Consider the following 55,803-nt stretch of genomic DNA (forward strand, 5'->3'; position numbering starts at 1 on the left):
CAGCTGCTCCGCGAGGGGCTCGTCGAGCTCGAGGACGACGCCCACCACATCGAGCACTACCTGGAGGACGACACGCTCGTCACCCAGGGCACGATGGAGTAGGGCCGCGAGTCCGCGGGGAGAATCTACCGCTGTTTTTCGACTAGCGTTCGACGTCGACCGTGAGGTCCGTGGAGAGCCAGCCGTCCGGGTTGCCGTCCTCGGTGAACACGGTTCTGTCCGGGGAGGAGCGCAGCGCCGTGACGCCGTCCTCGTCGTCGTCCTGCGCGAGTGCCATTACTGCCTCGTAGGCGGCGAGGGTGGCTTATGTGTTTTGGTCGGCCTAAACCGTCGGGACTACGCCCGGGTACCGGTGATTGTTACCGGCACCCACATTTAAGACCAGTAACTTCGAACCGAACTCGTGTAGGTTACAAAACATGGTGGCGGACATCGACACAAGCCTGCTCGGACGGGACGTATCGTTCACGCTGGCCGAACCGTGGCTGGCGTACTGGCTCGTCGTCATGCGGTTCGCCGTCGGGTGGTGGCTGCTGCACGCCGGCATGGACAAGCTGTTCAACTGGCCGTTCGACGCCAGCTGGTTCGTCGGCGGCGCCGCCGCCCCTCCCGAGGCGGAGGTTTATACGGCGTGCCGGTCATAACCTCGGACAACGTGGCCGCCAGCGACGCCGACTACATGCAGTTCTTCCCGAAGCCGTCGCCGTACGACAACCAGCGGGCGGCGATGGACGAGATCCGGGACGCGCTCGACGGCGGCCGAGACGTTCTCTTCGAGGGCGCCTGCGGGACGGGCAAGACGCTCGCGGCGCTCGCGCCGGCCCTGGCGCACGCACAGGCCGAGGACAAGACCGTCGTCATCACGACGAACGTCCACCAGCAGATGCGCCAGTTCGTCCGGGAGGCCCGCGAGATCCACGACGCCGAGCCCATCCGTGCGGTCGTGTTCAAGGGCAAGGGGTCGATGTGCCACATCGACGTCGACTACGAGGAGTGCCAGGTGCTCCGGGACAACACCCACGAGCTCGTGGACGCCGAGCGCGACAAGCGCCAGCTGGAGGAACGCCAGCGCGCGCTCCTCGACGAGGCGCAGGCCGGCGACAGCGAGGCCGCCGACGCCCGGCAGGCCGTGATGGACGAACTCGAAGCCGTCGAGGACGAGCTCGACGACCTCGAGGACGGCAACGTCTGCGAGCGCTACTACGAGAACCTCGTCGGGGACAACGACGAGTTCTACCAGTGGCTGTACGACGGCGTCCGGACGCCCGAGGACATCTACGACTACGCCGAGGAGGCGGGGCTGTGCGGGTACGAACTCCTCAAGGACGGCATCGAGGGCGTCGACCTCGCGGTCTGCAACTACCACCACCTGCTGGACCCCGGGATTCGCGCGCAGTTCTTCCGCTGGCTCGGCCGCGACCCCGAGGACGTCGTGGTGGTCTTCGACGAGGCGCACAACGTCGAGGACGCCGCCCGCGACCACGCCGCCGAGACGCTCACCGAGCACACTCTGGACAGCGCGCTCGACGAACTCGAGGAGACGAGCGACCCCCGGGCGGAGGCGGCCGAGCGCGTGCTCGGGGCGTTCCGGGACGCGCTCGTCGAGACCTGCGAGGACTCCTTCGGGCCGGGCGGGAAGGGGCCGACGCGCGCGAAGTCCGAGGTCGGCTCCAACTGGGAGGACGTCCCCGTGGCGAACGACGACCGGCGGGACGACCTCACACTCTCCTTTCTCCAGTCGTACACCGGCCCGGGCATCAACGAGGACGTCACCGACGCGCTCGGGCTCGGCGACTATCTGGACGAGGAGTACGAGGACGCCTACCGGAACGGCGACGCGACGACCCGCCGTGACTGCCACGTGCTCGCCGCCGCCGAGTTCGTGGAGGCGTACGTCGAGCGCGGCGGCGAGTTCGGCCAGTACCCGACGGCGGCGGTGCGCCGCGACGACCGCACCGGCGACGTGTACGGTCGCGCGGAGCTGTACACCTGCATCCCCCGGGAGGTGACGACGGACCTCTTCGACGCCGTGCACGCGAGCGTCCTGATGAGTGCGACGCTCCGTCCGTTCGACGTCGTCGGCGACGTGCTGGGGCTGGAGGACCCAGTCGAGCTGGCGTTCGGCCTCCAGTTCCCCGAACAGCGCAGGCGGACGTTCGCCGTCGACACCGAGCCGCTGTTCTCCTCGAACCGCGAGGACCCCGCGACCCAGCAGGCGGTCGCCGACGCGCTCAGGGACGCGATGCGGTTCACGCCCGGGAACTGCCTGTTCTTCTTCCCGAGCTACGCCGAGGCCGAACGCTACCACGACTTGGTGGGCGAGGCGCCACGCGCCTCGGAATCGTCGAGCGGGCGGGGCCCGCGAGACGGCGGCGTCGACGGCAACACCCGCTACCTCGACGAGCCCGGCGTGGCGGCCGAGGACCTCCGCCAGGAGTTCGTCGCCGACCGCAGCGGCGCGCTGTTCACGTCGCTGTGGGGGACGCTCGCCGAGGGCGTGAGCTTCGACGGCGACGACGCCCGCACCGTCGCGGTCGTCGGCGTCCCCTACCCCCACCTCGACGCCCGGGCCGAGGCAGTCCAGGACGCCTACGCGACGGCGTTCGCCGACCGCGACGAGAAGGGCGGCGACGGCGGTGGCCGGCGTCGCCGGGGCAGCGGGGACGCCGGCTGGCGGTACGCCGTCGAGATTCCGACCGTGCGCAAGACCCGGCAGGCGATGGGCCGCGTCATCCGCTCCCCCGAGGACTTCGGCGTCCGGATGCTCGTCGACCGCCGGTACACGGCCGCCAGCCGCACCGGGATGCGGAAGTACTCCGTGAACGCGACGTTCCCGCCCGAGGAGCGCGCCGAGATGGTCGACGTCGACCCGGAGAAGCTGCGGTTCTCGCTGTTGAACTTCTACGGTGACATGGAGGCCTACGACGGCGACCCGCCGTCGCCCTGACTGGCGGCCGCCGGGCCGGTGCCCCGAGTACGCTTATCAGCCGGCCGCGAGAACGGCGAGCCGTGACAGACACTGGATCGGCGGGGACGGCGCTCGTCACGGGCGCGTCCAGCGGTATCGGCCGAGAGCTCGCGGACGTGATTGCGGCCGACGGCTACGACGTCGTCGTCACCGCGCGACGCGAACAGCGGCTGCGCGAGGTCGCCGACCGCGTCGAGCGCGAGCACGGCGTCGACGCCACCGTCGTCGCACAGGACCTCGCAGCGGCGGGCGGCGCCCGGGCGCTGTACGACGCCGTCGCGGCCGCCGGCATCGAGGCCGTGGACGTGCTCGCGAACAACGCCGGCGTCCCCGTCTACGGGGACTTCACGGAGACCGACTGGGCGGACGAACGCCGGATGCTCCGGCTGAACGTCGAGGCCGCGACCGAACTCGCGAAGCTGTACGCTCCAGAGATGGTCGGCCGGGCAGGAAGCAACAGCGGCGGCGGCGGTGGTCCGGACCCGGCCATCCTGAACACGGCGTCGCTGGCGTCGCTGTTCCCGATTCCGGGGAAGGCGGTGTACGCCGGGTCGAAGGCCTACCTGCTGTCGTTCTCGAGGGCGCTCGCCCACGAACTCGAGGACGACGGCGTGACGGTGACGGCCGTGTGTCCGGGCGCCGTCGAGACGGAGTACGCCACCCGGGGGGACGTCGAGGAGAGCGAGACGATGTCCGGCATCACCAGCGACCCGCGGTCCGTGGCCGAGGCCGCCTGGGCGGGCGTGCGGGACGGCGACCGCATCGTGTTCCCGTCGGCGTTCGCCAGCTACGGCGGACAGGCGGTACGGGTGCTGCCGCGGAAGGCGGTCACGAAACTCGGCGAGCGCACCGTCGAGGACGGGGCGTCGTGGCTCTGAACGGGGCCGAACCCGCAGCCGGCACCACTGTCACGCCGGCAGCGAGAGCGTGTCGACGCGCTCGCCGTACTCGGCGTCGTAGAGGTAGAGTTCGTCGATGGTCCACGTGACGGGGCCGACCTGGCGGCCGTCGATGGCGTCGACGGCGCGTCGGCCCTGGAAGCCGCTGGCGTCCCGCGCGAGCGTAACGTGGGGGTCGTAGTCGTCGCCGCCCTCCATCACGGGGACGGGGTCGAACACCGAGCAGAGCCGCTCGTGGAGGCGGTGGATGCCGGGGCTCTCGACGGCGAGGTAGACGACCGGGCTGGAGCCGTTCGGGGGGTTCTCGAAGGTGTCGACTTCCGAGACGCGTGCTTCGACGACGGGCGCGCCGTCGAGGGCGTCCTGGGCGGTCTGCCACGCCGTCCGCAGTTCCTTGCGGTCGTCGGCGGGCACGCGCTTGACGAGCAGCGTCTGCTCGTGGCGCTGCCGGACCCGGTCGAACTCGGTGAGCGCGGGCCGGAGGTCGGCGGCGACCTCGTTCACGGCCGCCGGAACCGGCGCGTTCACGCTGTACACGCCCGTCTGTCGGGCGCGGAGCGTGAAAGCCCTGACGTTGTGGCCTAGATCTCGTCGAGCAGCCACAGGACGATGAGCGCGACGACCACCAGTCCGATGAACGGCCGCGCGATGCCGAGGACCGCGGCGAGCGCGCCGACGAACGCCTCGAGGACTTCGAGTGCCAGCCACACGACGACCAGCACGAGGACGAGTTTCAGCAGGCTGTCCGTGTCGAGTGCGCCGCGTGCCCGTGACATGGCCACCGGTTGCCACACGACGGACAATAGCCTGCTGGCCATCGTGTGACACCGTGGCAGGCAACGCTTAAGCCAGTGCGTGCATTTCTCGCAGGTACGATGACGCCGCCGGCTCCCACCAGCGCGCGCTCGCCGCTGTCCACCGGGAGCCGCGCGACCGCCCCACAGCCGGCGGTCGCCGACGACGACCCAGCAGGGCGCTCCGCGGTGGGCGCCGCCAGCGTGTCGCGACGACGACGACCGGGGTCCCCCTGACCCCTACTAGCTTCTCTCCCCAGACCCCCCTCGTCGTCCGTCGCACCGCCGTTCGACCGCCACGACACGCTACACACACCACCCACATGCCATCAGGAACCGTCGCGCTCGCCTTCTCGGGCGGGCTCGACACGACAGTCTGCGTCCCGCTGCTGAAAGAAGAGTACGGCTACGACGACGTCGTCGGCGTCACCGTCGACGTCGGCCAGCCCGACTCGGAGTTCGCCGAAGCCCACGAGACCGCCGAGGCGCTCGGCGTCGAGCACCACGTCGTCGACGCGAAGGCCGAGTTCGCCGACCTGTGTTTCGACGCCGTGCAGGCCGGCGCGACCTACCAGGGCTACCCGCTGGGCACCGCCCTCGCGCGCCCGGTCATCGCCGAGGCCATCCTCGACGTCGCCGAAAGCGAGGGCTGTACGGCGCTCGCGCACGGCTGCACGGGGAAGGGCAACGACCAGTTGCGCTTCGAGGCCGTCTGGCGCGCCAGCGACCTCGACGTGCTCGCGCCGGTCCGCGAACTCGGGCTGACCCGCGAGTGGGAGATCGACTACGCCGACGAGAAGGGGCTGCCCGTCGAGGCCGGCAACGAGGGCGAGTGGAGCATCGACACGAACCTCTGGAGCCGCTCGATCGAGGGCGGCCAGCTCGAGGACCCGGGCTACCAGCCCCCCGAGGACATCTACGACTGGACCGACGCGCCGAGTGACGAGACCGAGACCGTCGACATCACGTTCGAGGCCGGTGAGCCGGTCGCCGTCGACGGGTCGGCGATGGAGCCGGTGCCCCTCATCGAGTACCTGAACGACCTCGCCGGGAGCTACGGCGTCGGCCGCACGGACATGATGGAGGACCGCATGCTCGGGCTGAAGGTCCGCGAGAACTACGAGCACCCGGCCGCGACCACGCTCCTCGCGGCACACGAGGCACTGGAAGGGCTCGTCCTGACGAAAGACGAGCGCGACTTCACCGAGGACGTGAGCCAGCAGTGGGCCCAGAAGGCCTACGAGGGGCTCGTCGACCACCCGCTGATGGACGCCCTGAACGGCTACTTCGCCGAGACCCAGTCGAAGGTCACCGGCACGGTCACCATCAAGTTCGAGGGCGGGCAGGCCCGTCCGGTCGCCCGCGAGAGCGAACACGCCGTCTACTCGGCGGCCGCCGCCTCCTTCGACACGGAGACCGTGAACGGCATCGAGCAGGCCGACGCCACCGGCGTCGCGAAGTACCACGGCTTCCAGTCCCGTCTGGCGAACGCCAGCAAGCCCGAACTGAAGACCGACGGCGGCCCGGGCGGTGAGGCGGGCGCTGGAGTAACCGAGGACGGGGCGAGCGACGAATGAGCGGCGGGGGAGAGGGCGACGCAGCGGGCGGCGACGCCGGCGACAGCGATGGCGCCGACGACCACAGCGGCGACACGGTGGTCCGCCGCGACCGTTTCAGCGGCGGCCCCGCGCGCTCGTTCCTCTCCTCGATGGACGCCGACGGCCGCATCTTCGCCGCCGACCTCGCGGTGGACCGCGCGCACGTCGTGATGCTCGCCGAGCAGGGAATCGTCGACGACGACGAGGCCGCGACCATCCTGGACGCGCTCGCCGACGTCGAGCAGGCGGGCTTCGACGCCCTGCCCGACGGCGAGGACGTCCACGAGGCCATCGAGACAGCCGTCGTGGACCAGGTGGGCAGCGTCGGCGGGAAGATGCACACCGCGCGCTCCCGCAACGACGAGGTCGCGGCCTGCATCCGGTACCGCCTGCGCGAGGACCTGCTGGACGCAGTCGAGGCGGTGCTGGCGCTGCGCGGCGCGCTCGCCGACGTGGCCGAGGCGGAGGCCGACACCGTGATGCCCGGGTTCACGCACCTCCAGCCCGCCCAGCCCACGACCGTCGCGCACTGGGCGCTCTCCTACGAGGGGACGCTCGCCCGCGACACCGGCCGGCTGCTGGACGCCTACGACCGCGTCGACGAGTCGCCGCTCGGCGCGGCGGCGTTCGCCGGCACCACGTTCGACGTGGACCGCGAGCGCACGGCCGACCTGCTGGGGTTCGACGGCGTCGTGACGAACGCGACCGACGCCGCCGCGAGCCGCGACTTCCTGCTGGAGGCCGTGGCCGCGCTGTCGTCGGTCGCCGTGACGTGCTCGGGGCTGGCCGAGGACGTGGTGTTCTTCGCCAACCGGGGGTTCGTCGACGTGAGCGACGACTACGCCTCGACGTCCTCCATCATGCCCCAGAAGAAGAACCCGGACACGATGGAGCTGGTGCGCGCGACCGCCGGCGACGCGCTCGGCGCCTACCAGGGCCTCGCGACGACGCTGAAGGGGCTGCCCCGCGCCTACAACCGCGACCTGCAGCGCGCGACCGGCCACGCGTGGACGGCCGCCGACAGCGTGACGAGCGCCGTCGAGGTGGCTGCGGGCGCCGTCGCGACGGCCGACTGGCCCGCCGAGGACCTCGAAGCCGCCGCCGGCGAGGGGTTCTCGACGGCGACGGGCGTCGCGGACGCGCTCGCAGCGGCGGGGCTGCCGTTCCGCACCGCGCACGAAATAGTTGCTCTGGCTGCGGAGAAAGGTGCCGACCTCGACACCGTCGACACCGCCGCCCAGGAGGTCACGGGCGAGTCGCTGTCGGACCTCGTGGACCCCGAACTCGTGGCCACGGCGCTCGACCCCGTGGAGAGCGTCGCGCAGCGCGACTCGGTCGGCGGTCCCGCTCCTGCAGCCGTGCAGGCGGCACTGGGCGACGTGCTGGACGGCATCGACGCCGACGAGGCGACTGTCGCAGACGAGCGCGAGGCGCTGGCCGACGCCGCCGACGACCTCGCCGCGGAGGTGGCCACGTATGTCTGAGGCGCTCGGGCTGGCGTGTTCTCGCGTGTGCCGTGCACCGGCAGCCGCGCGACCGCGACGACCGCCCCGACGAGGGGCAAACAGACACATATCTTACACGACTATCGGTTCCGCTTGTTCGTCTTCTTCGGCGTTCTCGCTCCGTTAGCTGGCCGTACAGTTATTGTCAGTTTCTAAATAAGTTCGATTAATTTAAGTAGTTAGACGGGGTAGCGACGGGTGCATGACAGCCTGCACCGAGTGCGGGGCCGAGCTATCCCTGCACGACGACCTCGAAGTCGGCGAAATCGTCGACTGCAGTACGTGTGGTACCGAACTGGAAGTACTCGAGACCGCTCCCCCGAGCCTCGACCGAGCGCCGGAGCTCGCCGAGGACTGGGGGGAGTGAGTTGCGCGTCGGATTACTCTACTCCCGGATTCGCCGCGACGAGAAGCTGCTGCTGGGCGAACTCCGGGAGCGCGGCCACGACGTCGAGAAGATCGACGTGCGCGAGCACGGCTTCGACCTCGACGGCACCGACGCCCCCCTGATGGACTGCGACCTGGTCGTCGACCGCTGTCTGGCGACCAGCCGCTCCGTCCACCTCACAGAGGCCTGCGAGACGTACGGCGTGCCGGTCGTGAACAGCGCCGACACCGCCGCCGTCTGCGCGAACAAGGCCAAGACCAGCCTCGCGCTCGCGGACGCCGGCGTCCCCACGCCGGAGACGACCGTCGCGTTCACGCCCGAGAGCGCGCTCGACGCCATCGAGGACTTCGGCTACCCCTGCGTGCTGAAGCCCGTCGTGGGCTCCTGGGGCCGCCTCATGGCGAAAGTCGAGTCCGAGAGCGCCGCCGAGGCCATCCTCGAGCACAAGGACACGCTGGGCCACTACGAGCACAGCGTCTTCTACGTCCAGGAGTACGTCGAGAAGCCCGGCCGTGACGTGCGCGTACTCGCCGCCGACGGCGAGCCAATCGCTGCGATGACCCGGTCGGGCGACCACTGGCTCACGAACGCCGCGAAGGGCGGCGAGGTGAACGCCCTCGACGTCGACGACGAGCTCGCCGAAGTCGTCGCCGATGCCAGCGACGCGGTCGGTGGCGGCTTGCTGGGTGTTGATGCGATGGAGCGCGGGGCGCCACGCGCCCCGGAGGACGCGACCGGCGACGACGTCGAGCCGGGAGCCGAGGGCGGCTACACCGTCCACGAGGTCAACCACACGGTCGAGTTCAAGGCGCTGGACGAGGCCGTCGACGTCGACGTTCCGGCAGCCGTCGTGGACTGGCTCGAGGCGACGGCCGCCAGCGAGACGACGGGACTGGAGGTGACCGCGTGATGGCGGCCACCCAGACAGACACAGCCGCGGCGGACGCCGAGGCGGCGACTGCGTCGGTCGTCGGCGCCAGCGGCTTCGCGGGCGGCGAACTGCTGCGCCTGCTCGCCGGCCACCCGGGCTTCGAGCTCGCGCAGGCGACGAGCCGCGAGCACGCGAACCGCACGGTCGGAAGCGTCCACCCGAACCTCCGCTCGCTCGACCTGCGGTTCGCCGACCCCGGCGACCTCGACGGCGTGGACGTGCTGTTCGCGGCGGCGCCCCACGGCGTCGCGATGGAGCACGTCGACGAGTGGCGCGAACTCGCCGACACGGTCGTCGACCTGAGCGCGGACTTCCGCCTCGACTCGGTGGAGCAGTACGACGAGTGGTACGACGGCCACAGCGCACCCAAGCACCTCGCCGACGCCGTCTACGCGCTCCCCGAGCTCTCCCGCGGGGACCTCGCGGGCGCCGACCTGATTGCGAGCGGCGGCTGCAACGCCACTGCCACGATACTCGGCCTGCTCCCGCTGCAGGAAGCAGGGCTACTCGAAGGTGCGCAGGTCGTCGTCGACGTCAAGGTCGGCTCCTCGGAGGGCGGCGCGGGCGGCGGCCCGGCGTCCTCGCACCCCGAGCGCTCCGGGGTCGTCCGGCCGTACGCGCCGACCGGCCACCGCCACGAGGCCGAGATCGAGCAGGCGCTCGGCCTGTCGGTGTCGTTCACGGCGCACGCCGTCGACATGGTGCGGGGCGCGAGCGCGACCTGCCACATTTTCCCGGAGGAGACGCCCTCGAAGAGCGACCTCTGGGCGGCGTTCCGGGAGACGTACGGCGACGAGCCGTTCGTGGAGACGGTCGCCGGCGGCAGCGGCGCGTACCGCTACCCCGAGCCGAAGGTCGTCGCCGGAACGAACGGCGCCGAGGTCGGCTTCGAGGTCGACGAGTCGAACGACCGCATCGTGACCTTCGCAGCCATCGACAACGTCGTGAAGGGGTCGGCCGGGCAGGCCGTCCACGCCGCGAACCTCGCGCTCGGCCACGAGGAGACCGCGGGCCTCGACCAGTTCGGGCTACACCCGGTGGGGAGCCCATGACGGGTCTCGCGGGGTGGTCGGCGTGACGGTGGTCGTCAAAATCGGTGGCGCGCGCGCCGTCGACCCGGGGGCGGCGGTGACCGACGTCGCCCACCTGATGGCGAACGACGAGGACGTCGTGGTCGTCCACGGCGGGTCGACGGCCGTCGACGACGCGCTGACGGACTTCGGGATGGAGCCCGAGTACGTCGAGTCGCCGTCCGGGATGACCGGTCGGTTCACCGACCGCGAGGCGATGGACGTCTTCGAGATGGCGATGGGGAAGGTCAACACCGACCTCGTCGCGACCTTCCAGAACGCCGGCGTGCCCGCTGTCGGGCTGAACGGCGTCGACGGCGGCCTCCTGACCGGTCCGCGGAAGTCCGCGGTCAAGGTCGTGGACGGCGAGAAGACGAAGATTCGCCGCGGCGACCACTCCGGCCGCATCGACTCGGTGAACACCGACCTGCTGGCCGCGCAGTTCGACGCCGGCTACGTCCCGGTGGTGTCGGTGCCGATGCTCGCCGGGGAGGGGACCCCGGTGAACGCCGACGCCGACCGTGCGGCGGCGGCCATCGCCGGCGCGCTGGAGGCGTCGCTGGTCGTGCTGACGGACGTCGCGGGCGTCTACGAGGACCCCGACGACGAGACGACGCTCGTCGAGACAGTCGACTCGCCCAAGTCCCTCGCGGCCGCCGAGGACGCCGCAGAGGGCTTCATGTCGAAGAAGGTGCTGGCGGCCGGCGAGGCGCTGGAAGGTGGCGCCGCCGGGGTCGTCGTCGCGGACGCGAACCAGCGCGACCCCGTGGTGCGCGCGCTCGGCGGCCAGGTCGGCACTCGCTTCGACCCGGAGGCGGTCACGTGAGCGGGTTCGTCTTCGGCGAGAAACCCATCGAGGTCGCGGGCGGCGACGGCGTCCACGTCTACGGCGCGGACGGCACCGAGTACCTCGACTTCGGCGCCTCGTACGCCTGCACGCCTGTGGGCCACTGTCACCCGGCCGTGGTCGACGCCGTCCAGTCGCAGGCCGGCGACCTGCTGTACGTGCAGGGGTCGTACCCGACCGAGACCCGTACCGCGCTGTACGACCGTCTCGCTGCGCTCGGTCCCGGCGACTGTGCGAACGTCTGGCTCTGCAACTCGGGCACCGAGGCCAACGAGGCGGCGCTGAAGTTCGCGCGCCACGCCACCGGCCGGGAGACGGTCGTGGCGGCGAAGCGCGCGTTCCACGGCCGCACGCTGGGCGCGCTCGCGGCGACCTGGAAGTCGGAGTATCGGGAGGGGTTCGCCGTCCCCGAGCACGTCGAGTTCGTGGACTTCGGCGACCCCGGCGCGCTCCGCGAGGCCGTCGACGACGAGACGGCGGCCGTCCTCCTAGAGCCGATTCAGGGCGAGGGCGGCGTCCACCCCGCGCCGACGGGGTACCTCCAGACCGCCCGCGAGGTCTGCGACGAGACCGGTGCGGCGCTGGTCCTCGACGAGATTCAGACCGGGCTCGGGCGCACGGGCTCGCTGTGGGCCTGTCAGCGGGCGGGCGTCGAGCCGGACGCGCTCACCGTCGCGAAGGGGCTCGGGAGCGGGCTGCCCGTCGCAGCCACGCTGGTCGCGGACTGGCTCGCCGAGGATGCCGGGAACCACGGGTCGACGTTCTCCGGCGGCCCCGTCCCCTGTGCGGCCGCGCTCGCCACGCTCGACGTCCTCGAGGACGAGGAGCTAGCGGCGAACGCCGCCGACGTGGGGCAGTATCTCCAGTCCGAACTCGTCGACCTGCCCGTCCGTGACGTGCGCGGCGAGGGGCTCATGGTCGGCGTCGAGGTGAAACGGGGGGCGACCCGCGCGCTCCGGGGCCTCGCGCTCGAACATCGTGTGCTCGCGCTGCCGGCGGGCCGCACAGTCGTCCGGCTGCTGCCGCCGCTGACGGTCACCGAACACGAGGCCGACCAGGTGGTGGACGCACTGGAGGCGGTGCTGTGACGCCGCGGGACCTCCTCCGCGCCCTCGTCTCGACCCCCTCTGTTTCGGGTGGAGAGGGCGACGCGGCCGACGTGCTCGTCCAGTACTTCACCGACGCAGGCCGCGAGGCGTCCGTGGACGCCGCTGGCAACGTCCGCGCGCCCGGCGACGACGGCGTCCTGCTCACCAGCCACCTCGACACCGTTCCAGGCGAAATAGCGGTTCGGGAGGCGGACGGCGAGCTGTGGGGGCGCGGCAGCGTCGACGCCACCGGGCCGCTCGCGGCGATGGCGGCGGCCGCCGTCGAGACCGGTGCGTCGTTCGCGGGCGTCGTCGAGGAGGAGACCACGTCCGCGGGCGCCCGCCACCTCGTCGAGACCCGCGACCCGCCCGAGGCCGTCGTGAACGGCGAGCCGACCGGCTGGGACGCCCTCGCCGTCGGCTACCGGGGACTCGTCCGCGCCACGTACGCGGTCGAGACCGAGCGCGCGCACAGCTCCCGGCCGGCGCCCAACGCCGTCCAGCGCGCCGTCGCGTGGGCCGAACGCGTGCAGGCGGCGTTCGGCGACGAGTCGGCCGGCGATTCCGCCGCTTCGGTCTTCGAGTCGGTGACGGTGAAGCCGACGACGTTCGACGGCGGGCCGACGCCCGACGGCCACGGCGTCGCGGCGACCGTCGACGTGGAGTTCCGCCTCCCGCCCGGCACGACGGCCGGCGACGTGCAGGCCACCGTCGCCGACTGCACCGAACACGGGTCGGTGGCGTGGGAGAGAGCGGTCCCCCCGCTGGCCGCCGACGCCCGCAGTCCCGTAGCCGGCGCGCTCCGGGCCGGCGTCCATGCGGCGGGCGGCGAGCCGACCCACCTCCGGAAGACCGGCACCTGCGACGCGAACCTCTACGCCGCGGCGTGGGACTGCCCCGTCGCGGTGTACGGGCCCGGCGACGCCAGCCTCGACCACGCGCCAGACGAACGCATCGCCCTCGACGCCTTCGACCGCGGCGTCGACGCACTCACCACCGCAGCCAGCCAGCTATGCAACACGTCCTGACGATAGACGACCTCTCGACCGACCAGCTCGCGAGCGTCCTCGACGACGCGGCCGCGCTGAAGCGCGCGCAGGCCGACGGCACCCCCCACCGTCTGCTGGCCGGCCGAACGCTCGCGATGCTGTTCGAGAAGCCGTCCACGCGCACCCGGCTGAGCTTCGAGGTCGGCATGACGCAACTCGGCGGCCACGCCGCCTTCCTCGGCGAGGACGACAGCCAGCTCGGTCGCGGCGAGCCGGTGGCGGACACCGCTCGCGCGCTCGGCCTGTACGCCGACGCCGTGATGGCGCGCGTGGACAGCCACGCCGACCTGGAGACGCTGGCGGCGAACGCCGGCGTCCCGGTGGTCAACGGGCTGTCGGACCGCGCGCACCCCGCCCAGACGCTGGCCGACCTCCTGACGCTACGGGAGGTCGTCGGCGACGCCGGGACGGTGGCGTGGGTTGGGGACGCGAACAACGTCGGCGCCTCCTTCCTCGTCGGCGCGGCGATGGCTGGCTACGACGTGCACACGGCCACCCCCGCCGAGTTCGCGTTCGACGACGCCGTGGTCGAGCGGGCGCTGGCAGCCGGGGACGCGACCGGCAGCGAGGTCACCGTCGGCCACGACCCCGAGGCGGCCGTCGCCGCCGCCGACGCCGTCTACACGGACGTCTGGGTGAGCATGGGCGACGAGGCCGAACGCGAGCGCCGGCTGGCCGCCTTCGAGGAGTTCCGAGTCGATTCCGGGCTCCTCGGGGACGCTGCGTTCATGCACTGCCTCCCCGCCCACCGCGGCGAGGAGGTCACGGCCGACGTGGTCGACGGCCCGAACTCGGTGGTGTGGCGGCAGGCCGAGAACCGCCTGCACGCCCAGAAGGCGCTGCTCGTGGCGCTGCTGGGGTCGTAGGCCGTCTCTGGATCTGCGAACGGGCGCGGGCTTTTTTGCTGGTTCCGTCGGGACCAGCCGGTATGGAGTTCGTCACCACCGAGGCCGTCCCCGGTCGCGACGTCGTCGAGACGCTGGGCATCGCTCGCGGGAACACCGTGAAGGCGCGCAACGTCGGCCGCGACATCACGCAGAGCATCCGGAACATCACGGGCGGCGAGCTGAAAGCGTACTCGGAGCTGTTGACCGACGCCCGGGACGAAGCCCTCGACCGGATGGCCGAGGACGCCGAGGCGATGGGCGCCGACGCCGTCGTGAACGTCCGCCTGGAGAGCTCCGAGATCGCCAACGGCGGCTCCGAGGTCATCGCCTACGGCACGGCCGTCCAGCTGGACTGAGCCACCGGAATGGTCGAGCGCGTCGACCCGGCGCGAACGGGCGTGCGAGCGGGCCGGGTCGTCGGCGTGCTGACCGCTGCGCTCGCAGTCGCGTCGCTCGCCGCCGCCCGGGAGACGTACTACGAGGCGCTCGCGCCGCTGGTCGCGGCGCTGCTGGAGAGTGCCGGTGTCGGCGTCGGCGCTGGGGCGGGGCTGGCGGTCCTCTTCTGGTCGAACGTCGCGCTGGCGGCGGCCGCCCGGTACGCCGTCTGTTACGTCGCGGGGTCGCTCGTCGGCGTCGCTTACGACTGGCTGGACCGGCCGTCGCTGTGGGCGCTGGCTGGACTCGTCGCCGCGGTCGGCGCTGTGGACGGCGCGCTCGCGGTTCTCGACACCCGGAGGGTCGTCGTGGGCGCCGGCTACGTCGCCGCGTGGCTCTGCTACGTGCCCGCCTTCGCGTGGCTGTCCGACGACGAGGAGGGCCGGAACGGCGGCGCCAGCAGGGGACCGGGGCGTGCGCGGCGCCTGGGGGCCGACCGCGAGGAGTGAGCGCTCGTCACTCGAGGGCGGCGAACGCGCCCCCCAGGACCAGTCCGTAGACCACGTGGCCGACGAGGCTCTGCTGGCTCACGTTCGGGACTGCGGGCGCGCCGGCGAACCCGACGGTCTGCAGCCAGACGGGCATCACGAGCACCGCGAGCACCGCCCACACGACGACCCCGTAGAGCGCGCCCGCGAGCAGTGTCTGCCCCGGCGAGTCGAACAGCGGGTCGGCGAGCGCGGCGAACGCCACGCCGATGACGGCGCCGTGGCTCACGTGGATGATCCAGCCGGCGAGCCCGCCGGAGAGCCCGTACATCGCGGGGATCGCCGTCTCGATGACCGGCGTCATCATCACGGTCATCATCGCGCCGAAGACGACGGCGGCGAGAATTCCCCCGAGGACGCCGAGTTGCCAGGCGGGACGGTTCGCGGTCAGTGCGTCGGTCTGTCTGCCGGTCTCTGTCGCCATGTGTCCGTTGTCAACGAACACCGATATAGCGATTCGGCGGACGTGCAGCCCGGGTGGACAACCGTCCGGAGCTTTAGGTACGATGTTGTCGAATCCGTCAGTATGGACGACGACGAACCAACACTGAGGACCCTGATGCTCGTCGAGGAGCCGGAGTTCGGCGATATCCTCCGGTGCGTGTTCGGTCTCCACGAGCACGACGTCGAGACGTATCTCGCGCTCGCCGACCGCGACGAGGTGGCGCCACAGCCCCTCGCCGACGAACTCGACCGGAACCGGTCGAACGTCGCACGGTCGCTGCAGCGGCTCTGCGAGAAGGACGTCGCGTCCCGGCGCCGGGAGATTCTGGACGGCGGCGGCGAGGTGTACTGCTACGAGGCCGCGCCGCTCGCGGACGTGAAAGCCCGGATGCACGAGGAGCTGGACGCGTGGGCGGCGTACGTCCACGACCGCATCGACACCTTCGAGGATGTGCCCACCGGCACCACGGACTGACGCCACGGGGTCGCCACGGCAGACAGGTACTTGTGTCGTGAGAACTTCCCCCAAGCAGCATCGCCATGCAACCATGCCACAACTGTCAGTCGGTCATCGACGAGTACATTCTCGACAAACAACTCGAGGGACTGCGCGACCTGACGGTGGACGACTTCAACGTCTGCGCGGACTGTGCGACCGTCGTCGACGACGCGTGCGTGGAGTGTGGCGGCGCGGTGTACGTTCCCCGGAGCGCCTCCGAGACCCCCGACTACTGTCCGGCGTGCCGGGCCGACCTGCTGGCTGACGGCCGCGACCCCGGCTGGTGCCGCGACCCGGTGTCCAACTGACGGCGCGGACACGACAGCGATAATCGGTGGCAAAACCCACGCCACCCGCCCGGTATTTGTGTGTCCGCCACGGAGGCGGAGGCATGACCGACCTCTCGCTCGGGGGCGACGCGCCAGACTGCGCCGACGGCAACGGCGTCTGGCTGGCGTGCGTGGAGTGTGGCGCCGCGCTGGCGCCGTTCGACGACGTGGTGTACCGGTGTCCGGACTGCGACGGCCTGCTGGAAGCGCGCTACGCGGACTACCCGACGTTCGACGAGTTCGACGGGTCCGGCGTCTGGCGGTACGCGGACGCGCTCCCCTTCGAGGAGGGCGTCACCATCCAGGAGGGCGACACGCCGCTGTACGAGGTGCCGGACGTCGCGGCGGCGGCGGACGTGGCCGACGTCCGCGTGAAACACGAGGGCATGAACCCGACGGGGAGCTTCAAGGACCGCGGGATGACCGTCGGCGTCCGGGTCGCGGCCGAACTCGGCGTCGGCCGGCTGGCGTGTGCGTCCACCGGGAACACGTCGGCGGCGCTGGCGGCGTACGGCGCCCGCGCCGACACCCCCGTGCTCGTGCTGCTGCCCGCGGGGAAGGTCGCGGCCGGGAAGGTCGCGCAGGCGGCGCTGCACGGCGCCCGCATCTGCGAGGTCGACGGCAACTTCGACGACTGTCTGGACGTCGTCGCCGAGCTCGCCGACCGCGGCGAGGCCTACCTCCTGAACAGCCTGAACCCGTTCCGGCTGGAGGGCCAGAAGACCATCGCGTTCGAGATTCTGGAGCAGTCCCGGGCCGCCACGGGCGAGTGGCCCGACCGCATCGTGCTCCCGGTCGGGAACGCCGGGAACACGGCCGCCCTCTACAAGGCGTTCCGCGAGCTCGTCGCGGCCGGCGAGATGAGCGAGAGCGAGATGCCGACGCTCACCGGCGTGCAGGCCGAGGGGGCGGCGCCGATGGTTGAAGCCGTCGAGGCGGGCCGCGACCACGTCGAGCGCTGGGACCACGTGGAGACCCGGGCGACCGCCATCCGCATCGGGAATCCGGTGAACGCGCCGAAGGCGCTCCCGGGCATCTACGGGACCGGCGGGACGGCGGTCGCCGTCTCCGACGACCAGATCACCGAGGCGCAGCGCATGCTCGCCGGCGACGGCGTCGGCGTCGAGCCGGCGTCCGCTGCCAGCGTCGCTGGCCTGCTCGAGCTCCGGGAGCGCGGCGTCGTGGCGGCCGACGAGCAGGTCGTCTGCCTCACCACGGGCCACCTCCTCAAGGACCCCGACGCGGCGGCCGAGGCGGGCGGCGACACCACGGCCGTCCCCGCGGACGCCGACGGCGTCCTCGACGCCCTCGCCGACTGACCGCGGTCACCGCCCCACAGAGACGGCGAGCCGGTTCGACAGTGCGCCGGATTCTTCCGCCGACGCGGACCGAGAATGCTCCCGATAGGTTTTTGTTCGGATACTGGCGTGACTGGAGGTATGCAACTCTCCCCGGCGGTCGCGCTCGCCGCGGCCTCGGCGGCCATCTCGCTGGCCGTCGCGGGCTACGCGTGGCAGCGACCGGCTCCCGGGGCGAAGGCCGTCGCGGCGTTCAGCGCGGCAACGGGCCTGTGGGCGGGCGCGAGTGCTGTCCAGACCGCCGCGACGACGCTCGACGCGAAACTGCTTGCCGACCAGGTCCAGTACGTCGGCATCGCCGTCATCCCCGTGGCGTGGGTGTCGTTCGCCGCCGCCTACTCGGGCCGCGACCACTGGGTGACCCGGCGGACCGTCGCCGCGCTCTCCGTCGTCCCGGCGGTCGCGGTGCTCCTGGTCGCCACGAACGACGCCCACGGGCTCGTGCTGGCGGACGCCACACTCGACACCGTCGACGGCAGGGTCGTCCTCGACCGCGAGTACGGCGCGGCGTTCTGGATACTGACCGCGTACACGAACGCCGTCAACTCCGTCGGCACGGTGATGCTGGTCGAGACGGCGCTGCGCGTCGGCCGCCGGTACCGCCGGCAGGCCGGGGTCGTGCTCGCGGGCGCCACCGTCCCCTGGCTGTTCACCGTGGCGTCGCTGGCGGGTGTCTCCCCCATCGCGCCGGAAGCCTCGTTCGGCGTGGCGTCGCTGGCGTTCGCGTACGCCATCTCTCGCTACGGGCTCGTGGAGCTGGCGCCGGTCGCCCGCGACCGGCTCTTCGAGGAGCTCGACGACGGCGTCCTCGTCGTCGACGACGACCGCCGCGTCGCCGACTACAACCCCGCAGCGAAGCGCCTGCTCGGCACTGACCTCGCCACCGGGGACGACCTCGACGACGCCGTCCCCGCCCGGGTGCTGGAGGCACTCGACAGCGACCACGACGACGACGACGGTGGCCCGGTGTCGATCAGGGACGGCAGTGGCCAGCGGTGGGTCGCGGTCGATTCCACGACCGCCACCGACGACGTGCGGGGAGCGGTCGTCCTCCTGCGGGACGTCACCGAACTGGAGCGGCGCCGCACCGAACTCCACCGGGAGAACGCCCGACTGGAGCGAGTGGCCGACACCATCAGCCACGACCTCCGCAACCCCCTGACGGTCGCCAGCGGCGCGCTCGAACTCGCCGCCGAGACGAACGACCCCCAGGACTTCGAGCGGGCCCGCGACGCCCTCGACCGCATGGACGACATCATCGAGAGCACGCTGCGCGTCGCGCGCACCGGCCGCAGCGACCCGGAGATCACGACCGTCTCTCTGGCCGACGTCGCAGAGCGCGGCTGGCAGAACGTCCCCACCGGCGACGCCGACCTCGACGTCCGCGACGACGAGACGTTGCCGGCCGACCCCGAACAGCTCGAGAGCCTCCTGGAGAACCTCTTCCGGAACTCGGTCGAGCACGGGACCAGCGACGAGGGGCCGGTGACGGTGACCGTCACCCCGACCGGGGACGGCTTCGCCATCGCCGACGACGGCGTCGGACTCCCCGCTGACGAGCGCGAGGCGGTGTTCGACCGGGGGTTCACGACGGACGAGGACGGCACGGGGCTGGGGCTGGCCATCGTCCGGGACATCGCCGACGCCCACGGCTGGCGGGTGACACTCGGGGAGAGCGACGACGGCGGCCTCCGGGTGTCGGTGACGGACGTGGCGACTGCCGACGACGAGGACGGCGAGCGTGCGGTCGCCGCCGAGCGCGCCGAATCGGAGACCGCTCGCGGCACCGACTAGGTCACGCGGGCGACGATGCCGGCGGCGGCCAGCAAGGCGACGACGAGCCCCCAGAACGCCGCGTCGTAGCTCGCGACGGTCGCCGTGGTGCCGACGTACGTCGGGCCGACCGACCCGAGGCCGACGTAGACGGTGCGCATCGCACCGAGGTCGCCGCCCGCCGAGCCGTCTGGGAACGCGTCCATCAGGTACGACTGCATCACGGGCGGGAACGCCAGCAGGCCGACCGCGAACACGACGACGGCGGCGACGGCGGCGACGGGGGAATCCGCGAGCACGACGCCGGCGAGGGAGGTCGCACCGAGGACGAGCGCGCCGACGGTGAGCAGCCGGCGGGAGACGCGGTCGGAGAGCGCGCCTGCCGTCGGTTTGGCGACGGCGCCGACGCCGAACAGCGCCGCGAACGCCACCTGGCCGACCAGCGGCGCGAACGCCTTGCCGGTCTCGAGGAACGTCGGGAGGAACGCCGCGGTGGCCTGCCACGTGAACGCGTACAGCGTGTACGCGACCAGCAGCCAGCGGAACCGCGACCCGACGAGCAGCCGGTCGACGGTGTCCCGGACGGCCAGCGACCGGCGCTCGAGGACGTAATCTTCGCGGCTCCAGACGTGCAGCGCGAGCAGCACGGCGACCACGACGACGACCACCGGGACGAACGCCACGCGCCACGTGGCGTACGCGAGCACGGCCGCCGCGAGCCCCGCGGACGCGACGCCGCCGAGGTCGCCGGAGGCGGTGTGGAGGCCGAACGCGCGGCCCTGCTTGGCGGTGTAGAGGTCGGCGACGAGCGCGCGGGCGGCGGTCGGGTAGAGGCCGGCACCGGTGCCGAGGACCGCCGCGCCGCCGAGCAACAGCGCGTAGGAGGGCGCTGCCGCGACGGCCGCGAACCCGACCGCGCTCAGGCCGAGCCCCGCCACGAGCAGAGTCTTCCGGGAGAGCGCGTCCGACAGCCGGCCGCTCGGGTACTGGAGGACGGCGTACAGCCCCCACAGCGTCGTGAACGCGAAGCCGGCCTGCGCGTCGGTGAGTCCGAGGTCGGCACTGATCGTCGGCAGCATCGGCGAGAGCACGAGCCGGCCCGCCTGGATGGCCAGCCAGCCGACCGACGCCGCGACCAGCAGCCGGCCGGCGTACCCGCGCACGAGCCGTTCTTCCTCGTCCCCCCGGGCCGTCGCTGCTGTCACTGTCTCACTGGAGGTTACTCGGGCATTTGAGGGCGCGGAAACCGGCAGCACCGGAGTCCGCACCGACGACTCGTGGAGCTTGCGGTCGGCCGGTCAGTGGTCCTCCTCGCCGGCGAGCGCCTCCTCGCGGAGCTCCCGACAGCGGTCGCTCTCGGTGTCGAGGTCGGGGACCGGCGTCGGGTGCATGTCGTCGTCGACAGCGACGAACACGAAGTAGGAGTCGGTGGTCTGTTCGGTCTCCCCGCTCCGGGGGTCCTCGCGGAACGCCTGCAGTCGCACCTTGATGCTCGTGCGGCCCGTGTCGTAGGCGTACGCCCGGATGACGCAGATGTCGCCCTGCGGGACGGGGCGCTCGAAGTCGAGGCTGTTGATGCGGGCGGTCACACAGGTCTCGCCGGCGTGGCGCATCGCCGCCATCGCGCCGACCTCGTCCATCCACTTCACGACGTTGCCGCCGTGGGCCGACGCGTAGTTGTTCGTGTCGTCGGGCTGGACGCGCTCGCGGTTCTCCACGAAGGTGTCGCTGACGGAGGCCATGCCGGCTCCACGGCGGCCGGCGGGAAAACAACTGTCGTGAAAACCCCCTCAGTACGTCTCGACGGTCAAGCCGTCGACGCCCCGGAAGTTACGGTCGTTACTCACGACCGGTTCGTCGTAAGAGAGCGCAGTGGCGGCGACGGCGGAGTCGGCGCCGTCCAGGGTGGCCAGCGAATCTGAGCGCGCGTGCCGACCCCGAATCCGGCCTGCCCTCCGAGCGAGGGCGCCGTCCAACTCGACGACGGGGTACGACTCGAACAGCTTCCCGTAGCCGGTTCTGAGCGTCTCCCGCGACGCTTCTGGTGCGTTCGCGACGCCGTAGTAGAGTTCCGAGACGACCATCGCGGGAACGCGCACCGGATTATCTCGTGCGTCGAGTTCACCCGCTTTCTCCACGGCTGCTGGCGTCTGTTCGACGAGATTGCCCAGAAATTCGGTGTCCAGAATCACGGCAGCTCCTCGTCGAGTGCCTCCCGGTTCTCTTCGTCGTCGGCCTCGAACTCGGCTTCCAGAGCCGCGGTGTCCCAGGCGTCGCTGACGTTCTCGACGTCGGCTGCGAAGTCGAGCAGGCCGTAGCCGTCGACCATCCGTTCGAGCGCGTCGCTGAACGACTCTCCCTCCCGTTTCTCGTCTTCGACACGGGCGTACAGTCGTTCACTCACCCGAACTTGCTTCGTCCCCATACAATATCGTTGACGCCGTTGACAAAAGAGTCTAGGGGCTACTCGCCGTTCAGTTCGATGCTCGTGACGTCGACGATGCGGTCGTCGGCCACGAGGCGCTCGGCGGCCTCGCCGGGGACGTCGTCGTCGAGGTTGTAGACGGTCAGCGCCTCGCCGCCCCGGGTCTCGCGGGCGTTGAACATCCCCGCGATGTTGACGTCGGCGTCGCCGAGCACGGTGCCGATGAAGCCGATGACGCCGGGTTCGTCGCGGTTGCGCGCGACGAGCATGTGGCCGTGCGGGACGGCCTCGACCCGGAAGCCGTCGATCTCCACGAGCCGGGGGTCGTCGCCGGCGAAGAGGGTGCCGGAGACGGTGAGTTCCTCGTCGTCGTTGCCGACCGTGACCGAGACCAGACTCTGGAAGTCCTCGCTCTGGCGGTTCTTCGTCTCGGTCACCTCGATGCCGCGCTCCTCGGCGACCCGCGGGGCGTTGACGGCGTTGACCTGCCACTCGAGGCCGGCGAACGCGCCCTGCTGGGCGGCGGCGGTGACGAGTTCGACGTCTTCGCCGGCGACGTCGCCGTGGTAGCTGACGTCGACGCGCTCGACGCGGCCGTCGAAGAGGCCGGCGGCGACGGTGCCCGCGGTCTCCGCGAGGTCGACGTACGGCCGGATGCGGTCGAACGCCGACTGCTCGACGCTCGGGGCGTTCAGCGCGTTCACGACGGGGTCGCCGGCGAGCGCGGCGACGACCTGGTCGGCGGTGTCGGTGGCGACGTTCTCCTGGGCGGCCAGCGTCGACGCACCGAGGTGCGGCGTGGTGACGACGTTCTCGGCCTCGAGGAGCGGCGAGTCGGCTGAGAGGGGTTCCTCGCCGAAGACGTCGAGGGCGGCGCCCGCGATGACGCCGTTCTCGGCGGCCTCGGCGAGTGCGTCCTCGTCGACGACGCCGCCGCGGGCGACGTTGACGACGTAGCCGTCCTCCATCTGGGCGAGCGCTTCCTCGCCGATCAGGCCCTCCGTCTCGTCGGTGAGGGGGACGTGGACGGTGAGGAAGTCGGCGCGCGCGACGCACTCGTCGAAGTCGACGAGCTCGGCGCCGAGCTGGGCGGCGCGCTCCTCGCCGATGTAGGGGTCGTAGGCGACGAGGTCCATGCCGAGGCCGTCGAGGCGCTTCGCGACCTCCTGGCCGACGCGGCCGAGGCCGACGACGCCGAGGGTCTTGCCGTTGAGTTCGGTGCCGAGGTAGTCGCCTTTCGCCCACTCGCCTTCCTTCAGGCGGGCGTGGGCCTGCGGGACCGAGCGCGCGGTGGCGAACGCGAGCGCGACCGTGTGTTCGGCGGCGGCGCGGACGTTCCCCTCGGGGGCGTTTGCGACGACGACGCCGTGGTCGGTGGCGGCGTCGATGTCGATGTTGTCGACGCCGATGCCGGCGCGCGCGACGATGACGAGGTTCGGGGCCGCCGCGAGGACGGCCTCCGTGACCTCGGTGCCGGAGCGCACGACGAGCGCGTTGGCGTCGCCGACGGCGTCCAGAAGCGCGTCGCCCTCGGCGTCGTAGGCCGTCTCTACCTCGTGGCCGGCGTCTCTGAGTCGGGCGAGACCGGCGTCCGCGATGGGGTCCGTGACGAGAACTCGCATACCGTGGAGTCGGCGCGAGCGCCGATAAGCGTTTCCGCAGATGCACGTATTGACACGGCCGCCAGCCCCCGAGAATCTGCACGTTCGTGCATAGTCACGGCGGGGTGTGGGGGAGAGTCACCGCGAACGTGGACCAGTCAGTCCACGAGGTCGGTAACGACGCGAGCCTCGGCCTTCCGGAGGAGCTCGCCGGCCGTCGACGCCGAGCAGTCGAGTTCTGCGGCGACGTCCGCGACCGACCCTTCCCGGGGAACCTCGTAGTAGCCGACGGCGACGGCGGCGTCGAGGGCGGCGCGCTGGCGGTCGGTGACCGCGGCGGGCGTGCCGTCCCGGTGGAAGTCCCGGACCACCTCGATGGCGACGTCGGCGTGGTCGCTGAGGGCGTCGTGGAGCGCGCTCAGGCGCTCGGGCTCGCCGACCGCGTCGAACGTGGCGGTGCCGTCCCCGAGAAACGAGACGGGCGGCAGGAACGCGACGTCGGCGGCGGCGACCACTGCCAGCAGGTCCTCGTCGAACCCGAACCCGGTCTGGCGGGTGAACGCGTACGTGCCGCCGTCGCCGGCGACGAGACGGCGCTCCGAGACCTCGGGGACGGCGTCGAGGAGGGCCGCGGTCGGCTCCGGGCCGGCGTCGAACCACGCGAACTGGGTGGCTGCGCCGGCCGGCCCCCAGACGAGGAGGTCCGACCGGTCGACGCCGTCGCGGGCGACGAGTTCGTCGTGGAGCCGATGCCGGCGGCCTGCCGGGTAGTCGGCGCGGAACGAGACGCGGCGCACGACGATGTCTCGGCGCTGCATCGATATAAAGAGCCGGATGTGTCCGGCGTCAGGCTCTGTCCCGTCGCGCCCCGAGCAGGCTGTGTGAGCGCACCGGGACAGCAGGAGCGGTGCGCGGCGGTCAACCAGTCCGACAGCGACACCCACCGGACCGTCCGCGTCGACGGCCACCGCGTGGCGTACGGGTCGTTCGGCGACCCGGACGGCGAGCCGGTGGTGGCGTTCCACGGCACGCCCGGCTCCCGGGCGTTCGGCCGGTTCTACAACGAGTCGGCGCGAGCGCACGGCGTCCGCGTCCTGGCGTTCAGCCGCCCGGGCTACGGCGAGTCCGACGCCTGGCCCGACTACGACGCCAGCGACACCCCACGCGTGGTCGAGGCCCTGCTGGCCGACGCCGGCGTGGACACTGCGGGCCTGCTGGCGTTCTCCGGCGGTGCCGCCCACGCGCTCGCAACCGCAGCCGCCGCCCCCGAACGCGTTGACGGCGTGACCGTCGTCGCCGGTGCCACGCCCCCCGGTCACGTCGGCGACGTCCCGACCGTACAGCGCGTGCTCGGCGGCCTCGCCGCCCACACCCCCCGACTGCTCGGTGGCCTGCTGCGCGCGCAAGCGTGGGCCGCCGAACGCAACGACCCCGAGTTCGTCGCCGCCCAGTACACGACCGACGGCACCGACCACCTCCCCGCTGACGTGCTCGACGCGACGCGACGCGACTTCCTCTGGGCCCTCTCCAGCGGTGCCGACGGTATCGTGCGCGAGTCCGCGCAGGCGGTCCGCGAGTGGCCACTCACCCTCCACGACGTGGCCGCGGACGTCCGCTGGCTCCACGGCCGCGACGACACGAACGCCCCCCTCGACGCAGCCCGATCGGTCGTCGACGCTCTCCCCAACGCGTCGCTCGACGTGCTCGACACCGACCACCTCGGCGCGGTCGCCGCCACCCGGGACCGCGCGCTCGCCCGGCACGCGTAGTGCTGCCGCGGCGACGAGCCTTTTGACTGGCGCCCGCTAACCACGGGTATGGCGCTGGTAGCGTTCGACTTCGACGGCACGCTCGCTGACTCGGAGATGCTCGACCGCATCGCGGCGCGGGCGGGCGTCGGCGACGAGGTGGCGACGATCACCGAGCGCGCGATGCGCGGCGAGCTCTCGTACGCCGAGAGCCTCCGCGAGCGCGCGAGCCTCGTCGGCGGACTCCCCGAGGACGACGCCCACGAGGTGTACAGCGGCGTGCGGCTCCGCGAGGGCGCCGCGGCAGTGCTCGCCGACCTGCGGGACGCCGGCGTGCCCGTCGTGGTCCTCACCGGCGGGTTCGGGCCGGGTGTCGAGGCGGCGCTGGACGCGGCCGGCGTGACCGCCGACCGGGTCATCGCGAACCGCCTGCTGGTGGCCGACGGCGAGCTCACCGGCGACGTCGACGGACCGCTGGTCGAGGGGACGAAAGACGACGCACTCCGGGAGGTCTGCGAGCAGTTCGGCGTCGCTCCCGGTGACGCGCTCGCGGTCGGGGACGGCGCGAACGACGTGCCGATGCTGGACGCCGCCGGGTACGCCGTCGGGTTCGACCCGAAGCCCGGCGTGGGCGAGCACTGCGACGAGTCGGTGGCGTCGATGCCGTCGCTGGCGTCGGTGCTGCGGGAGCGCGGACTGCTCGCGTGAGGACGGTAGTGACCGCCGGTAGGCGCCGGCGGTCTGGGCACGAGTCGGTCGAGCACAGGACAGTCCCCCCGGGGGAAGGGGACTGCGGGCACACCCGGGTCGGCACAGGGCACGCGGTCGGGGGTCGCCACCCGGGCAACAGTCAGTAAGCCCACCACCGTCTTTTTTAATCGGTCGTTACCGCGACGGAAGCCGTGATTTCTGTCGGTCGGGGATCGCTGCAACGAACGGAAAACACTTACAAACCCGACATGTGTGGGTCGGTGACGGGGGAGCCACCTGTGAGCCACGTTCGAGGGAGTTGCCGGCGCGAGGGGAGACAGAGCGACATCGGCGAGGCGGAGATCCACGACGTCCTCCGGAACGGCCGACGGCGGATGGTGCTCGAACACCTGGGAGACGCGTCGGGCGCCGTGAGCGCACGCGACCTCTCGGAGGCCATCGCGGCCCGGGAGGCCGGCAGTGACCCGCCGCCGCGGGACGTCAGGCGGAGCGTCTACATCTCGCTGCAGCAGACCCACCTCCCGAAGCTCGACGACCTCGACGTCGTCGACTACGACGAGGACGAGCGGGAGGTGCGGCCGGGAGCGAACGCGGCCGAGGTCGGCGTCTACATGGAGGTAGTGCCGCAGTACGGGCTGTCGTTCGCAGAGTTCCACGCCGGGCTCGCCGTTCTCGGCGGCCTGCTCGTGGCCGCCGCCAGCGTCGGCGTCCCGGTGCTGTCGTCGGTGTCCGCGGCGGTGTGGGCGCTGGCGGCGTTCGTCGCCGTGGCTGCGTCCGGGCTCTACCGCGCGTACAGCCAGCGGAGCTCGCTCGTCCACCGGCTGCGGTCGCCGTAGCTCGTCGTCACTCGAGGACGGCTGCCAGCCGGAGCGCGGTGTAGGGCGCGATGAAGCCCAGGCAGAACCCGAGCAAGTGCGAGTAGACGTTCAGGACGTAGCCGTCGCCGGCGGCGTCCGGGGGGAACGCGACGAACGGCGCCGCCAGCACCAGCACGACGCCAGCGGCCGCCAGTTCCGCGTCGCCGGCTCGGCCGAGTGCCGCCCGCAGTCGGCTGGCGTCGACGGCCCGCCACAGCGACCGGCCGTAGGCCGCGACGCCGACGGCGGCGACGGCGACGCCGACGAGCGCGAATCGTGACGCCGGAACCGCGAGAACGGCCACGGTGCCGGCGCCGGCGAAGAACAGAAGCGGCGCGTGGTCGAGGCTGACGCCGGGGAGCAGGCGTTCGCGAGCGAACAGCGCCAGCGCCACCGGCAGGAAACCGAGGAACGCCATCGCCAGCCCGGAGAACCCGTAGCCGACGCTCGGCCGGACGAACACGGCGTTCAGGCCGGACAGCGCGTACGGGAAGACGGCGAGGACGGCGCCGAACGCCGCGAGGAAGTCCGTGCGACGGCCGGCGGCCGCACAGCAACAGTAGGCGGGCAGAGCGGCGGCCGCGTACGCCGCGAGGTTCGCCGCGAGGTGCGTGCGCCCGAAGTGGACGAAGTGCGAGGCGTACAGGTCGACGGCCGTCGGCGCCCGGTAGTCGAGCACGAACGCCTCCCGGGTGGTCTCCGGGAGGAGGAAGACGGCGACGAGGACGGCCGGGACGGCGGCCACGAGGACGGCGTCGGCGGGGCTGCCGTTCGCGGCGACGGCGGCGCGGAGGCCGTCGGTGGACTCCCGTTGCACGCTGGAGTGGTTCACACCGACGTGACATGAGCGTGACGGGCTGGCCGGGGAAAGCTTTACCAGTTAGATTTGTGATTGTTCTCGCGACTGCCGTGACTCAGAGCGTCGCCGTCGAGGACCCGGACGTGGGAGAGATCGGCGAGAGCGACGTCCACGACATCCTGCGGAACGACCGGCGGCGGATGGTCCTCGAACAGGTCGCGGCCACCAGCGACGCCGTCACCGCGCGGGAGCTCTCCGAGGAGATCGCCGCCCGCGAGACGGGCAGCGACCCGCCGCCGCGGGACGCCCGGCGCAGCGTCTACATCTCGCTGCACCAGAACCACCTCCCGAAGCTCGACGACCTCGACGTCGTCGACTACGACGACCAGACGAAGGCCGTCCGACCCGGCCCGAACGCGTCGACCGTCGGCGTCCACATGGCCGACGTGCCCGGCGAGGGTCGGCCGGCCGTCGCGCACTACGGCGCACTCGCTGCCGCCGGCGCGGCGCTGGTCGTGGCTGCCGCCGTGGACGCACCCCTCGTCGGGGAGTTCACACCCGCAGCGTGGGCAATTGTGGGCTTCGCTGCGATAGCCACTACTGCAACCTACCAGACCCACCGCCGGCGCCACCGGCACCGGCAGTCGCTCGCACACCAGCTGGAAGGCTGACTCCCGGACGGCGACAATCGCCGACAGGCTTAGAGGAGTGGTGGCGAAACTGCGGGACATGAGCACGACAGCTGGGGGGCCGCCGGTCGACCGCTTCCTCGACCGCCTCGCCGACTTCGACGTCACGCACACGGTGGTGGCGCCGGACGGCGTCAGCGACGCCATCGCGGACGTGGCCGACGAGCCGGCCGTCGGGGTCGAGCTGCCAGACGGCCTCGGGGAGCTACCCGGGTTCGTCGCGACCGACCCGTCGCCGAGCGACCTCGAAGCGGCGGCGACGGGCGTGACACACGCCGACCTCGGCGTCGCCGACTACGGGAGTCTCGCGCTGCCCGCGACGGCCGACGGTGTCGAGCCGGTGAGTCTGTACGGCGACCAGCACGTCGCTGTCGTCGCCGCCGACGACGTGGTTCCGGGGATGCCGGAGGCGCTGTCGGCACTCGGCGACCGGTTCCGCGCGGACGGCGACAGCGTCGTCCTCGCGACCGGCCCGAGCGCCACCGCGGACATGGGCGCGCTCGTGCAGGGCGCCCACGGCCCGAAGACCGTCCATGCGGTGGTGGTCGAGCGATGAGCTCGAAGCGTCGCGCGTCGAAGGCCGAACACCTGCGCCGCGTCCTCGCGACCGAGGGCGACGCTGTCGCCGAGAACACCCAGGGGTTCAATCAGGGCCGGTACGACTCCGTCGCCGACCTCGAGGACTACGAGGGCCTCAAGGAGGAGGCCCGCGAAATCAAGGAGGACGCCATCGAGCGCCTCCCAGACCTCATCGAGAACCTGCGGGAGGCCGTCGAGGCCAACGGCGGCACCCTCTACCTCGCGGACGACGCCGAAGACGCCAACGAGTACGTCCGCGAGGTGGTGGCGGACGTCGACGGCGACCGGGTCGTGAAGTCGAAGTCGATGACCAGTGAGGAGCTGGAGCTGAACGAGGCGCTTGCCGGCGACGGCGTCGACGTGGTGGAGACGGACCTCGGCGAGTGGGTGCTACAGGTCGCCGACGAGGCGCCGTCGCACATCGTCGCGCCCGCCATCCACAAGTCCCGGGAGAGCATCGCCGAGCTGTTCGAGGAGCGCTTCGACCCCGACCGCGAGCTGGAGACGGCCGAGGACCTGACGATGTTCGCCCGCGAGAAACTCGGCGAACAGATCGCCGACGCCGACGTCGGCGTGACGGGCGCGAACTTCGTGACCGCCGACTCCGGGACGGTGGCGCTGGTGACCAGCGAGGGCAACGCCCGGAAGACGGTGACGGCGACCGACACCCACGTCGCCGTCGCTGGCGTCGAGAAGGTGATTCCCTCGGTGGAGGACCTCCGGCCGTTCGTCGAGCTCATCGGCCGGTCGGGGACGGGCCAGGACATCACGTCGTACCTCTCGCTGCTGACACCGCCCGTGGGCTCCCCGACGCTGGACTTCCAGACCGACGAGGTCGGCAGCCCCGACGACCGCGAGTTCCACCTCGTGCTCGTGGACAACGGTCGGATGGCGATGCGGGAGGACGACGACCTCCGGGAGACGCTGTACTGCATCCGGTGTTCGGCGTGCTCGAACTCGTGTGCGAACTTCCAGCAGGTCGGCGGCCACGCCTTCGGCGGGGAGACGTACTCCGGCGGCATCGCCACCGGCTGGGAGGCCGGCGTCGAGGGCCTGGACACCGCCGCCGAGTTCAACGACCTCTGTACGGGGTGTTCGCGGTGCGTGAACGCCTGCCCGGTCGGCATCGACATCCCGTGGATCAACACCGTCGTCCGGGACCGCGCGAACCGCAGCGAGCACGGCGGCGACCTCGACTGGCTCGTCGAGGGCCTGACGCCCGACGAGGAGCCGGCGGGCGTCGACCTCCAGAAGCGCCTGTTCGGGAACTTCGAGACGCTGGCGAAACTCGGGTCGGCGTTCGCGCCGCTGTCGAACTGGGTCGCCGGCTCCTCGGTCGCGGGCGCCGCGATGGAGCGCGTCCTCGGTGTCGACGACCGCCGGGACCTGCCGACGTTCCAGCGTGAGACCCTCAAGTCGTGGGCAGAGGGCCGCCCCGACGTCGAGGACCCCGACCGGGCGGTCGTGCTGTTTCCCGACCTCTACACCAACTACATGGACGTCGACCGCGGGAAGGCCGCCGTGCGCGCGCTGGAGGCGCTCGGCGTCGACGTCACCGTCGCCGACGAGTGCGCGAGCGGTCGCGCCCCCCTGTCGCAGGGGATGGTCGCCACGGCCCGCGAGAAGGCCGAGCGGGTCGCCGACGACCTCCTGCCGTACGTCGAAGCGGGGAAAGACGTGGTCGTCGTCGAGCCGAGCGACCACGCCATCTTCCAGCGCGAGTACGAGCGCTTGCTGGACGAGGACGACCACGAGGCGATGGCGGCGAACAGCTACGAGGTCTTCGAGTACGTCTACGGGCTGCTGGAGAACGGCGCCAGCGAAACCAGCCTCGCCGCCGGCGACGGCCACGAGGTCGCGTACCACAGTCACTGCCAGCAGCGCACGCTGGGCGTCGACACTTACACGACGGCGGTCCTCGACCGGCTCGGCTACGACGTGGCCACGTCCGACGTGGAGTGCTGCGGGATGGCCGGCTCGTTCGGGTACAAACAGGAGTACTACGACGTCAGCATCGCCGTCGGCGAGGAGCTCGCCGACCAGTTCAGTACCGAGGAGACCGGCGACCGGCAGGTCGTCGCCAGCGGCACGTCGTGTCTCGACCAGCTCGACGACCTGCTCGACCGGCCGTCGACCCACCCGATAGAGCTGGTCGCGCCGGAGCCACACGGGCGAGCAGAGTAGGAAGCGGAGGAGGAGGAGGAGGAGGAGGAGTGGTTCTCAGAGCGCTTCGGCGAGCTTCTCCACGGGGTGGGGCGGTTCGCCGTCCACGTCGACGTCGTCGCGCTCGCCGAGCTGGGTGCGACACGACGACCCGGGCGCGGTGACGGTGTCGGCGTCGCTGTCGGCGACCTGGTCGACGAGGATGTCACCGATGGCCTGACTCATCGAGTAGTGCTCGGCCTCGTAGCCGAAGCTCCCCGCCATCCCGCAGCACGTCGAGTCCAGCGGGTCGACCGCGTAGCCCGCTCTCCGGAGGACGCCGACGGCGTGGTGGTCGCGCTGCTCGGCCTTCTGGTGGCAGTGCCCGTGGTAGGCGAGGCTGTCGCCGTCGGCGTCGAAGCCGGCGGCCTCGTCCAGCCGGTGGCGGTCGAGGTACTCGCAGACGCCGTACGTGCTCGCGGCGACGGACTCGACGTCGTCGCCGGTGACTCGCGGCTCATCGCCGCTCGTCGACTTCGAGGCGCGTGGCGCCTCGCCCAGGAGGTCGAGGTAGTCGCTCTGGAGCATCACGGCGTCAGAGGGCTCGACGTAGACGACGTCCCAGCCGTCGGCGACCTTCGGCGCGAGCGCGTCGACGTTCGCGCGTGCCGTCTCGCGGGTCCGGTCGACGAGCCCCCGGGAGTACGCCGGCCGGCCGCTGTCGCCGACCTCGTCCGGCAGTGCGACGTGGACACCGGCCGCTTCGAGAACGCGCACGGCGGCCTTCCCGACGTCGACCTTGCTGTAGTTGGTGTACGGGTCGGGTGCGAGCAACACCTTGTGGTCGGCGGCGGCCTCGGGCACCGTGGAGCCGCCCCGGCCGTCGAACCACTTGCGGAGCGTCTCCCGCCGGAACTCGGGGAGGTCGCGCTCGGCCGCGATGCCGACGGTCTTCTCGGCGACGGTGCCGGCGCCCGGCAGGCTGGTCGCCCAGTTCGAGACGGGCGCGAACAGCGACCCGAGTTTGAGGAGTTCCTCCGTGTGGCCGAACAGGCGGTCGATGAGGCTGACGCCGTCCTCCTGGTGGTGTGCGTGCTTGACCTCGGTCTTGAGCTTCGCCATGTCGACGCCGCTCGGGCAGTCGATCTTGCAGCCCTTGCAGCCGACACAGAGGTCCATCACCTCGTGGAGGAACTCGTCGTCCAGCGGGTCGTCCGGGAGGTTCCCGTTCATCGCCGACCGGAGCATGTTCGCGCGACCGCGCGTGCTGAGGATTTCCTCGTCGGCGGCGCGGTAGGTCGGACACATCACGCCCCCGGTGGTCTCCTGGTAGCCCGTACAGCCCGCACAGCCGTGGCAGAGCTCCGTCATCCCCCGGAAGCCGTTCTCGTTGTCCCAGTTCAGCGCGGGGTCGAAGCCGGCGTCGAACTCGTAGTTCGGGTCGAACCGGAGGTTCTCGGTCATGTCCGACTCGCCGGCCTCGTCCCCGCAGACCTGCCCGGGGTTGAGAATCCAGTCGGGGTCGAAGGTCGCCTTCGTCTCCCGGAAGGAGTCCCAGAGCTGTTCGCCGTAGAACTTGCGGTTCCACTGACTGCGGGCGCGGCCGTCGCCGTGCTCGCCCGAGACCGAGCCGCCGTACTCTACGACGAGGTCGGTGACGCGGTCGGCGATCTCCTCCATCTTCGCGAGGCCCTGCTCCTCTTTGAGGTTCACCAGCGGCCGGATGTGGAGGACGCCCGGACCGGCGTGCGCGTAGTACGAGGCGAACGTGTCGAGGTCGTCGAGGATGTCGCGGAAGTCGGCGACGTAGTCGGCGAGGTGCTCGGCGGGGATGGCGGTGTCCTCGATGTACGGGTAGTGTTTCTCGTCGCTCGTCCGCGACAGCAGGATGGGAAGGCCGGCCTTCCGCATCTTCCAGAACTTCGCCTGCCGGTCGTCGTCGTAGGCCTCCAGCACGTCGACGGCCTGCACGGGGTCGTCGGTGACGCCACCGGCACCCTCGCTCGGGTCGCCGTCGGGCGTAGCGCTCGGCAGGCGGTCGGCGACGAGGTCGGCGACCCGCTGGCGGGCCTCGGCCTCGCTGTCGGCGTAGAACTCCACGAGCAGCGTCGAGTCCGTCCCCTCCGGGAGCATCCCGACGACGTCCGCGAACTCGCCGGTGTCCCGCGCGAGGTCGAGGAACACGTCGTCCATCACCTCGACGGCCGAGGGGTCGTGTTCGAGGATGGGGGAGACGTCCCGCATCGCGTCGAGGACGTCGTCGTACGTGAGCATCGCCACCGCCGTCTCCTCGGGAACCGGTTCGAGCGACACCTCGGCCTCGGTGACGACGCCGAGAGTGCCCTCGCTGCCGGCGAGCAGGCGCGCGACGTTCACCGCGCCGCGCTCCGCGGCGTCCTCGAGGACGCGGTCGTAGTTGTACCCGGAGACGTTGCGCTTGAGGTCGGGGAAGCGCTCCCGGATCTCGTCGGCCTCCTCGTCGAGGAGGCACTGGACCTCGGCGTAGATGCGGGCTTCGAGGTCGCCGTCCGGGTCCGCGAGGTCACCGAGGTCGTCGGTGTCGACCCAGCCGAGCGTGGTGACGGTGCCGTCCGCGAGCACGACCTCGGCTGACTCGAGGTAGCCGTCGGCCTTCTCGTAGACCAGCGAGTGGGCGCCCGTGGAGTTGTTCCCGATGGCGCCGCCGAGCACGCTCTTGTCGCCCCACGCCGGGTCCGGGGCGTACTTCAGGCCGTACTCGGCGAGTTCGTCGTTGAGTTCGGCGAGCGTGATGCCGGCCTGTGCGCGGGCAGTCTCGGCCTCCGGGTCGAAGCCGACGAAGCCGTCCATGTCGTGTTTCAGGTCGAGGACGACCGCCTCGTTGACCGTCTGGCCGGCCAGACTCGTGCCGCCGCCGCGCGGGAGCACGGGAATCTCGCGGTCGGCGCAGTACTCGACCACGGCCGCGACATCCTCGGTCGACGTCGGGAAGACGACCCCGACCGGCAGCACCTCGTAGATGCTGGCATCGGTGGCGTACAGCTGGCGCGTGTAGCTGTCGAAGCGCACGTCGCCGTCGACGCGCTCGCGCAGGTCGTCGACGAGGTCGGGGCGCTCGATGCTGTCGCTGGCGTAGTCGTAGTTCGCGCCGGGGTCGTCCGCCGGGTCGCCGTCGGGTGGGGTGTCGCGTGTTGCCATTGGTGTGTCGTAGGGAGTGCGTGGTGTTATTGTGTGGGGGTCGGAGCCGCCGCGGTGGCGGCCGGACGGTGGACGGCGCTCGTCAGAACAGCCCGGGGAACAGCACGTAGCTGAACAGCATCCCGAGCACGCCGGCGAACAGCGCGAACAGAACCGTCGGCACGATTGTCTTCCGGAGCATGTCGCCCTCGCGGCCCGTGATGCCGACGACGCCACAGATTGCGGCGACGTTCAGCACCGAGACCATGTTCCCGATGCCGCCGCCCGTGTTCTGGAGGGCGACCACGACCGCGCGGGACGCGCCGACCTGCGAGGCGGCCTCGTACTGGAGGACGCTGAACAGGATGTCCGAGGACGTGTTCGACCCGGTCATGAACGACCCGAGGGTCCCAATCCACGGCGACACCAGCGGGAGCCCCGCGCCGGCGCCCTCCGCGAGGATGCGGGACAGCGCCGTCATCATGCCGATGACGTCCGTGGGGTTGGTCGCGGACTGGATCATCACCTGCGTCATCGAGACGGCGACCACGAGCGTGAGCGCCGCCGGCGCGATCTGGCGGAAGGACTCCTTCCACGCCGCGGCCATCTCCGAGCCGTCCATGCCGTGCAGCCAGCCGGTGAGGATGGCGACCGGCACGAACGGCATCGTCCCCGGCAGGTAGAGGTACCGCAGCGACCAGTTCAGGTCCTCGTAGCCGAGGACGTCGAAGCCGACGGCGTACGACTGGACGACGGAGACGATCTGCTCGCCGCCGACCTGGAGCGTCGGCCACCGCGTGAGCAGAAGGACGGCGGCGACGAGGAGGTACGGCGTCCACGCCAGCAACACGGACATCTCCTTGCTCGGTTCGTCGTTGTCGAGTTCGTCGAGGTCGAGGCCGCCCCGCCACGTGTCCGTCCACGACTCGCGGTCGGGGAAGTCCCAGGTGTTCTCGGGGACGAGGACGCCGCGGTTCGCGAGCACGAGGCCGACGCCGAGCGTGACGAAGCCGGCGGCGATGTCGGGCAGCGCCGGCCCGATGAACCACGCGACCAGCCACTGCGTCACCCCCGTCAGTGCGCCGAGTAGCACCGCGAACGGGGCGATTTCCAGCGTCGGGCCGACGGCGCCGGTCAGCGACCGCTCGCCGTCGTTCCCGAACCAGTACGTCAGCAGGTAGACGCCGAGCACGCCCCAGAAGACGTAGGTGATGCCCGTGAGGACGCCGGTCCACGCCGATACGAGGTCGAGGAACTCCAGCACCGGCATGCGCTCCGGGAGCGACCCCTCGATGACGGCGCCGACGCCGCCGATGACCGGCGTACCGGCGGCGCCGAACGGCGGGTTCGGGGCGTTGAAGTACAGCCCGAAGACGGCCGCCGCCAGCGGCGGGAAGCCGAGCCCGATGAACAGCGGCGCGGCGAGCGCGCCCGGCGTCCCGAACCCGGCCGCGCCCTCGATGATGGTCATGAAGCCGAGGCCGACGAGCAACACCTGCACGCGCCGGTCCTCCTCGATCTGGCGGAAGTACCAGCGGATGGTCGCGATGGCGCCGCTGCCGTCGAGGTAGTTCATCAGCAGGATGGCGCCGAAGACGATGAGGATGATGCTGAACGCCTGGAGCGCGCCGTAGACGGCGGCTGCGGCCCACCACTGGGCTTGCATCCCCCAGACGCCGATACCGAGCACGGTCGCGATGAGCCAGCCGACGCCCATCGCCCGGGCGGCCGACCACCGCAGGCCGACCAGCAGGCCGAACGCGACGGCGATGGGGATCGCTGCGAGCACGGCGAGCGTGAACGTATCCACCATGGGTACGTCCCGACGGTTAGGACGCCCCTACTTCACGGCTTCGGGCGGTTTTCACCTGAGAGGAATCGTCTCGGGTGTCGCCGATAGGCGGAACTGCCGTCTCGATTGGGCGGCGTCAGTCGCCGCCAGTCGCCGCGACCGCTGTCTCGATTGCTGCCTCGAGGTCGGCGACGACGTCGGCCGGGTCCTCGATGCCGACCGAGACCCGCACCATCTCGGGGAGGACGCCGCCGGCGCGCTGCTCGTCCTCGGTGAGCTGCTGGTGGGTGGTGCTGGCGGGGTGGATGACCAGCGTCTTCGCGTCGCCGACGTTCGCCAGCAGGCTCGCCAGCTCGGTCTCCTCGGTGGCGGCCTGCGCGGCGTCGTAGCCGCCCTCGACGCCGAAGGTCACCATGCCGCCGTAGCCGCCGTCGAGGTACTTGCTGGCGTTCTCGTGGGTCTCGTTGTCCGACAGTCCGGGGTAGTTCACCCACGCCACGTCGGGGTGCTCCTGGAGGTGTTCGGCGACGAGCTGGGCGTTCTCGCAGTGTTTCTCCATCCGCAGCGGGAGCGACTCGAGCTTCTGGAGGGTCTGCCAGGCGTCGAACGGCGACTGCTGGTTCCCGAGGTCGCGCAGCCCGCGGGCGATAGCGGCGTACGTGAACGCCGCGTCGCCGAACCGCTCGGCGAAGTTCACGCCGTGGTAGGCCGGGTTCTCCTGGGCGATTTCGGGGTAGTCGTCGGCGTGCGCGCTCCAGTCGAAGCTGCCGGCGTCGACGAGCGCGCCGCCGACGGTGGTGCCGGCGCCGTGAATCCACTTCGTGGTGGAGTGCCAGACGACGTCGGCGCCGTGCTCGATGGGGTTGGCGAGCGCGGGCGTGGCGAACGTGTTGTCCACGATGAGTGGGACGCCGTGGTCGTGGGCGATGTCGGCGATGCGTTCGAGGTCGGGCGTGACCAGGCTGGGGTTGCCGACCGTCTCGACGAGCACGTAGGCGGTGTCCTCGTCGATGGCGTCGTCGTACGCCTCGTAGTCGAGCGTGTCGACGAAGGTCGTCTCGATGCCGCGGCGCTCGGCGCTGTGCGTGAGGTACGTGACGGTGCCGCCGTAGAGGTCGCTGGACGCGACGACATTGTCGCCGGCACTGGCCAGTACGAACGTCGCGAGGTCCAGGGCCGCCATCCCGGAGGCGGTGGCGACAGCGCCCACGCCGCCCTCGAGGGTGGCGAGGCGTTCCTGGAGCGTCGCGACGGTGGGGTTCATCAGCCGCGAGTAGATGTAGCCCTCCTTCTCGAGGGCGAACTGGGCGGCGGCGTCCTCGCTGTCGTCGAAGACGTAGGAGGTCGTCTGGTGGATGGGCGGCGCCCGCGACCCCGTGGCGGGGTCGACGTCCTGGCCCGCGTGGACGCTGTTCGTGTGGAATCCGTGGTCGTCTGCCATAGAGAGACAGAGACACTCCGTGGGGTAAACCGCGCCGACACCTGCAGGTCCTGCCGGTCTTCGGGACGAGCGGCAGCCGGCGCGGCGTCCGCTGCCCGGCCGGCTGCGGGACGACGACGGGCGGCTATCCGGAGAACAGACCGTTGTGGACCGGCGCGTACTCGCCGTGCTCGCCGTCGTCCTCGAGAGTGTCCGTGACCGAGCGCCCGTCGACGCCGTCGGCGAGGAAGTCGCTGAGCGGTGGGCCGACCGATTCGGGTTCGACGAGGAAGGCGTCGTGGCCGTGGTCGGAGTCGACGACGTGGTGGGCGACGTCGGCGTCGCCGGCCCGGAAGGCGTCGGCCAGCTCCTCGCTCTGTGCGACGGTGAAGTGCCAGTCACCCGTGAACGACAGCGCGAGCGCCTCGCCTGGGAACGCCGCGAGCGCGTCGGCGTCCGAGTCGTAGCCCGCGGCGAGGTCGTAATCGTCCATCGCGCGCACGAGATAGAGGTAGCTGTTGGCGTCGAAGCGCTCCACGAACTTGTCGGCCTGGTAGTCGAGGTAGGACTCGACGTCCCGGTAGGGGAAGAACGCGCCGGCCGGGTCGGTCGGGAAGGCGTCGTCGCCCGCCTCGCGGCCGGCGGTGCGGCGGCCGAACTTGTCCGCCATCGAGTCCTTCGAGAGGTACATGAGGTGGCCGAGCTGGCGGGCGAGCGCCAGCCCCTGCGTGGGGTGGTCGCGACCGTAGTAGTCCCCGCCGTTCCAGTCCGGGTCGCCGCGGATGGCCCGGCGTGCGATGGCGTTCAGGCCCAGACACTGGGCGTCGAGGCGGGGAGCGGCTGCGACGGCGGCGACCCGACGGACGTCGTCTGGGTAGCGGCGGGCCCAGTCGAGGGCGTTCATGCCGCCGACGCTCCCGCCGACGACGGCGTGCAGGCGGCCGACGCCGAGTTCATCGAGGAGCCGGCGCTGGCTGCGGGTCCAGTCGCCGACCGTGACCGGCGGGAAGTCGGTGCCCCAGGGCTCGCCGTCCGGTCCGTCGGCTGGCGGGCCGTCCGTGCCGTAACACGACCCGGGGACGTTCGCGCAGACGACGAAGTACTCGTTCGTGTCGATGGCCTTCCCGGGGCCGACGACGTCCTGCCACCAGCCCCGGCCCTGTCCGTCCGCCCGGCCGCGGACGTGCTGGCTCCCCGTCAGCGCGTGACAGACGAGTACGGCGTTGCTGCCGTCGTACTCGCCGTACGTCTCGTAGGCGACCGTCAACTCCTCGATGGTCTGGCCGGCGTCGAACTGGAAGTCGGTGAGTGTCTCCGTCGGCATCAGTGCGCCCCCCGCAGCGCCTGCTCGAAGTCGGCGAGCACGTCGTCGGTGTCCTCGATGCCGACGGAGACCCGGACCATCTCTGGCGCGACGCCGGCCTCGCGCTGCTCGGCCTCGTCGAGCTGGGCGTGGGTGGTGCTGGCCGGGTGGACGACCAGCGTCTTCGCGTCCCCGACGTTCGCGAGGAAGGAGGCGAGTTCGACGCCCTCGCAGACGGCCTTCGCCGCCTCGAAGCCGCCCTCTGGACCGAACGTGAGGACGCCGCCGAACCCACCGGTAGACGTGTCTGCCGAGGTGTCACTCGCTCCGCTCGCGGCACCCCCTTCCAGGTACTCGCTGGCCGCCTCGTGGGTCGGGTGGTCGTCGCGGCCGGGGTACGACACCCAGTCGACGTCCGGGTGGTCGGCGAGGAAGTCGGCGAGCGCGGCGGCGTTCTCGCAGTGCCGGGCGACCCGCAGCGGGAGCGTCTCGACGCCCAGGAGGGTCTGCCAGGCGTCGAAGGGCGTCTGCCCGGTGCCACAGCACCGGACTGCGCGCTGGCGGACGGCCGCCGCGAGCGCGCGGTCGCCGAACCGCTCGGTGAAGTCGACGGCGAACGCCGGGTTCTCGCCCGAGAGTTCGGGGAAGTCGGCGTCCGAGTGGTCCCACGGGAACGTTCCGCCGTCGACGACGACGCCGCCGAGCGTGGTACCGGCGCCGTGCAGCCACTTCGTCGTGGACGCCCACACGACGTCGGCGCCGTGCTCGATGGGACGGCACAGTTCCGGCGTGGCGAACGTGTTGTCGACCACCAGGGGCACGGCGTGGTCGTGGGCGACCTCGGCGAGCGCGCCGAAGTCCGGCGTCACGAGCGAGGGGTTCGCGATGGTCTCGACGTGGACGAACGCCGTGCTGTCGTCGATGGCGTCGGCGACGGCGTCGGGGTCGAGGGCATCGACGGTGTGGACGTCGACGCCGCGCTTGCGCGCGATGGTGTCGAAGTACGTCGCCGTGCCACCGTACATCTCGGCGCCGGCGACGACGGTCCGGCCGGCCTCGGCGAGCGTGGTCGTGATGGCGTCGAGTGCGGCCATGCCGGTGTTCGTCGCGACGGCGCCAGTGCCGCCGTGGAGCGCGGCGAGACGGTCCTCGAGCACCGAGACGGTGGGGTTGGAGATGCGCGAGTAGACGTCGTCCTCGGAGTCGAGGGCGTAGCGGGCCGCGGCCTCGTCGGCGTCCGGGAAGACGTACGACGTGGTCTGGTGAATGGGCGGCGCGCGGGCGCCCGTCTCGTCGACGTCTTGGCCCGCGTGGACGCTGTCAGTCGCCCGCCCGCGACTCCCGTCTGTCATTGGTTACAGTAATATATCTCCGACCGCATATGCACACCAGTTACGGCAACTGTCGCCGGGGTCGGGGATGTCGCCCGACGCACCGAGTATCGGGGCCACGACGCCACCGGCTCCCCCGTCGCCGGCCTCTTGTCCCCGCAGCGCCAACCCTCGCTGGATGGTCCGTCGGGAGCGCGCTGCCCTCGCCTCGGTCGTCTTCGCGGTCCTGTTCGCGCAAGTGCTGCTGTACCCGGGCGCCAGCGACCTCGTCGCCGCCTACGGCGCCGCCGACGCCGACACCGCCAGCCGGTGGTTCCTCGCCGCCGAGTTCGGCGCGTTCGTCGCGTTCGCCGGCGTCTGGGGGTACGCCAGCGACCGCGCCGGCCGCCGCGTCCCCTTCATCGTCGCGGGCGCCGTCGGCGGCGGCGTCGGCTACGCCGCGCTCGCCGCCGCCCCGGTCGGCCTCGCCGGCGCGCTCGCGCTGCGCGCCGCACAGGGCGCGGTCACCATCGGCGCGTTCTCGCTGGCCATGACGATGCTGATGGACCTCTCGGACGACCACGGCGCCGACATGGGCGCCGCCGGCATCGCCATCGGGCTCGGCACCGCCCTCGGCGCGCCCGTCGGCGGCCAGCTCACCGAACTCGCGCCCAGAGCACCGCTGGTCGCCGGCGCGGGCGTGCTCGCGGTGGCGGGCCTGCTCGCGACCCGCGTCCCCGACCGGGCGCCCACCGGACACGGCGACACGCTCGTCTCGGCGGTCCGCACGGTCGCCGACCGGCCGGCCGTCGGCGTGCCCTACGCCTTCGGGTTCATCGACCGCTTCACCGCCGGGTTCTTCGCGCTCGTCGGGACGCTGTACTTCCGGCAAGCGTTCGGCCTCGACGCGGGCGCGACAGGGCTCACGCTCGCGCTGTTCTTCGCGCCGTTCGCGCTCCTCCAGTACCCCTTCGGACGGCTCTCCGACCGCGTCGGCCGGACGATTCCCATCGCCGCCGGCTCCGCGCTGTACGGCGTCGCCGTCGTCGGCGTCGGCCTCGCTCCCGGGCTCCGGCTCGCGCAGGCCGGCATGGTGGCGGTCGGCGTGCTCGGCGCGCTGATGGCGCCCGCGACGATGGCGCTGGTCACCGACATCGCCGACGACGACGAGCGCGGCGTCCACATGGCGGGGTTCAACGCCGCCGGCTCGCTGGGCTTCCTCGCCGGCATCGTCGGCGGCGGCTGGGTCGCCGAACGCTACGGCTTCGGCGACGCCTTCCTACTGGCGGGCGGCACCGAACTCCTGCTCGCCGCGCTCGCGCTGCCGGCGCTCCTGCGCCTCGACACGCGATAGCCGGCAGCGACGACGAACAGAGCAGGAGGAGGAGGAGGAAGGCCGTCCGGCCTGCCAGACGGCCGGTCGGCTCGTCAGGCGGTCAGTCGTTGGTGGCCGTCGTGGCAGTGGCCTCGTCTCCGGAACCGGACGTCGCCGGCTCCGCCTCGCCCTCGTCCTTGTAGTAGATCTTCCAGCCGGTCGCGCCCATGAACAGCAGGACCAGCGGGGAGAAGAACCCGAAGAAGTAGTACGGGGCGTACTCGACGACGGGCACCCCGAGCGCGGAGTACATGAAGACGCCGCCGGACCCCCACGGGATGAGGGCAGAGGTTGTCGTCCCCGAGGCCTCGACGGCCCGGGAGAGGTTCCGGCTCTCGAGGTCGTACTCGTCGTAGAGGTTCCGCAGCGTCATCCCCGGGACGACGATGGCCATGTACTGTTCGGCCGCGAGGACGTTCATCGCGAACGTCCCGGCCGCGGTGCCGGCCGTGAGACCGAACACGCTGCTGACGGCGACGCTGATGTAGTGGGCGATGGCGGCGAGGACGCCGGTCTCCTGGAGGATGCCGCCGAGCGCCAGCGCCGCGACGACGATGGACACCACCCAGATAGAGCCGCTGAGACCGCCGCTGGCGAGGAGTTCGTTGGTCATCTCCACGCCGGTCTCGGGGCCGGTGCCGTAGTGGACGGTGTTCCAGGCTGCGGCGAGCCCCTGGCCCTGGAGCGTGAGGCTGACGCCGACGCCGGTGAAGATGCCGGCGCCCAGCGACGGCAACGCGGGGTAGCCGGCGACCGCCAGCGCGAACGTCACGACGATTGGGACGAAGGCCAGCGGCGAGACGACGTACGCGCTGGACAGGCCCTGCTGGATCTCGGCGACGCGATCGACGGGAATCGACCCGCTGGCGTTCAGCCCGAGCACGACGAAGATGCCAAGCGACAGCAGGAACGCGACGGCCGTCCCCGGCCGCATCGCCCGGATGTGGTCCATGAGCTCCGTGTCGGTGACGGCGGCGGCGAGGTTGGTCGTGTCCGAGAGCGGCGAGTTCTTGTCGCCGGTGTACGCGCCGGAGAGGACTGCGCCCGCCGTCATCGGCTCGGGAATACCGAGGCCGGAGCCGATGCCGATCATTGCGACGCCGAGGGTGCCCGCCGTCGTCCACGACGACCCGATGGCGAACGAGACGACGGCCGCGAGCACGATGGTGAACGGCAGGAAGATGCCCGGCGAGAGGAACTCGAGCCCGTAGTACATCAGGGCGGGGATGGTCCCGGAGTCGATCCAGGCGGCGATGAGCATGTAGATGACGAAGAGGATGAGGACGGCCTGGAGTCCGGTCAGGATGCTGCGCCCGATGCCGTCGTAGAGCTCCGTCCACGTGTACCCGAAGTAGTACCGGCCCATCAGCCCCGACAGGACGATGCCCCACAGCAGCGGCATCTGGGGGTCGAGGTCGAGCGCGATGAGGCCGACCGCGAGGAAGACGATCATCCCGACGACGGGGACGGCCGCCTCCCACAGCGACGGCTGTCTCTCCTCGGGAATCTCGTCGTACGTCTTCGGTGTGAACTCGATTGACATGGTGACGGAGGGGGATTGAATAGAACCCTACTAAAATCCCCCGTCTGGTTGACTACCCTTCGGAATCAGCCGAGCAATTGGATCTTTTATCTTACTGCCGAAATAGAACTTGACAGTCGGGTGGCCGACGCCGCGCCCTACCGGAGTCGGTCGCGGGCCGCCCCCACGCCAGCCTGCACGTCGACGTCGACGCCGACCTCCCGGAACGCCTCGCCGACTGTTCGAACGCCACGGAGCACCTGCTCGGTGGTGAGTTGGCCCATGTTCGACACGCGGAAGATGTCGCCGCCGAGGTGCGCCTGCCCGCCGCTGATGGAGACGCCGCGGGCGTTCACGGCGTCCATGAACTCGCCGGCGTCGTCGCCGCGCGCCCCCTGGGGGAGACGGATGGCGGTGAGCGTGTTGGAGTATTCGGCAGCCTCGTTCAGCCGGGGGAACGATTCGAGGCCCATCTCGTGGAAGCCGTCCCGGAACGACGCCGCCTGTTCGCGGTGGCGAGCGATGCGGTCGGGCATCCCCTCCTCCCGGATGTTCGCCGCCGCCTCGGCGAGCCCGCGAAACAGCGGCACGGCGCTCGTGAACGGCGTCTGGTTCGACTCGGCCTTCCGCAGGTGCCAGTCGAGGTCCTCGTAGAACGGCGCAGCCTCCCCGTCGAGGTCGGACACCACGTCGTCGGTGACGTACATCGCGCTCAGGCCCGGCGGCGCGGCGAGGGCCTTCTGGGCGTCCGTGATGGCGACGTCGACGCCCCAGTCGTCGACGCGGAACTCGTCGCCGCCGATGCTCGTCACGCCGTCCACGACGTACCGCGCGCCGGCGTCCGCCGCGAGGTCGCCCACTTCCTCGACGGGGTTCAGCAGCCCCGTGCTCGTCTCGTTGTGGACCATCGTGACCACGTCCGTGCTCGGGCCGACGGCGTCCGCGACAGCGTCGACGTCCACGGGCTCGCCCCAGTCGAAGGAGACCCGGGTGGTGTCGGCGTACCGCTCGGCGACGCGCGCGAACCGCCGGCCGAACTTCCCGTTCACTACGGCGACGACCTCGCCGCCGTCGCCGACGAGGTTCGCGACGGCGGCCTCCATCCCCATCGTCGCGGTGCCGTTCAGAATCAGGCTCGTCCCCCCGCTGGACGTCGACGCGCCCGACGGCGTCGAGTGCTCGAACACGTAGTCGAGGTGGTCCTGCGCGCGCTCGTAGACGGCCTCGAAGTCCGCGGAGCGATGGGAGACCATCGGCTCACTCATGGCCTCGCGTACCTCGCGAGCGACGGGCACCGGCCCCGGGTTCAGCAGGAGGAAGTCCTCTCGCATACCGGTGGGTCGGCGCGAACGAGGATAAACACGGCGGGTGGTGCAAGGTTCGCCGCCCCGGCTACGGCAGGGGTGCGCCGTCGCGTCCACACCGCTTACCACCCGGGACGGTGTACCCGGTGACATGGCCGAAGCCGACGCCGGGACCGGGGAGGACGCGCCCGCGGACAACCCCTACGTCCGCGAGCCAGACACCGAGTTCGCACCCGTCGACGACCTCGACGCGGACGCCGCCAGCGAGCAGGCCGCCCTGCTCCGGGAGGCGCTGCGGTACCACGACTACCGCTACTACGTCCGGAACGACCCTGTCATCGGCGACCGCGCCTACGACCAGCTGTTCTCGCGGCTCGAAGCGCTCGAAGACGAGTTCGACCTCGCGACCGACACCAGTCCGACCCAGCGCGTCGGCGCCGAACCGCTGGACGAACTCGCGTCCGTCGACCACGTCGCGCCCCTGCTCTCGCTGGACTCCAGTGGCGACGCCGACGACGTCCGGTCGTTCGCCGACCGCGTCGCCCGCGAGGCCGACCGGGACGACCTCGCGTTCGTCTGCGAACCGAAGTTCGACGGGCTCTCGGTCGCAGTGACGTACGTCGACGGCGAGTACGAGCAGGCCGCCACCCGGGGCGACGGCGAGACCGGCGAGGACGTCACCGAGAACGTCCGCACCATCGACAGCGTCCCCCTGCAGCTGCGCGGCGACCCGCCGGCGTTCCTGGTCGTCCGGGGGGAGGTGTACATGCCGCGGGACGCCTTCCAGGCGCACAACCGCGAGCGCGTCGAACGCGGCGACGACCCGTTCGCGAACCCCAGGAACGCCGCCGCCGGCACGCTCCGCCAGCTCGACCCGAGTGTGACCGCCGAGCGCCCCCTCGACTGCTTCTTCTACGACGTGCTGGCGGCCGGCGAGGAGGCGGTCGATGGCGTCGAACCGTCCCGGGGCGGGCTGGACGTCGGGCTCGACAGCCACTGGGCAGAACACCAGCAGCTCCCCGACTGGGGGCTGAAGGTCGACCGGGAGGCCGAGCTCGTCGAGGATATCGAGGCCGCGGTCGACTACCGGAACCGGCTCGGGGAGCGCCGCGAGGACCTGAACTACGAGATCGACGGCGTCGTCGTGAAGGTCGACGACCGACAGACCTGCCTCGAGCTGGGGACGACGGCCCGCCACTACCGGTGGGCGTACGCCTACAAGTTCCCCGCCCGCGAGGAGGTCACGACCGTCGCGGACGTCACGGTGCAGGTCGGGCGGACCGGCCGGCTGACCCCGGTGGCGCTGCTCGACCCCGTCGACGTCGGCGGCGTCACGGTGTCGCGGGCGAGCCTCCACAACCGCGACGAGATTCGGGCGATGGGCGTCGGTGTCGGCGACGCGGTGCGCGTGCAGCGCGCCGGCGACGTCATCCCGTACGTCGCGGAGGTCGTCGAGGACCGCAGCGAGGGTCACTTCGAGTTCCCCGAGTCGTGTCCGCGCTGCGGGAGCGACGTGGAGTTCGACGGCCCGAACGCGTTCTGCACGGGCGGGCTGACGTGTCCCGCACAGCTCGTCCGGTCGGTGGAGTACTTCACGGACGTGCTGGACGTCGAGGGCGTCGGCGAGGAAGCCGCCGAGCAGTTCGTCGAGGCGGGCGTCGTCGAGGAGTCGGTCGCCGACCTCTACGACCGCTCGGTCGAGGACCTCGCCGAACTGGAGGGCTGGGGGGAGACCAGCGCACGGAACCTCCTCACGGAGCTCGACGACGCCCGGAATCCGCCCCTCGGGGAGTTCCTCGCGGCGCTCGGGATTCCCGAGGTCGGGCCGACCGTCGCCGACGACGTCGCTCGCGAGTTCGGGACGCTGGAGGCCGTGCTCGACGCCAGCGAGACCGACTTCGAGCGCGTCGACGGCGTCGGCGAGGTGGTGGCCGGCCACCTCGCGGAGTTCTTCGAGAACGACCGCAACCGCGACGTGGTCGCGCGCCTGCGCGACGACTCCCGCCTCGGCGAACCGGAGCCAGCGGACGTCGAGGGTGGCGGAGCCGAGCTGGAGGGGGTGACGTTCGTGTTCACCGGCAGCGTCGAGGGCTGGACGCGCTCGGAGCTCCAGGCCCTCGTGGAACGCCACGGCGCCAGCGCTACCGGGTCGGTCTCCGGGAACACTGACTATCTGGTCGTCGGGGAGAGCCCGGGTCAGTCCAAGCGGGACGCTGCCGACGCGAACGACGTCCCGCAGGTCGACCCGGGGGAGTTCTTCGCGTTGCTGGAGGACCGTGGCATCACCGTAGAACAGTCGTAGCTCGTCGCTGCGTGCGTGGAAAGCGGAAGAACCGCTACTGATTCAGAAGTCCGAAATTAGACCCGAACGACTTCGGTCGCGCGCGGACCCTTCGGTGCGTCTTCGATGCTGAACTCGAGTTCCGTCCCCTCCGTGAGGTCCTCGCCGCCGACATCTTCCATGTGGAAGAATACGTCGTCGTCTGCGTCCTCGGTGGAAATGAAACCGTAACCGCCAGTCTGGTTGAAGAAGTCAACCTTACCTTCTGCCATTGCAAACAACTGTAGGGCCGTTTCGGACATAAGGGTTCCGAGAGTCGCGCTAGCACGGTTTTCTCGGCTCGACGTGGCTAAAATCTACTCGAGAACATCTCGGAAACCGTGCCAGTCCGCGACGATTGATCAGCCGGTAGCGACTGGCATCCGCGAGCCCGAGGCGAGCGGTTCACCGCGCGAACGAGCGTGGGCCGACGACCGACTAACGCGAGCGGAGCGAGCGGCAGGAGGGAGGAGGCTTTTAGCGTCCTGCTGAGCGCAGCGAAGCAGGGCTCGGGAGAGCTGTGCTCTCCCGGCGTAGCTTTTGTCAGGGAGTGAGAGCGCGGAGCGCTCGAACGACCGCAGCAAAAGGGACGAGCTAAAGCTACGAGTCGAAGGTACCTAGGCGAACTTCCGGACGGTGATGTCCAGCGTGTCCAGGTCGAGAATCGGGGCGGTGGCGACGTCGGGGTCGATGTTGACGGACTCCTGGAATGCGGTCTGGTGCTGCCAGCAGCCGGAGTTGACGAGGCGGACGTTGTGGTGGGCGCCGACGCCGAGTTTGTGGACGTGGCCGGTGTGGAAGACGTCCGGGACCGAGTCGACAGTGAGGTAGTCTTTCTCCTCGGGGGCGAGGCGGTTGCGGCCGCCGAACTTCGGGGCGACGTGGCGCTTCTTCAGGAGGAGTTCCATCGCTCGGTGGGGGTTGTCGTAGGAGACGTCGTCGCCGGGGTGTTCGGCGATGACTTCGTCGAGGGAGACGCCGTGGTACATGAGGATGGAGACGCCCTCGACGGTGACGGTGGAGGGGTTGCCGGTGAACTGGGCGTCGTGGGCGCTCATGATGGAGCGCAGTTCGTCGTCGAACGCCGGCTGGGGTTCGGCGAGCCGGACAGCGTCGTGGTTCCCCGGGATCATGACGATCTCCATGTCGCCGGGGACGTCTTTGAGGTGTTGTGCGAACGCCTCGTACTGCTCGTAGATGTCGACGACGTCCAGTTCCTCGTCCTGGCCGGGGTAGACGCCGACGCCCTCGACCATGTCGCCGGCGACGAGGAGGTACTCGACGCTCTCGGCTTCCGGGGTGTGCAGCCAGTCGGCGAAGGACCGCCAGGCGTCCTCGGCGAACTCCTGGCTGCCGACGTGGACGTCCGAGATGAGCGCGGCCTGCACGTGACGATCGGCGGTGCTGGGGTCGTACGTGCGGGGGACTTCGGGGAAGTGGATGTCGTCGGCGAAGACGATGCCGCCGTCGTCGGACAGCGTCCCCTCGACGGCGATGACCTCGTCGAGCAGGAGGTCGTCGACGAGGTCGGCGATGTCGCGGTCTTTCATCACGAGCGCGGGAAAGACGCCGTTGGTGTCCTCGAGTTCGACCAGCCAGTGGCCGCTGGCCGTCGACCGGACGTCGTTGACCATGCCGACGACGGCGGCGTCGCTACCGCCGGGCATCGAGTCGAGCGCGCTCGTCGGCCGGTGGTTCACGCGCCCCCGAAGCTGTTTCGAGAGGCGGTCGTAGCGGTCCCGGAACACCGACACGAAGTCCTTGTACTCCCCGGTTCCCGTGGATTCGCCGGTGACGTCGCCCTCGATGTCGACGCTGCGCAGGTCGGCGTTCGCCGCGCGACCGCCAGCCTCGTCGGCGTCTCGCCCGCTGTCGCTGCCGCCGTTCGGAGCGCGTTCGTTGTGCGGTCCGTCCGTCGACGACCGGGTTTCGACCCCCTTCGTTTCTTGTGGAGTGGTCGTCTCCCTGGCCGATTCGGCTGTCGAATCACCTCCAGTCGAAGTCGGGGTGTCGGCAGCGGTCCCGGCGTCCGTGGCATCTGACGACGAGTCGGCGGTGGCGTCGGCGTCCGCACCCCGGGGGTCGGGTGCCGGGTCGGCGTCCAGCGCGGCCCGGACGTCCTCTGTGGACAGCGTCACCGCGTCCTCGGGCGCCGCCTCGACGACGCGGTCGACCGCCACGGCGGGGTCGTCGGCGCCCGCCAGCAGCGTCACCGCCTCGCGGTCCGCGTTGTACCCGCGGCTCGTCAGCTCGCGGACCACCCGGACCGACGGCTCCAGTGGCACACCACGCTGGAAGGCGGGAGCCGAGCAAAAGGGTGGCGGTCCCGGCGCCACCGGCCCGGCAATCCAGCCACGCCCCGCTCCCGGTGGCTCCGGCTCGGCGAGAGAGGGGAACGTTGAAACGCGACACGGCCGAACCGTCGAGCAATGACCGGCGAGGACGACGACACACCCGACCCGGGAGACGGCCCGCGGGCCGCCGTCCGGTGGTTCCTGTCGACCGACCGGGCGGGCGTGCTGTTCGTCCGCGAGGCCGCCTCCAGCGCGCTCGCGGTCGGCATGGTCGGGCTGTTGCTGTTCTCGGTCAGCGGCGTCTGGCCGCCGCTGGTCGCCGTCGAGTCCGGCAGCATGCAGCCGAACATGGAGAAAGGCGACCTCGTGTTCGTCATGGAGGAACACCGCCTCAGCCCCGAGTTCGCCACGGACGACACCGGTGTCGTCACGCTCGCGGACGCGCGCGCGAACGACTACCGGAAGTTCGGCGGTGACGGCGACGTGGTCGTCTACGAGCCCTACGGCAGGAGCGGGCAGGTGCCCGTCATCCACCGCGCGCACTTCTGGGTCGACGAGGGCGAGAACTGGTACGACCGCGCGAACCAGAGCGTCGTGGACGCCGACAGCTGCGACGAACTCCGGAACTGCCCGGCGCCCCACGCCGGCTTCATCACGAAAGGCGACAACGAGGTGACCAACGACTACTACGACCAGGCCCGGGGCATCTCCAGTCCCGTCAAGCCCGCGTGGGTGCGGGGGACCGCCGAGTACCGCGTGCCGTTCCTCGGGTGGGTGCGCCTGACGGTGTCCGGTGCGGCGTCGAGTGGCGCCGTCGCACCGCCGGTGGTGACACAGCCGCCGCTCGTCCAGTCGCTCGGAGCAGCGTCCGTAGCTGGCCACCAGTCCACTGCTGCCGGGAGTGGAGTGGCGACCGCCGCGAGCTGACCAGACGGGCGGCGCTACGAGCGCAGCGAACGGGCGGAGAAGCAGTCGGTCCGGCGGTCGGTCAGCGGGTCGGTCCGGTACTCGGGTGGCGAGCCAGTCACTCGGCGTACAGCGAGTAGACGATGACGGCGAACCCGATGGCGGTGAGCGCGCTCTCCGTGAGCACGGCGACGTTCCGGTCGACGTCGAGGAGCACGTCGATGCCCCCGGCCAGGAGGGCTCCGAGCGTCACGAATCCGAACCCGATGGCCAGCGACCGGAGCGCCGGCGAGCTCGTGCGCCGCCACGCCTTCGCCGCGTAGAACGTGACTGCGCCGCCGAGCACCAGCGTGATTGTCTTCAGCGCGACCACGACCGTGTAGTATGTCATGTTTCCTTGCTCACCTCGGCCCAGAGCGTCTCCAGCCGCTCGTCTTTGGACGCCGGCGGGCGCTGGATGCCGACGCCGAGCGTCCGGTCCTCGTCCAGCTGGATGACGACCTCCTCGAACGCGACCTCGTACTCGGTCGTGTGGTGGCCGTCCTGCTGGAGTACCGCGCGCTCCTCGAGGAGCGCGGCGTCCGTCAACAGGTCCAGTTTCCGGTATGTCGTGGACATCGGGACGCCGCTCTTCTCGGCGATTTCCTTGGCTGTCAGGGGTTCGTCGAGCGCCTCGATGATGTCCCGGCAGCCCTCGTCGTCCAGGGCGTCCAGCACGTCCTGGAGGTCGGGGGCTTCGTCGGAATCGAAGGGAGCGCGCATCGACGTTCTCACAGTCGGGAACCCCGTCGTATAATTCGTTCCATATCGATTGCCGCCCGGACGCAGACGGCCGCGAGATTCCCAGAGCGTGGGAACGGGAGCCAACAGCCGAGAATTACTTTTCCCCTTTAATACGCCCGGACGAAGATGTTCATACGAGGTGGGAGCGATGTCATACGATACAAAAGCGGCGACCGGCACGGGCTTCAGTTTCGAAGTGTCCGGCCCCTGGGCCACCTACTGGGTGGCAATGCTCCGCGTGATCACCGGCTGGTGGTTCTTCCACGCCGGTGTCACGAAGCTACTCGACAGCGGGCTGAACTTCGGGTACGCGCCCATGTACCTGGAAGGAATGAGCGGGACGACGCTCGGACCAGTAGCGACGTTCCTGGCGGGCTTCCCGAACCTGATGGGGGCGATGGTGCCCCTGTTCGAGACGCTCATCGGGCTCGCGCTCATCGCCGGGCTACTCACCCGACTGGCCTCGTTCGGCGGCGTGATCTTCATGTCGCTGTTCTGGGTCGGGAACGCCGGGTTCGGCCACGGCGTGGTCAACGGCGACCTCATGGGACTGCTGCTGTTCGTCACCATGATCGCGCTGGCCGCCGGCCGCTACTACGGCCTCGACGCGTTCGTCGAGAAGATGAGCTTCGTCCAGAACAACCCCCGGCTCAAGTACCTGCTCGGCTAACGAGGTGACAACAAATGACTGACACAATCGACAGAGTGGCGATGTACCTGAGCGGCGGCCTGCTGCTGCTCGGTATCGTCGTCACCGGCCTGATAGAGACGCTCGCGGGGAAGCCGTACGGCGCGGCCCCGCAGACCAACGAGGCTGGCGAAGTGATCGCCTCGCCGGCAATCGACCCGAACATCCGCACCGCGCTCGTCGTGGCGGCGCTGCTCGTGATGGGCCTGTACGCCGTCTACAAGCTCGCGACCCCCATCGAGGAGGACACGGGCACCGCGGCGACCCCGTCGACGAGTGACTGAGGCACAGCTCTGGCCTCCGGCCAGCGACCACGGATTTCTCCGTTACCCACGCAAGCACAGCCACGCGAGTGAGTAGCGACCGGAGTGGCCGGGCCGCGACAGACAGCTTCCCGACCGATAGTGGTCGGACAGCGCGCGGAGCGTCGACGAACGGACCCAGCGGCGACTGCTGCCGACGCGGACCGATCAGTGGAGGCTGTGGAGGCACTCGAGACGGCAGCAGTGGACGGACGGGCGGCCGCAGTGGGTCCCGCAGCACGGTGCAGTGACGGTAGCGAGAACGGCGAAGCCGACGACGCCGACAGCAAGCAACACGGCCGACGATAGACAGCACCAGAGACGGCAGGCAGCACCGGAGACGACAGGCAGCACCGGAGACGACAGGCAGCACCGGAGACGGCAGGCAGCACCGGAGACGACAGGCAGCACCGGAGACGACAGGCAGACCGGAGACGGCAGGCAGCACCGGAGACGGCAGGCAGCACCGGAGACGGCAGGCAGCGCAGTGGGGAGCCACGAACCGAACAGCCCGCGAACCAGTCCGTCGCGTCGAGTCGAATCGAGCCGCGGTAGAACGAGTCGAGTCACAGCACCGAGTGGCGTCGAAGACCGTCGGCCCCGGTACGGGGCGTCCGGGTTCCGCTCCCCCGCCGGGGTCGAGGTCCACCGAGGAGTCCCGTCGGTAGCGGTCTGGTCGACGCCGGTCTAGTTCTCGAAGCGCGCCTGCACGAACGGCGTGACGTTCTCGATGTCGCTGAGCCGGGAGTCCGCCTCAAGGACGGCCTCGGTCTCTTCGACTGGAACCGACAGCGAGATCTCCTTCGTGCGGCCGTACCGGCCCTTCGAGACGACGACAGCGTTCACGATGCCGAGCATGTCCAGTTCGCTGATGAGGTCGGTGACGCGGCGCTGCGTGAGGACGTCGGCGTCGAGCTCGTCGCACAGCGTCTTGTAGATGTTGTACACCTCGCCCGTGTTCACGTTGTGGACGCCGTTGTCCTCCAGCAGGAGGATGGCGTACAGCACGAGCTTGCTCTGGGTCGGGAGCGTGCGCACGACTTCGACCACGCGGTCGAGTTCGATCTTGTCCTGGGCGCGCCGGACGTGCTCCTCCGTGACGTCCTCAGCCTGGTCGCGCTCGGCGAGCTCGCCGGCGGTCCGCAGGAGGTCGAGCGCGCGTCGGGCGTCGCCGTGTTCCTGGGCGGCGAACGCCGCACACAGCGGGAGGACGTCCTCGGAGAGCGAGTCGTTCTTGAACGCCACATCCGAGCGGTGCTGGAGGATGTCCCGGAGCTGGTTGGCGTCGTACGGCGGGAAGACGATCTCCTCTTCGCCGAGACTCGACTTCACCCGTGGGTCGAGAAAATCGGTGAACTTGAGGTCGTTGCTGATGCCGATGATGGACACCCGGGAGTTGTCCAGCTCCGAGTTCATCCGGGAGAGGTTGTAGAGGGTGTCGTCGCCGGACTTCTCGACGAGCTTGTCGATCTCGTCGAGCATGATGACGGCGACGCGCTCCACGTAGTCGACGGCGTCGAAGAACGTCGCGTACACGCGGTCTGTCGGCCAGCCGGTCATCGGGACCTCCTCCATCTCCGCCTTCTCTGCTTCGAGGGTCTCGATGCGTTCGTCGATCTGCTCGACGGAGTCGAAGCGGCCCCGAACGTCCTCGAGATCGTCGTCGGGGTCGGGGCTCTCGTCCGGTTCCGGGGACGCGTCGAACGGACTCTGCGACCCCCCTGTTTCGAGTGCACTCGGGTCCTCCTCGGCTTCGACCCGGAGCTGCTCGAGGTCGGCGACCCGGTCGTCGACGAACGTCCGGTTCTGTTCGATGAAGGTGTTCGCGAGCTGCGCGAGCACCCGGTACTGGGTGTCCGTCACCTCGCAGTTGATGTACTCGACCTCACAGGGGACGTCGTACTTCTGGGAGGTCTTCTCGAGTTCCTGGCTGACGAACTTCGCGCTCGCCGTCTTCCCAGTCCCCGTCTTCCCGTAGATGAGGATGTTCGACGGCGTCTCCCCGCGGAGCGCCGCGACCAGGATGGTCGCCATGTTGTTGATCTGGTCTTTCCGGTGGGGGAGCTCGTGGGGCGTGTACGACGGCCGGAGCACCTCCTTGTTCTCGAAGATGGGCTCGCCGCTGAGGAGGTCGTCGAAGAGCCCCTCGTCGCTGTCCTCGTCCTCGAGGACGTCGTCGAGGTCGACTTCGAAGTCCCGGTCTGCCGTTCGTCGTCCGTCCGTCGGCGGTTCGTCTGACATTTATCGAGTCAAACCCCTTCGTTTCGTGTGGAACGCGCATCGGGTGCGCGGAACGTCGAGAGTGGAGATATCACGACCCTACCCCGTGCCCGACCGGCCGGCGCTCCAGTTGATGCAGATGAAACCGTGGGACCGAGAACGACTAATAAGTTTCGATAGGCGCGGTCTCGACCCGTTCGACTCCGATTCGGTCGGAAGAGCGCCCACCTATTGGTTTTCGAACTATTCAGTGCCAGGAGTGTGTTCCGGCCCAGCAAAATTGGCGGGAGACTGCAGACCGAACCCGGCCACTGCGCGCCACAGCGGCGCGTCGACGCGAACCACCGAGATCGTCGAGCGCGCTCGGGTCACTGACGTGCAGGGAGCTGTCGGTGTATGAGTCGTCGTGATGTCTCCGTGTCGATCACTCTGGCGACGTGCTGTTTGGCGGGGGTCCAGCACAGTGGAAATCGGACGCCACCGTTTCGAGTCGAACGGGGACTGCCGGCGAACCGGTGCAGTTCACGGCTGGAGCGAACCAGATCCGTTCGGTTTCGATTCAGTTCGTGGGTACAGTAAGTGGGAGATACCAGCCGGAAGAGTTGCAGTCGAAAGAGAGGGGTTGGAGTGTGGCACGCGGGGCGGCCCCCCACCCCTTCGTTTCGGGTGGAACGCGAATCTGGTGGGGGTGGGGTAGCGAAGACGACTCTAGATGACCGGTACTATTATTACACTACCGCCAAAACAGAATCCGCAAACTAGAGAAAAAAGCTAGTGTGGGGTGTGGAGTGGTCTAGTTCTAGTGGCGTTCGTCGTGAAATTACCGTTCGGGGCTGACCCCTCCCTGCCCTGTCTCCCGTCTCCACCTGAAACGAGGGGGTGGGGGCTCGGGCTCGATCGGCGTCTCGTCCCACCGGGGAGCCAGTTCCTAGCCACACACTCCCACGCTAGGAGCGCTCGCCGCCACACACGCACCCCACCCTCCACGCAGAGTCACCATGAATTAGACGCGCGTACGCGACCCCCTGTTTCCACTCGACCGCCTCGGAGACAGCGTCCCGCTGTTCCGCTCCTCGTCGGTCGAATCACGTGGGTGGGCTACTTCTCCCGGTGCACCGCCGCATCTTGCCACGCTTTCGGGAGCCTCATCACCATTCGTGAACCACTCCACGCGAGGCCAGAGGCGGCAGAGCCTCTCCTCTCGACCACCCGAACGGTCCCGGCCCACCCGGTCGACGTCGCGGCAGCTGTCACTCGAGTGGGGGACGGCGGCGGCCTGTCGGCGTCCAGATAGGCGACGGTTACCGGCGACCGCCACCGGCCGAACCCCGCGACCCCGTACTCCCCGTCTGACGTAAGTTTAAGTTGTCTCGCCGGTAGTCTCGACGTAGCCAGACGCGCCCTGCGTCAAACATACAAGGCACGGGGTGCGAATGGAGGCCAAGGATGGGACTGTTCGCAGAACTCAGAGACAGCGTATCCCGAGTCACGGCGAGTCTCTTCGCCGACGACTCGGAGCCGAAACGCATCGGGATTTACGGCCCGCCTAACGCCGGGAAGACGACGCTCGCGAACCGCATCGCGCGCGACTGGACGGGCGACGCCGTCGGTCCCGAGAGCCACATCCCCCACGAGACGCGGCGCGCCCGCCGCAAGGAGGACGTGGAGATCAAACGCAACGGGAAGACCGTCAACATCGACATCGTCGACACGCCGGGCGTGACGACGAAAGTCGACTACTCGGAGTTCCTCGACCACGACATGGAGAAAGACGAGGCCGTGCGTCGCTCCCGCGAGGCGACCGAGGGGGTCGCCGAGGCGATGCACTGGCTGCGCGAGGACGTCGACGGCGTCATCTACGTCCTCGACGCGACCGAGGACCCGTTCACGCAGGTGAACACGATGCTCATCGGCATCATCGAGAGCCGCGAGCTGCCCGTGCTCATCCTCGCGAACAAGACGGACCTGGAGGACGCCAACATTCAGCGCGTGTCGAACGCGTTCCCCCAGCACGAGACCATCCCGCTGTCAGCCCTCGAGGGTGACAACATGGACGAGGTCTACGAGCAGATCGCGAAGTACTTCGGGTGACCAGTAGCATGCCAGAGACAACCAGCAGCGGCGACGGACCACAGGAGGGCGTCCAGATCGACCTCATCAGTGGGGAGCGGATGGCCGGGAAGACGTCGATGGAGAAGATCCGGCTC

The 55,803-nt window shown here is 70.5% G+C and carries 55 protein-coding genes (2 of these 55 only partly in view); 32 read left to right on the forward strand and 23 right to left on the reverse strand.

Annotated elements, in window-relative coordinates:
- Positions 1-102, forward strand: the 3' portion of a protein-coding gene (dpsA, locus tag LT971_RS00315; protein ID WP_237004854.1) for a DNA starvation/stationary phase protection protein DpsA. The gene continues 447 nt to the left of window position 1, outside the view; the window shows 102 of its 549 coding nt (coding positions 448-549); its start codon lies beyond the left edge, outside the window; it ends in the stop codon at positions 100-102.
- A gap of 40 nt (positions 103-142) precedes the next feature.
- On the opposite strand, the gene LT971_RS16340 is transcribed toward dpsA, so the two are convergent.
- On the reverse strand, positions 143-277 hold the full coding sequence (locus LT971_RS16340) for a hypothetical protein (RefSeq protein ID WP_272904596.1): 135 nt from the start codon (positions 275-277) through the stop codon (positions 143-145).
- Between the two features lie 142 nt (positions 278-419).
- On the opposite strand from LT971_RS16340, the gene LT971_RS00320 reads away from it, so the two are divergent.
- The 3 genes from LT971_RS00320 (at position 420) to LT971_RS00330 (ending at position 3,846) form a co-directional block, all read left to right on the forward strand.
- Positions 420-644, forward strand: coding sequence for a hypothetical protein (locus LT971_RS00320; RefSeq protein ID WP_237004855.1), 225 nt, complete (start codon positions 420-422; stop codon positions 642-644).
- A 35-nt stretch (positions 645-679) separates the two neighbouring features.
- Complete coding sequence (locus LT971_RS00325) at positions 680-2,947, forward strand: ATP-dependent DNA helicase (protein WP_272904625.1); 2,268 nt, start codon at positions 680-682, stop codon at positions 2,945-2,947.
- Between the two features lie 62 nt (positions 2,948-3,009).
- Entirely contained in the window at positions 3,010-3,846 is an 837-nt protein-coding gene (locus LT971_RS00330) for an SDR family NAD(P)-dependent oxidoreductase (protein ID WP_237004856.1), read from the forward strand.
- Between the two features lie 30 nt (positions 3,847-3,876).
- Here the strand turns inward: LT971_RS00330 and LT971_RS00335 are convergent, their stop codons facing one another.
- The gene (locus LT971_RS00335) at positions 3,877-4,404 is read right to left on the reverse strand and encodes a 2'-5' RNA ligase family protein (RefSeq protein ID WP_237004857.1); all 528 of its coding nucleotides are present in this window, start codon (positions 4,402-4,404) and stop codon (positions 3,877-3,879) included.
- 44 nt (positions 4,405-4,448) lie between these two features.
- Complete coding sequence (locus LT971_RS00340; protein WP_237004858.1) at positions 4,449-4,643, reverse strand: DUF7554 family protein; 195 nt, start codon at positions 4,641-4,643, stop codon at positions 4,449-4,451.
- A 341-nt stretch (positions 4,644-4,984) separates the two neighbouring features.
- On the opposite strand from LT971_RS00340, the gene LT971_RS00345 reads away from it, so the two are divergent.
- The 11 genes from LT971_RS00345 (at position 4,985) to LT971_RS00395 (ending at position 14,908) form a co-directional block, all read left to right on the forward strand.
- The gene (locus tag LT971_RS00345) at positions 4,985-6,238 is read left to right on the forward strand and encodes an argininosuccinate synthase (protein WP_237004859.1); all 1,254 of its coding nucleotides are present in this window, start codon (positions 4,985-4,987) and stop codon (positions 6,236-6,238) included.
- On the forward strand, positions 6,235-7,743 hold the full coding sequence (argH, locus tag LT971_RS00350) for an argininosuccinate lyase (protein WP_237004860.1): 1,509 nt from the start codon (positions 6,235-6,237) through the stop codon (positions 7,741-7,743). Before LT971_RS00345 ends, argH begins: the two co-directional genes overlap by 4 nt.
- Positions 7,744-7,966: 223 nt before the next feature.
- Positions 7,967-8,131: a lysine biosynthesis protein LysW gene (gene lysW, locus LT971_RS00355; protein WP_237004861.1), complete on the forward strand. Its 165-nt coding sequence runs from the start codon at positions 7,967-7,969 to the stop codon at positions 8,129-8,131.
- A 1-nt stretch (position 8,132) separates the two neighbouring features.
- Entirely contained in the window at positions 8,133-9,062 is a 930-nt protein-coding gene (locus LT971_RS00360; RefSeq protein WP_237004862.1) for a RimK family alpha-L-glutamate ligase, read from the forward strand.
- Positions 9,062-10,135 (forward strand): N-acetyl-gamma-glutamyl-phosphate reductase, encoded by a 1,074-nt coding sequence (argC, locus tag LT971_RS00365; RefSeq protein ID WP_237004863.1) that lies wholly within the window; start codon positions 9,062-9,064, stop codon positions 10,133-10,135. The genes LT971_RS00360 and argC overlap by 1 nt, the downstream gene beginning before the upstream one ends.
- A 13-nt stretch (positions 10,136-10,148) precedes the next feature.
- Positions 10,149-10,979, forward strand: a complete 831-nt coding sequence (locus LT971_RS00370; protein ID WP_425293256.1) for an acetylglutamate/acetylaminoadipate kinase — start codon at positions 10,149-10,151, stop codon at positions 10,977-10,979.
- Entirely contained in the window at positions 10,976-12,088 is a 1,113-nt protein-coding gene (locus tag LT971_RS00375) for an aspartate aminotransferase family protein (RefSeq protein WP_237004865.1), read from the forward strand. The genes LT971_RS00370 and LT971_RS00375 overlap by 4 nt, the downstream gene beginning before the upstream one ends.
- A complete protein-coding gene (locus LT971_RS00380; protein ID WP_237004866.1) occupies positions 12,085-13,116 on the forward strand; it encodes a [LysW]-lysine hydrolase in 1,032 nt (343 codons plus the stop codon). The genes LT971_RS00375 and LT971_RS00380 overlap by 4 nt, the downstream gene beginning before the upstream one ends.
- Entirely contained in the window at positions 13,101-14,003 is a 903-nt protein-coding gene (argF, locus tag LT971_RS00385; protein WP_237004867.1) for an ornithine carbamoyltransferase, read from the forward strand. Before LT971_RS00380 ends, argF begins: the two co-directional genes overlap by 16 nt.
- Before the next feature lie 62 nt (positions 14,004-14,065).
- A complete protein-coding gene (locus tag LT971_RS00390) occupies positions 14,066-14,380 on the forward strand; it encodes a YbjQ family protein (protein WP_237004868.1) in 315 nt (104 codons plus the stop codon).
- A 9-nt stretch (positions 14,381-14,389) separates the two neighbouring features.
- Positions 14,390-14,908 carry a hypothetical protein gene (locus LT971_RS00395; RefSeq protein ID WP_237004869.1) on the forward strand — a complete coding sequence of 173 codons (519 nt, stop codon included), beginning with the start codon at positions 14,390-14,392 and terminating at the stop codon, positions 14,906-14,908.
- 7 nt (positions 14,909-14,915) lie between these two features.
- Here LT971_RS00395 and LT971_RS00400 read toward each other — a convergent pair whose 3' ends face one another.
- On the reverse strand, positions 14,916-15,371 hold the full coding sequence (locus tag LT971_RS00400) for a DUF6789 family protein (protein ID WP_237004870.1): 456 nt from the start codon (positions 15,369-15,371) through the stop codon (positions 14,916-14,918).
- A 102-nt stretch (positions 15,372-15,473) separates the two neighbouring features.
- On the opposite strand from LT971_RS00400, the gene LT971_RS00405 reads away from it, so the two are divergent.
- The 4 genes from LT971_RS00405 to LT971_RS00420 all read left to right on the forward strand — a co-directional run bounded on the left by LT971_RS00405 (position 15,474) and on the right by LT971_RS00420 (position 19,371).
- Positions 15,474-15,866: a helix-turn-helix domain-containing protein gene (locus LT971_RS00405; RefSeq protein WP_237004871.1), complete on the forward strand. Its 393-nt coding sequence runs from the start codon at positions 15,474-15,476 to the stop codon at positions 15,864-15,866.
- 65 nt (positions 15,867-15,931) lie between these two features.
- Positions 15,932-16,198, forward strand: a complete 267-nt coding sequence (locus LT971_RS00410) for a DUF7571 family protein (RefSeq protein WP_237004872.1) — start codon at positions 15,932-15,934, stop codon at positions 16,196-16,198.
- Positions 16,199-16,281: 83 nt separating this feature from the next.
- Entirely contained in the window at positions 16,282-17,538 is a 1,257-nt protein-coding gene (gene thrC / locus LT971_RS00415; RefSeq protein ID WP_237004873.1) for a threonine synthase, read from the forward strand.
- Between the two features lie 120 nt (positions 17,539-17,658).
- The gene (locus LT971_RS00420; RefSeq protein ID WP_237004874.1) at positions 17,659-19,371 is read left to right on the forward strand and encodes a sensor histidine kinase; all 1,713 of its coding nucleotides are present in this window, start codon (positions 17,659-17,661) and stop codon (positions 19,369-19,371) included.
- Here the strand turns inward: LT971_RS00420 and LT971_RS00425 are convergent.
- From LT971_RS00425 to LT971_RS00450, 6 genes are all read right to left on the reverse strand, one after another.
- On the reverse strand, positions 19,368-20,555 hold the full coding sequence (locus LT971_RS00425) for an MFS transporter (RefSeq protein ID WP_237004875.1): 1,188 nt from the start codon (positions 20,553-20,555) through the stop codon (positions 19,368-19,370). The two genes, LT971_RS00420 and LT971_RS00425, sit on opposite strands and share 4 nt — an antisense overlap.
- Positions 20,556-20,648: 93 nt before the next feature.
- Positions 20,649-21,092 carry an acyl-CoA thioesterase gene (locus LT971_RS00430; protein WP_237004876.1) on the reverse strand — a complete coding sequence of 148 codons (444 nt, stop codon included), beginning with the start codon at positions 21,090-21,092 and terminating at the stop codon, positions 20,649-20,651.
- 48 nt (positions 21,093-21,140) lie between these two features.
- Positions 21,141-21,542 (reverse strand): PIN domain-containing protein, encoded by a 402-nt coding sequence (locus tag LT971_RS00435; RefSeq protein WP_237004877.1) that lies wholly within the window; start codon positions 21,540-21,542, stop codon positions 21,141-21,143.
- Positions 21,539-21,775, reverse strand: a complete 237-nt coding sequence (locus tag LT971_RS00440) for an antitoxin VapB family protein (RefSeq protein WP_237004878.1) — start codon at positions 21,773-21,775, stop codon at positions 21,539-21,541. The genes LT971_RS00435 and LT971_RS00440 overlap by 4 nt, the downstream gene beginning before the upstream one ends.
- A gap of 38 nt (positions 21,776-21,813) precedes the next feature.
- On the reverse strand, positions 21,814-23,397 hold the full coding sequence (gene serA, locus LT971_RS00445) for a phosphoglycerate dehydrogenase (RefSeq protein ID WP_237004879.1): 1,584 nt from the start codon (positions 23,395-23,397) through the stop codon (positions 21,814-21,816).
- A gap of 137 nt (positions 23,398-23,534) precedes the next feature.
- Positions 23,535-24,194: a helix-turn-helix domain-containing protein gene (locus tag LT971_RS00450; RefSeq protein ID WP_237004880.1), complete on the reverse strand. Its 660-nt coding sequence runs from the start codon at positions 24,192-24,194 to the stop codon at positions 23,535-23,537.
- A gap of 63 nt (positions 24,195-24,257) precedes the next feature.
- Between LT971_RS00450 and LT971_RS00455 the strand changes: the two genes are divergently transcribed.
- From LT971_RS00455 to LT971_RS00465, 3 genes are all read left to right on the forward strand, one after another.
- On the forward strand, positions 24,258-25,145 hold the full coding sequence (locus LT971_RS00455) for an alpha/beta fold hydrolase (protein ID WP_237004881.1): 888 nt from the start codon (positions 24,258-24,260) through the stop codon (positions 25,143-25,145).
- 48 nt (positions 25,146-25,193) lie between these two features.
- Positions 25,194-25,832 (forward strand): phosphoserine phosphatase SerB, encoded by a 639-nt coding sequence (gene serB, locus LT971_RS00460; protein ID WP_237004882.1) that lies wholly within the window; start codon positions 25,194-25,196, stop codon positions 25,830-25,832.
- A gap of 281 nt (positions 25,833-26,113) precedes the next feature.
- Positions 26,114-26,671, forward strand: a complete 558-nt coding sequence (locus tag LT971_RS00465) for a DUF7344 domain-containing protein (RefSeq protein ID WP_237004883.1) — start codon at positions 26,114-26,116, stop codon at positions 26,669-26,671.
- A gap of 7 nt (positions 26,672-26,678) precedes the next feature.
- Here LT971_RS00465 and LT971_RS00470 read toward each other — a convergent pair whose 3' ends face one another.
- Positions 26,679-27,509: a hypothetical protein gene (locus LT971_RS00470; protein ID WP_237004884.1), complete on the reverse strand. Its 831-nt coding sequence runs from the start codon at positions 27,507-27,509 to the stop codon at positions 26,679-26,681.
- Positions 27,510-27,601: 92 nt separating this feature from the next.
- Here LT971_RS00470 and LT971_RS00475 point away from each other — a divergent pair, with 92 nt between their 5' ends.
- From LT971_RS00475 to LT971_RS00485, 3 genes are read left to right on the forward strand one after another with little or no spacing between them, the layout of a single operon-like run.
- A complete protein-coding gene (locus LT971_RS00475) occupies positions 27,602-28,162 on the forward strand; it encodes a DUF7344 domain-containing protein (RefSeq protein WP_237004885.1) in 561 nt (186 codons plus the stop codon).
- A 58-nt stretch (positions 28,163-28,220) separates the two neighbouring features.
- Positions 28,221-28,736, forward strand: coding sequence for an LUD domain-containing protein (locus LT971_RS00480; protein WP_237004886.1), 516 nt, complete (start codon positions 28,221-28,223; stop codon positions 28,734-28,736).
- The gene (locus LT971_RS00485; protein ID WP_237004887.1) at positions 28,733-30,943 is read left to right on the forward strand and encodes an LUD domain-containing protein; all 2,211 of its coding nucleotides are present in this window, start codon (positions 28,733-28,735) and stop codon (positions 30,941-30,943) included. The genes LT971_RS00480 and LT971_RS00485 overlap by 4 nt, the downstream gene beginning before the upstream one ends.
- A gap of 36 nt (positions 30,944-30,979) precedes the next feature.
- On the opposite strand, the gene LT971_RS00490 is transcribed toward LT971_RS00485, so the two are convergent.
- The 5 genes from LT971_RS00490 to LT971_RS00510 all read right to left on the reverse strand — a co-directional run bounded on the left by LT971_RS00490 (position 30,980) and on the right by LT971_RS00510 (position 39,924).
- Positions 30,980-34,078 (reverse strand): FAD-binding and (Fe-S)-binding domain-containing protein, encoded by a 3,099-nt coding sequence (locus LT971_RS00490; protein WP_237004888.1) that lies wholly within the window; start codon positions 34,076-34,078, stop codon positions 30,980-30,982.
- Between the two features lie 82 nt (positions 34,079-34,160).
- Positions 34,161-35,870, reverse strand: a complete 1,710-nt coding sequence (locus tag LT971_RS00495; protein ID WP_237004889.1) for an L-lactate permease — start codon at positions 35,868-35,870, stop codon at positions 34,161-34,163.
- 115 nt (positions 35,871-35,985) lie between these two features.
- Positions 35,986-37,290 (reverse strand): O-acetylhomoserine aminocarboxypropyltransferase/cysteine synthase family protein, encoded by a 1,305-nt coding sequence (locus LT971_RS00500; protein ID WP_237004890.1) that lies wholly within the window; start codon positions 37,288-37,290, stop codon positions 35,986-35,988.
- 124 nt (positions 37,291-37,414) lie between these two features.
- On the reverse strand, positions 37,415-38,593 hold the full coding sequence (gene metX, locus LT971_RS00505) for a homoserine O-acetyltransferase MetX (RefSeq protein WP_237004891.1): 1,179 nt from the start codon (positions 38,591-38,593) through the stop codon (positions 37,415-37,417).
- Positions 38,593-39,924 (reverse strand): O-acetylhomoserine aminocarboxypropyltransferase/cysteine synthase family protein, encoded by a 1,332-nt coding sequence (locus LT971_RS00510; RefSeq protein ID WP_237004892.1) that lies wholly within the window; start codon positions 39,922-39,924, stop codon positions 38,593-38,595. Before LT971_RS00510 ends, metX begins: the two co-directional genes overlap by 1 nt.
- Before the next feature lie 157 nt (positions 39,925-40,081).
- Here LT971_RS00510 and LT971_RS00515 point away from each other — a divergent pair, with 157 nt between their 5' ends.
- Positions 40,082-41,236, forward strand: coding sequence for an MFS transporter (locus tag LT971_RS00515; protein WP_237004893.1), 1,155 nt, complete (start codon positions 40,082-40,084; stop codon positions 41,234-41,236).
- Between the two features lie 82 nt (positions 41,237-41,318).
- Here LT971_RS00515 and arcD read toward each other — a convergent pair whose 3' ends face one another.
- Together arcD and LT971_RS00525 are read right to left on the reverse strand one after the other, a co-directional pair.
- Positions 41,319-42,800 carry an arginine/ornithine antiporter ArcD gene (arcD, locus tag LT971_RS00520; RefSeq protein ID WP_237004894.1) on the reverse strand — a complete coding sequence of 494 codons (1,482 nt, stop codon included), beginning with the start codon at positions 42,798-42,800 and terminating at the stop codon, positions 41,319-41,321.
- Between the two features lie 137 nt (positions 42,801-42,937).
- On the reverse strand, positions 42,938-44,110 hold the full coding sequence (locus LT971_RS00525) for a pyridoxal-phosphate-dependent aminotransferase family protein (RefSeq protein WP_237004895.1): 1,173 nt from the start codon (positions 44,108-44,110) through the stop codon (positions 42,938-42,940).
- Between the two features lie 124 nt (positions 44,111-44,234).
- On the opposite strand from LT971_RS00525, the gene ligA reads away from it, so the two are divergent.
- On the forward strand, positions 44,235-46,385 hold the full coding sequence (gene ligA, locus LT971_RS00530; RefSeq protein WP_237004896.1) for an NAD-dependent DNA ligase LigA: 2,151 nt from the start codon (positions 44,235-44,237) through the stop codon (positions 46,383-46,385).
- Between the two features lie 56 nt (positions 46,386-46,441).
- Here the strand turns inward: ligA and LT971_RS00535 are convergent, their stop codons facing one another.
- Both LT971_RS00535 and LT971_RS00540 read right to left on the reverse strand, forming a co-directional pair.
- Positions 46,442-46,636, reverse strand: coding sequence for a cold-shock protein (locus tag LT971_RS00535; protein ID WP_237004897.1), 195 nt, complete (start codon positions 46,634-46,636; stop codon positions 46,442-46,444).
- A 384-nt stretch (positions 46,637-47,020) separates the two neighbouring features.
- Entirely contained in the window at positions 47,021-48,688 is a 1,668-nt protein-coding gene (locus tag LT971_RS00540; RefSeq protein WP_237004898.1) for a DNA-directed DNA polymerase II small subunit, read from the reverse strand.
- A gap of 144 nt (positions 48,689-48,832) precedes the next feature.
- Here LT971_RS00540 and LT971_RS00545 point away from each other — a divergent pair, with 144 nt between their 5' ends.
- On the forward strand, positions 48,833-49,624 hold the full coding sequence (locus tag LT971_RS00545) for a S26 family signal peptidase (protein ID WP_237004899.1): 792 nt from the start codon (positions 48,833-48,835) through the stop codon (positions 49,622-49,624).
- A gap of 97 nt (positions 49,625-49,721) precedes the next feature.
- On the opposite strand, the gene LT971_RS00550 is transcribed toward LT971_RS00545, so the two are convergent.
- On the reverse strand, positions 49,722-49,994 hold the full coding sequence (locus tag LT971_RS00550) for a DUF7521 family protein (protein WP_237004900.1): 273 nt from the start codon (positions 49,992-49,994) through the stop codon (positions 49,722-49,724).
- Positions 49,991-50,365: a winged helix-turn-helix domain-containing protein gene (locus tag LT971_RS00555; protein ID WP_237004901.1), complete on the reverse strand. Its 375-nt coding sequence runs from the start codon at positions 50,363-50,365 to the stop codon at positions 49,991-49,993. The genes LT971_RS00550 and LT971_RS00555 overlap by 4 nt, the downstream gene beginning before the upstream one ends.
- A gap of 169 nt (positions 50,366-50,534) precedes the next feature.
- Between LT971_RS00555 and LT971_RS00560 the strand changes: the two genes are divergently transcribed.
- Both LT971_RS00560 and LT971_RS00565 read left to right on the forward strand, forming a co-directional pair.
- Positions 50,535-51,056, forward strand: a complete 522-nt coding sequence (locus tag LT971_RS00560) for a DoxX family protein (RefSeq protein ID WP_237004902.1) — start codon at positions 50,535-50,537, stop codon at positions 51,054-51,056.
- A 14-nt stretch (positions 51,057-51,070) separates the two neighbouring features.
- Positions 51,071-51,358, forward strand: a complete 288-nt coding sequence (locus LT971_RS00565; protein WP_237004903.1) for a hypothetical protein — start codon at positions 51,071-51,073, stop codon at positions 51,356-51,358.
- Positions 51,359-52,063: 705 nt separating this feature from the next.
- Here the strand turns inward: LT971_RS00565 and LT971_RS00570 are convergent.
- A complete protein-coding gene (locus tag LT971_RS00570) occupies positions 52,064-53,617 on the reverse strand; it encodes a Cdc6/Cdc18 family protein (protein ID WP_237004904.1) in 1,554 nt (517 codons plus the stop codon).
- A gap of 1,425 nt (positions 53,618-55,042) precedes the next feature.
- On the opposite strand from LT971_RS00570, the gene dipA reads away from it, so the two are divergent.
- Together dipA and dipB are read left to right on the forward strand one after the other, a co-directional pair.
- A complete protein-coding gene (gene dipA, locus LT971_RS00575) occupies positions 55,043-55,687 on the forward strand; it encodes a divisome-positioning GTPase DipA (RefSeq protein WP_237004905.1) in 645 nt (214 codons plus the stop codon).
- 8 nt (positions 55,688-55,695) lie between these two features.
- Positions 55,696-55,803: the beginning of a divisome-positioning protein B gene (dipB, locus tag LT971_RS00580; RefSeq protein ID WP_237004906.1), read on the forward strand. Its footprint extends 288 nt past the window's final position; only the first 108 of its 396 coding nucleotides appear in the window; its start codon is at positions 55,696-55,698; the stop codon falls past the right edge of the window.

This window comes from Halobacterium rubrum, assembly GCF_021729015.1.
Taxonomy (GTDB): Archaea; Halobacteriota; Halobacteria; order Halobacteriales; family Halobacteriaceae; genus Halobacterium; species Halobacterium rubrum.

Bases quoted from the DNA above. Each gene is read 5' to 3' on its own strand.
- LT971_RS00485 (WP_237004887.1), top strand. From the start codon at position 28,733: ATGAGCTCGAAGCGTCGCGCGTCGAAGGCCGAACACCTGCGCCGCGTC.
- LT971_RS00545 (WP_237004899.1), top strand. From the start codon at position 48,833: ATGACCGGCGAGGACGACGACACACCCGACCCGGGAGACGGCCCGCGG.
- serB (WP_237004882.1), top strand. From the start codon at position 25,194: ATGGCGCTGGTAGCGTTCGACTTCGACGGCACGCTCGCTGACTCGGAG.
- LT971_RS00510 (WP_237004892.1), bottom strand. From the start codon at position 39,924: ATGACAGACGGGAGTCGCGGGCGGGCGACTGACAGCGTCCACGCGGGC.
- LT971_RS00410 (WP_237004872.1), top strand. From the start codon at position 15,932: ATGCAACCATGCCACAACTGTCAGTCGGTCATCGACGAGTACATTCTC.
- lysW (WP_237004861.1), top strand. From the start codon at position 7,967: ATGACAGCCTGCACCGAGTGCGGGGCCGAGCTATCCCTGCACGACGAC.
- arcD (WP_237004894.1), bottom strand. From the start codon at position 42,800: ATGTCAATCGAGTTCACACCGAAGACGTACGACGAGATTCCCGAGGAG.
- LT971_RS00340 (WP_237004858.1), bottom strand. From the start codon at position 4,643: ATGTCACGGGCACGCGGCGCACTCGACACGGACAGCCTGCTGAAACTC.
- argC (WP_237004863.1), top strand. From the start codon at position 9,062: ATGGCGGCCACCCAGACAGACACAGCCGCGGCGGACGCCGAGGCGGCG.
- thrC (WP_237004873.1), top strand. From the start codon at position 16,282: ATGACCGACCTCTCGCTCGGGGGCGACGCGCCAGACTGCGCCGACGGC.
- LT971_RS00405 (WP_237004871.1), top strand. From the start codon at position 15,474: ATGGACGACGACGAACCAACACTGAGGACCCTGATGCTCGTCGAGGAG.
- argF (WP_237004867.1), top strand. From the start codon at position 13,101: ATGCAACACGTCCTGACGATAGACGACCTCTCGACCGACCAGCTCGCG.
- LT971_RS00550 (WP_237004900.1), bottom strand. From the start codon at position 49,994: ATGACATACTACACGGTCGTGGTCGCGCTGAAGACAATCACGCTGGTG.
- LT971_RS00320 (WP_237004855.1), top strand. From the start codon at position 420: ATGGTGGCGGACATCGACACAAGCCTGCTCGGACGGGACGTATCGTTC.
- LT971_RS00480 (WP_237004886.1), top strand. From the start codon at position 28,221: ATGAGCACGACAGCTGGGGGGCCGCCGGTCGACCGCTTCCTCGACCGC.
- LT971_RS00395 (WP_237004869.1), top strand. From the start codon at position 14,390: ATGGTCGAGCGCGTCGACCCGGCGCGAACGGGCGTGCGAGCGGGCCGG.
- dipA (WP_237004905.1), top strand. From the start codon at position 55,043: ATGGGACTGTTCGCAGAACTCAGAGACAGCGTATCCCGAGTCACGGCG.
- LT971_RS16340 (WP_272904596.1), bottom strand. From the start codon at position 277: ATGGCACTCGCGCAGGACGACGACGAGGACGGCGTCACGGCGCTGCGC.
- LT971_RS00515 (WP_237004893.1), top strand. From the start codon at position 40,082: ATGGTCCGTCGGGAGCGCGCTGCCCTCGCCTCGGTCGTCTTCGCGGTC.
- LT971_RS00450 (WP_237004880.1), bottom strand. From the start codon at position 24,194: ATGCAGCGCCGAGACATCGTCGTGCGCCGCGTCTCGTTCCGCGCCGAC.
- argH (WP_237004860.1), top strand. From the start codon at position 6,235: ATGAGCGGCGGGGGAGAGGGCGACGCAGCGGGCGGCGACGCCGGCGAC.
- LT971_RS00535 (WP_237004897.1), bottom strand. From the start codon at position 46,636: ATGGCAGAAGGTAAGGTTGACTTCTTCAACCAGACTGGCGGTTACGGT.
- LT971_RS00555 (WP_237004901.1), bottom strand. From the start codon at position 50,365: ATGCGCGCTCCCTTCGATTCCGACGAAGCCCCCGACCTCCAGGACGTG.
- LT971_RS00390 (WP_237004868.1), top strand. From the start codon at position 14,066: ATGGAGTTCGTCACCACCGAGGCCGTCCCCGGTCGCGACGTCGTCGAG.
- LT971_RS00440 (WP_237004878.1), bottom strand. From the start codon at position 21,775: ATGGGGACGAAGCAAGTTCGGGTGAGTGAACGACTGTACGCCCGTGTC.
- LT971_RS00325 (WP_272904625.1), top strand. From the start codon at position 680: ATGCAGTTCTTCCCGAAGCCGTCGCCGTACGACAACCAGCGGGCGGCG.
- LT971_RS00430 (WP_237004876.1), bottom strand. From the start codon at position 21,092: ATGGCCTCCGTCAGCGACACCTTCGTGGAGAACCGCGAGCGCGTCCAG.
- LT971_RS00420 (WP_237004874.1), top strand. From the start codon at position 17,659: ATGCAACTCTCCCCGGCGGTCGCGCTCGCCGCGGCCTCGGCGGCCATC.
- LT971_RS00490 (WP_237004888.1), bottom strand. From the start codon at position 34,078: ATGGCAACACGCGACACCCCACCCGACGGCGACCCGGCGGACGACCCC.
- metX (WP_237004891.1), bottom strand. From the start codon at position 38,593: ATGCCGACGGAGACACTCACCGACTTCCAGTTCGACGCCGGCCAGACC.
- LT971_RS00560 (WP_237004902.1), top strand. From the start codon at position 50,535: ATGTCATACGATACAAAAGCGGCGACCGGCACGGGCTTCAGTTTCGAA.
- LT971_RS00345 (WP_237004859.1), top strand. From the start codon at position 4,985: ATGCCATCAGGAACCGTCGCGCTCGCCTTCTCGGGCGGGCTCGACACG.
- LT971_RS00525 (WP_237004895.1), bottom strand. From the start codon at position 44,110: ATGCGAGAGGACTTCCTCCTGCTGAACCCGGGGCCGGTGCCCGTCGCT.
- LT971_RS00565 (WP_237004903.1), top strand. From the start codon at position 51,071: ATGACTGACACAATCGACAGAGTGGCGATGTACCTGAGCGGCGGCCTG.
- LT971_RS00500 (WP_237004890.1), bottom strand. From the start codon at position 37,290: ATGGCAGACGACCACGGATTCCACACGAACAGCGTCCACGCGGGCCAG.
- LT971_RS00570 (WP_237004904.1), bottom strand. From the start codon at position 53,617: ATGTCAGACGAACCGCCGACGGACGGACGACGAACGGCAGACCGGGAC.
- ligA (WP_237004896.1), top strand. From the start codon at position 44,235: ATGGCCGAAGCCGACGCCGGGACCGGGGAGGACGCGCCCGCGGACAAC.
- serA (WP_237004879.1), bottom strand. From the start codon at position 23,397: ATGCGAGTTCTCGTCACGGACCCCATCGCGGACGCCGGTCTCGCCCGA.
- LT971_RS00400 (WP_237004870.1), bottom strand. From the start codon at position 15,371: ATGGCGACAGAGACCGGCAGACAGACCGACGCACTGACCGCGAACCGT.
- LT971_RS00495 (WP_237004889.1), bottom strand. From the start codon at position 35,870: ATGGTGGATACGTTCACGCTCGCCGTGCTCGCAGCGATCCCCATCGCC.